58 protein-coding genes and 1 tRNA gene (2 of these 59 only partly in view) are annotated in these 57,671 nt (G+C 38.2%); 31 read left to right on the forward strand and 28 right to left on the reverse strand.

The features are described from left to right. Positions 1-227, reverse strand: partial view of a rhodanese-like domain-containing protein gene (locus BUA72_RS09705; RefSeq protein ID WP_034730870.1) — the 5' portion only. It extends 73 nt beyond the left edge of the window; only the first 227 of its 300 coding nucleotides appear in the window; it begins with the start codon at positions 225-227; its stop codon lies off the left edge, out of view. Positions 228-402: 175 nt separating this feature from the next. Here BUA72_RS09705 and queG point away from each other — a divergent pair, with 175 nt between their 5' ends. The 8 genes from queG to BUA72_RS09745 all read left to right on the forward strand — a co-directional run bounded on the left by queG (position 403) and on the right by BUA72_RS09745 (position 9,741). Next, entirely contained in the window at positions 403-1,347 is a 945-nt protein-coding gene (gene queG, locus BUA72_RS09710; RefSeq protein ID WP_072923151.1) for a tRNA epoxyqueuosine(34) reductase QueG, read from the forward strand. A gap of 358 nt (positions 1,348-1,705) precedes the next feature. After that, on the forward strand, positions 1,706-2,383 hold the full coding sequence (locus tag BUA72_RS09715; protein ID WP_072923152.1) for a TIGR02117 family protein: 678 nt from the start codon (positions 1,706-1,708) through the stop codon (positions 2,381-2,383). A 5-nt stretch (positions 2,384-2,388) separates the two neighbouring features. After that, positions 2,389-3,036 (forward strand): murein L,D-transpeptidase catalytic domain-containing protein, encoded by a 648-nt coding sequence (locus BUA72_RS09720; RefSeq protein WP_072922771.1) that lies wholly within the window; start codon positions 2,389-2,391, stop codon positions 3,034-3,036. 13 nt (positions 3,037-3,049) lie between these two features. After that, positions 3,050-3,511, forward strand: a complete 462-nt coding sequence (locus BUA72_RS09725; protein ID WP_072922772.1) for an SRPBCC family protein — start codon at positions 3,050-3,052, stop codon at positions 3,509-3,511. A gap of 249 nt (positions 3,512-3,760) precedes the next feature. Then, a complete protein-coding gene (locus tag BUA72_RS09730; RefSeq protein WP_131401774.1) occupies positions 3,761-4,012 on the forward strand; it encodes a hypothetical protein in 252 nt (83 codons plus the stop codon). A gap of 107 nt (positions 4,013-4,119) precedes the next feature. After that, complete coding sequence (locus BUA72_RS09735) at positions 4,120-5,160, forward strand: efflux RND transporter periplasmic adaptor subunit (protein WP_228384086.1); 1,041 nt, start codon at positions 4,120-4,122, stop codon at positions 5,158-5,160. Between the two features lie 26 nt (positions 5,161-5,186). Continuing rightward, positions 5,187-8,309, forward strand: a complete 3,123-nt coding sequence (locus tag BUA72_RS09740; RefSeq protein WP_072922773.1) for an efflux RND transporter permease subunit — start codon at positions 5,187-5,189, stop codon at positions 8,307-8,309. Then, the gene (locus BUA72_RS09745; protein WP_072923153.1) at positions 8,290-9,741 is read left to right on the forward strand and encodes a TolC family protein; all 1,452 of its coding nucleotides are present in this window, start codon (positions 8,290-8,292) and stop codon (positions 9,739-9,741) included. Before BUA72_RS09740 ends, BUA72_RS09745 begins: the two co-directional genes overlap by 20 nt. A gap of 111 nt (positions 9,742-9,852) precedes the next feature. Here the strand turns inward: BUA72_RS09745 and BUA72_RS09750 are convergent, their stop codons facing one another. Continuing rightward, positions 9,853-10,281, reverse strand: coding sequence for a cold-shock protein (locus BUA72_RS09750; protein ID WP_034730852.1), 429 nt, complete (start codon positions 10,279-10,281; stop codon positions 9,853-9,855). A gap of 814 nt (positions 10,282-11,095) precedes the next feature. On the opposite strand from BUA72_RS09750, the gene BUA72_RS09755 reads away from it, so the two are divergent. From BUA72_RS09755 to BUA72_RS09770, 4 genes are all read left to right on the forward strand, one after another. Then, on the forward strand, positions 11,096-11,851 hold the full coding sequence (locus BUA72_RS09755; RefSeq protein ID WP_072922774.1) for an SDR family oxidoreductase: 756 nt from the start codon (positions 11,096-11,098) through the stop codon (positions 11,849-11,851). A 273-nt stretch (positions 11,852-12,124) separates the two neighbouring features. Beyond that, positions 12,125-12,520: a DoxX family protein gene (locus BUA72_RS09760; RefSeq protein WP_072922775.1), complete on the forward strand. Its 396-nt coding sequence runs from the start codon at positions 12,125-12,127 to the stop codon at positions 12,518-12,520. An 82-nt stretch (positions 12,521-12,602) separates the two neighbouring features. Next, positions 12,603-13,673, forward strand: a complete 1,071-nt coding sequence (locus BUA72_RS09765; protein ID WP_072922776.1) for a sensor histidine kinase — start codon at positions 12,603-12,605, stop codon at positions 13,671-13,673. Continuing rightward, positions 13,654-14,355, forward strand: coding sequence for a LytR/AlgR family response regulator transcription factor (locus BUA72_RS09770; RefSeq protein WP_072922777.1), 702 nt, complete (start codon positions 13,654-13,656; stop codon positions 14,353-14,355). Before BUA72_RS09765 ends, BUA72_RS09770 begins: the two co-directional genes overlap by 20 nt. A gap of 550 nt (positions 14,356-14,905) precedes the next feature. On the opposite strand, the gene lgt is transcribed toward BUA72_RS09770, so the two are convergent. From lgt to BUA72_RS09785, 3 genes are all read right to left on the reverse strand, one after another. Next, complete coding sequence (lgt, locus tag BUA72_RS09775) at positions 14,906-15,742, reverse strand: prolipoprotein diacylglyceryl transferase (RefSeq protein WP_072922778.1); 837 nt, start codon at positions 15,740-15,742, stop codon at positions 14,906-14,908. Between the two features lie 213 nt (positions 15,743-15,955). Beyond that, positions 15,956-16,150 carry a cold-shock protein gene (locus BUA72_RS09780; RefSeq protein WP_034730837.1) on the reverse strand — a complete coding sequence of 65 codons (195 nt, stop codon included), beginning with the start codon at positions 16,148-16,150 and terminating at the stop codon, positions 15,956-15,958. Between the two features lie 89 nt (positions 16,151-16,239). Continuing rightward, entirely contained in the window at positions 16,240-17,361 is a 1,122-nt protein-coding gene (locus BUA72_RS09785) for a DEAD/DEAH box helicase (RefSeq protein WP_047448974.1), read from the reverse strand. A gap of 525 nt (positions 17,362-17,886) precedes the next feature. Here BUA72_RS09785 and BUA72_RS09790 point away from each other — a divergent pair. Next, positions 17,887-18,834, forward strand: a complete 948-nt coding sequence (locus tag BUA72_RS09790) for a beta-1,6-N-acetylglucosaminyltransferase (RefSeq protein ID WP_072922779.1) — start codon at positions 17,887-17,889, stop codon at positions 18,832-18,834. Positions 18,835-19,287: 453 nt separating this feature from the next. On the opposite strand, the gene BUA72_RS09795 is transcribed toward BUA72_RS09790, so the two are convergent. Further along, entirely contained in the window at positions 19,288-20,121 is an 834-nt protein-coding gene (locus BUA72_RS09795) for an anti-sigma factor (RefSeq protein ID WP_072922780.1), read from the reverse strand. A gap of 1 nt (position 20,122) precedes the next feature. After that, complete coding sequence (locus BUA72_RS09800; RefSeq protein ID WP_228407859.1) at positions 20,123-20,725, reverse strand: RNA polymerase sigma factor; 603 nt, start codon at positions 20,723-20,725, stop codon at positions 20,123-20,125. A 56-nt stretch (positions 20,726-20,781) separates the two neighbouring features. Between BUA72_RS09800 and msrB the strand changes: the two genes are divergently transcribed. From msrB to BUA72_RS09820, 4 genes are all read left to right on the forward strand, one after another. Further along, the gene (gene msrB, locus BUA72_RS09805) at positions 20,782-21,303 is read left to right on the forward strand and encodes a peptide-methionine (R)-S-oxide reductase MsrB (RefSeq protein WP_072922781.1); all 522 of its coding nucleotides are present in this window, start codon (positions 20,782-20,784) and stop codon (positions 21,301-21,303) included. Positions 21,304-21,418: 115 nt separating this feature from the next. Beyond that, complete coding sequence (locus BUA72_RS09810) at positions 21,419-21,988, forward strand: fasciclin domain-containing protein (protein WP_034730815.1); 570 nt, start codon at positions 21,419-21,421, stop codon at positions 21,986-21,988. An 85-nt stretch (positions 21,989-22,073) separates the two neighbouring features. Next, a complete protein-coding gene (locus BUA72_RS09815; RefSeq protein ID WP_072922782.1) occupies positions 22,074-22,787 on the forward strand; it encodes a ferritin-like domain-containing protein in 714 nt (237 codons plus the stop codon). Between the two features lie 25 nt (positions 22,788-22,812). Beyond that, entirely contained in the window at positions 22,813-23,631 is an 819-nt protein-coding gene (locus BUA72_RS09820; protein ID WP_072922783.1) for a ferritin-like domain-containing protein, read from the forward strand. A gap of 317 nt (positions 23,632-23,948) precedes the next feature. Here the strand turns inward: BUA72_RS09820 and BUA72_RS09825 are convergent, their stop codons facing one another. Then, positions 23,949-24,956 carry a LacI family DNA-binding transcriptional regulator gene (locus BUA72_RS09825; RefSeq protein ID WP_072922784.1) on the reverse strand — a complete coding sequence of 336 codons (1,008 nt, stop codon included), beginning with the start codon at positions 24,954-24,956 and terminating at the stop codon, positions 23,949-23,951. Positions 24,957-25,119: 163 nt separating this feature from the next. On the opposite strand from BUA72_RS09825, the gene BUA72_RS09830 reads away from it, so the two are divergent. The 9 genes from BUA72_RS09830 (at position 25,120) to BUA72_RS09870 (ending at position 34,103) form a co-directional block, all read left to right on the forward strand. After that, positions 25,120-26,556 (forward strand): mannitol dehydrogenase family protein, encoded by a 1,437-nt coding sequence (locus BUA72_RS09830; protein ID WP_072922785.1) that lies wholly within the window; start codon positions 25,120-25,122, stop codon positions 26,554-26,556. Positions 26,557-26,562: 6 nt separating this feature from the next. Continuing rightward, positions 26,563-27,909 carry an MFS transporter gene (locus BUA72_RS09835; protein ID WP_072922786.1) on the forward strand — a complete coding sequence of 449 codons (1,347 nt, stop codon included), beginning with the start codon at positions 26,563-26,565 and terminating at the stop codon, positions 27,907-27,909. Positions 27,910-27,933: 24 nt separating this feature from the next. Further along, the gene (locus BUA72_RS09840; RefSeq protein ID WP_072922787.1) at positions 27,934-28,668 is read left to right on the forward strand and encodes a hypothetical protein; all 735 of its coding nucleotides are present in this window, start codon (positions 27,934-27,936) and stop codon (positions 28,666-28,668) included. A 452-nt stretch (positions 28,669-29,120) separates the two neighbouring features. Then, positions 29,121-30,044 carry a carbohydrate kinase family protein gene (locus BUA72_RS09845; RefSeq protein ID WP_072922788.1) on the forward strand — a complete coding sequence of 308 codons (924 nt, stop codon included), beginning with the start codon at positions 29,121-29,123 and terminating at the stop codon, positions 30,042-30,044. 310 nt (positions 30,045-30,354) lie between these two features. Continuing rightward, positions 30,355-30,918 carry a TetR/AcrR family transcriptional regulator gene (locus tag BUA72_RS09850; RefSeq protein WP_072922789.1) on the forward strand — a complete coding sequence of 188 codons (564 nt, stop codon included), beginning with the start codon at positions 30,355-30,357 and terminating at the stop codon, positions 30,916-30,918. 1 nt (position 30,919) lies between these two features. After that, positions 30,920-32,359, forward strand: coding sequence for an MFS transporter (locus tag BUA72_RS09855; protein WP_072922790.1), 1,440 nt, complete (start codon positions 30,920-30,922; stop codon positions 32,357-32,359). After that, positions 32,331-32,843, forward strand: coding sequence for a methylated-DNA--[protein]-cysteine S-methyltransferase (locus BUA72_RS09860; protein WP_072923154.1), 513 nt, complete (start codon positions 32,331-32,333; stop codon positions 32,841-32,843). Before BUA72_RS09855 ends, BUA72_RS09860 begins: the two co-directional genes overlap by 29 nt. 15 nt (positions 32,844-32,858) lie before the next feature. Then, positions 32,859-33,521: a DNA-3-methyladenine glycosylase family protein gene (locus BUA72_RS09865; RefSeq protein WP_072922791.1), complete on the forward strand. Its 663-nt coding sequence runs from the start codon at positions 32,859-32,861 to the stop codon at positions 33,519-33,521. Positions 33,522-33,536: 15 nt separating this feature from the next. After that, on the forward strand, positions 33,537-34,103 hold the full coding sequence (locus tag BUA72_RS09870; RefSeq protein WP_072922792.1) for a Crp/Fnr family transcriptional regulator: 567 nt from the start codon (positions 33,537-33,539) through the stop codon (positions 34,101-34,103). A 164-nt stretch (positions 34,104-34,267) separates the two neighbouring features. Here BUA72_RS09870 and BUA72_RS09875 read toward each other — a convergent pair whose 3' ends face one another. From BUA72_RS09875 to BUA72_RS09885, 3 genes are read right to left on the reverse strand one after another with little or no spacing between them, the layout of a single operon-like run. After that, positions 34,268-34,693, reverse strand: a complete 426-nt coding sequence (locus tag BUA72_RS09875) for a transposase (RefSeq protein ID WP_072922793.1) — start codon at positions 34,691-34,693, stop codon at positions 34,268-34,270. Continuing rightward, positions 34,683-34,955, reverse strand: coding sequence for a hypothetical protein (locus BUA72_RS09880; RefSeq protein WP_072922794.1), 273 nt, complete (start codon positions 34,953-34,955; stop codon positions 34,683-34,685). Before BUA72_RS09880 ends, BUA72_RS09875 begins: the two co-directional genes overlap by 11 nt. Before the next feature lie 27 nt (positions 34,956-34,982). Next, a complete protein-coding gene (locus BUA72_RS09885) occupies positions 34,983-35,294 on the reverse strand; it encodes a hypothetical protein (protein ID WP_072922795.1) in 312 nt (103 codons plus the stop codon). 215 nt (positions 35,295-35,509) lie between these two features. On the opposite strand from BUA72_RS09885, the gene BUA72_RS09890 reads away from it, so the two are divergent. Beyond that, a complete protein-coding gene (locus BUA72_RS09890; protein ID WP_072922796.1) occupies positions 35,510-36,298 on the forward strand; it encodes a helix-turn-helix transcriptional regulator in 789 nt (262 codons plus the stop codon). Between the two features lie 223 nt (positions 36,299-36,521). On the opposite strand, the gene BUA72_RS09895 is transcribed toward BUA72_RS09890, so the two are convergent. The 6 genes from BUA72_RS09895 to BUA72_RS09920 form a co-directional block, all read right to left on the reverse strand. Further along, the gene (locus BUA72_RS09895) at positions 36,522-37,355 is read right to left on the reverse strand and encodes a hypothetical protein (RefSeq protein WP_072922797.1); all 834 of its coding nucleotides are present in this window, start codon (positions 37,353-37,355) and stop codon (positions 36,522-36,524) included. 47 nt (positions 37,356-37,402) lie between these two features. Then, positions 37,403-38,218: a hypothetical protein gene (locus tag BUA72_RS09900; protein WP_072922798.1), complete on the reverse strand. Its 816-nt coding sequence runs from the start codon at positions 38,216-38,218 to the stop codon at positions 37,403-37,405. Between the two features lie 39 nt (positions 38,219-38,257). Next, complete coding sequence (locus BUA72_RS09905; protein WP_072922799.1) at positions 38,258-39,079, reverse strand: hypothetical protein; 822 nt, start codon at positions 39,077-39,079, stop codon at positions 38,258-38,260. A 143-nt stretch (positions 39,080-39,222) separates the two neighbouring features. Next, positions 39,223-40,068, reverse strand: a complete 846-nt coding sequence (locus BUA72_RS09910) for a hypothetical protein (protein WP_072922800.1) — start codon at positions 40,066-40,068, stop codon at positions 39,223-39,225. Between the two features lie 480 nt (positions 40,069-40,548). Beyond that, positions 40,549-40,630: transfer RNA gene (locus BUA72_RS09915), tRNA-Leu, on the reverse strand. 75 nt (positions 40,631-40,705) lie between these two features. Then, complete coding sequence (locus tag BUA72_RS09920) at positions 40,706-41,473, reverse strand: MBL fold metallo-hydrolase (protein ID WP_072922801.1); 768 nt, start codon at positions 41,471-41,473, stop codon at positions 40,706-40,708. Positions 41,474-41,527: 54 nt separating this feature from the next. On the opposite strand from BUA72_RS09920, the gene BUA72_RS09925 reads away from it, so the two are divergent. Together BUA72_RS09925 and BUA72_RS09930 are read left to right on the forward strand one after the other, a co-directional pair. Then, positions 41,528-42,955: a hypothetical protein gene (locus tag BUA72_RS09925; RefSeq protein WP_034726724.1), complete on the forward strand. Its 1,428-nt coding sequence runs from the start codon at positions 41,528-41,530 to the stop codon at positions 42,953-42,955. 13 nt (positions 42,956-42,968) lie between these two features. Continuing rightward, positions 42,969-43,418 carry a GAF domain-containing protein gene (locus tag BUA72_RS09930; RefSeq protein WP_034726722.1) on the forward strand — a complete coding sequence of 150 codons (450 nt, stop codon included), beginning with the start codon at positions 42,969-42,971 and terminating at the stop codon, positions 43,416-43,418. Positions 43,419-43,551: 133 nt separating this feature from the next. On the opposite strand, the gene BUA72_RS09935 is transcribed toward BUA72_RS09930, so the two are convergent. The 6 genes from BUA72_RS09935 to BUA72_RS09945 all read right to left on the reverse strand — a co-directional run bounded on the left by BUA72_RS09935 (position 43,552) and on the right by BUA72_RS09945 (position 48,070). Beyond that, positions 43,552-44,289: an ABC transporter substrate-binding protein gene (locus BUA72_RS09935; protein ID WP_072922802.1), complete on the reverse strand. Its 738-nt coding sequence runs from the start codon at positions 44,287-44,289 to the stop codon at positions 43,552-43,554. A 22-nt stretch (positions 44,290-44,311) separates the two neighbouring features. Continuing rightward, a complete protein-coding gene (gene mgtE / locus BUA72_RS09940; RefSeq protein WP_047448911.1) occupies positions 44,312-45,634 on the reverse strand; it encodes a magnesium transporter in 1,323 nt (440 codons plus the stop codon). Between the two features lie 173 nt (positions 45,635-45,807). Next, the gene (locus BUA72_RS24435; protein ID WP_156122696.1) at positions 45,808-45,972 is read right to left on the reverse strand and encodes a bacteriocin-like protein; all 165 of its coding nucleotides are present in this window, start codon (positions 45,970-45,972) and stop codon (positions 45,808-45,810) included. 35 nt (positions 45,973-46,007) lie between these two features. Further along, positions 46,008-46,148, reverse strand: coding sequence for a bacteriocin-like protein (locus BUA72_RS24440; RefSeq protein ID WP_156122695.1), 141 nt, complete (start codon positions 46,146-46,148; stop codon positions 46,008-46,010). Positions 46,149-46,363: 215 nt separating this feature from the next. Further along, positions 46,364-46,516, reverse strand: coding sequence for a bacteriocin-like protein (locus BUA72_RS24445; protein ID WP_156122694.1), 153 nt, complete (start codon positions 46,514-46,516; stop codon positions 46,364-46,366). Positions 46,517-47,518: 1,002 nt separating this feature from the next. Next, entirely contained in the window at positions 47,519-48,070 is a 552-nt protein-coding gene (locus BUA72_RS09945; RefSeq protein WP_034726716.1) for a hypothetical protein, read from the reverse strand. A gap of 174 nt (positions 48,071-48,244) precedes the next feature. On the opposite strand from BUA72_RS09945, the gene rpsO reads away from it, so the two are divergent. Then, on the forward strand, positions 48,245-48,514 hold the full coding sequence (gene rpsO / locus BUA72_RS09950) for a 30S ribosomal protein S15 (protein WP_047448908.1): 270 nt from the start codon (positions 48,245-48,247) through the stop codon (positions 48,512-48,514). A 447-nt stretch (positions 48,515-48,961) separates the two neighbouring features. On the opposite strand, the gene BUA72_RS09955 is transcribed toward rpsO, so the two are convergent. Together BUA72_RS09955 and BUA72_RS09960 are read right to left on the reverse strand one after the other, a co-directional pair. Further along, positions 48,962-49,321, reverse strand: coding sequence for a DUF4260 domain-containing protein (locus tag BUA72_RS09955; RefSeq protein WP_072922803.1), 360 nt, complete (start codon positions 49,319-49,321; stop codon positions 48,962-48,964). A gap of 225 nt (positions 49,322-49,546) precedes the next feature. Beyond that, positions 49,547-50,968 (reverse strand): sugar MFS transporter, encoded by a 1,422-nt coding sequence (locus BUA72_RS09960; protein ID WP_047448901.1) that lies wholly within the window; start codon positions 50,966-50,968, stop codon positions 49,547-49,549. Positions 50,969-51,416: 448 nt separating this feature from the next. Here BUA72_RS09960 and BUA72_RS09965 point away from each other — a divergent pair, with 448 nt between their 5' ends. After that, entirely contained in the window at positions 51,417-53,693 is a 2,277-nt protein-coding gene (locus BUA72_RS09965; protein ID WP_072922804.1) for a polyribonucleotide nucleotidyltransferase, read from the forward strand. 339 nt (positions 53,694-54,032) lie between these two features. Here BUA72_RS09965 and BUA72_RS09970 read toward each other — a convergent pair whose 3' ends face one another. The 3 genes from BUA72_RS09970 to BUA72_RS09980 all read right to left on the reverse strand — a co-directional run. Beyond that, positions 54,033-56,447 (reverse strand): TonB-dependent receptor, encoded by a 2,415-nt coding sequence (locus tag BUA72_RS09970; RefSeq protein ID WP_072922805.1) that lies wholly within the window; start codon positions 56,445-56,447, stop codon positions 54,033-54,035. An 11-nt stretch (positions 56,448-56,458) separates the two neighbouring features. Further along, a complete protein-coding gene (locus tag BUA72_RS09975; RefSeq protein WP_072922806.1) occupies positions 56,459-56,893 on the reverse strand; it encodes a MarR family winged helix-turn-helix transcriptional regulator in 435 nt (144 codons plus the stop codon). Positions 56,894-57,148: 255 nt separating this feature from the next. Then, positions 57,149-57,671, reverse strand: partial view of an ABC transporter permease/M1 family aminopeptidase gene (locus BUA72_RS09980; RefSeq protein ID WP_072922807.1) — the 3' portion only. The gene runs 2,645 nt beyond the window's last position; 523 of the gene's 3,168 nt are visible here — the last part of the coding sequence; the start codon falls outside the window, past its right edge; the stop codon is at positions 57,149-57,151.

Genomic DNA, 57,671 nt, shown 5'->3' on the forward strand with positions numbered 1-57,671 from the left:
AAGCCTTGTCCGTTAAGATATTCCAATGCTTTTCCGCTTCTGTTTCCACTTCTGCAGAATAAAATCACTGGTTTTTCAATAGATAAGATTTCTTCTTTTCTGTCTTCTACTTCACCCAGAGGAATATTCTTGGCTCCGTCTATATTTCCGTCCATTTCAAGCTCCATTGGCTCACGAACGTCAATTAATTCATAATTTCCTGATTGTATTACTTCTATTAAAGACATAACTGTTTAATTTTAGATTAAAAAATAAGAACGAAAATACGCAATTTTTTTCTTAAAAAGATCCCTATCAAAACTTAAATTTTCGAAAGAAAGTCTTAAAACTTCGGGCTTATCCGCTTTAGCATTTAAAAGTATAACATTCGTAAATTAATCTTAATTTTGCAAGGTGAAAATTCTGAATTCCAGTGCCGAAAAACATGCGCAGTTAATTAAGTCCAAAGCAGAACGTTTTGGGTTTCAGAGCTGCGGTATTTCGAAAGCAGATTTTTTAGAAGAAGACGCCCCGAATTTGGAAAAATGGCTTAAAAATAATTTCCATGGCGAAATGAAATACATGGAAAACCATTTCGACAAAAGATTAGATCCAAGGCTGCTTGTAGAAGGTTCAAAATCGGTCATTTCACTTTCCTATAATTATTTTCCAAAAGAAAAAATTTCCGCGTTAGAGAATTATAAAATCTCAAAATACGCCTACGCAGAAGATTATCATGAAGTGGTCAAAGAAATCCTGCGGGAAATGGTGGCAGAACTTCAGGAAGAGATCGGTGAGTTTGGATTCCGGGTTTTTGTTGATTCTGCGCCCATTCTGGAGCGGAGCTGGGCCAAAAAGTCCGGAATAGGCTGGGTAGGAAAAAATGCCAATCTCATCACAAAGCAAAATGGTTCTTTTTATTTTCTGGCGGAAATTATCTGTGATCTGGAGCTTGTTCCCGATCATGCTACGACCGATCATTGCGGAACCTGTAGAAAATGCATTGATGCGTGCCCTACAGACGCTATTGTTTCGGAAAAGATTATTGATGGAAGCCGATGCATCTCTTACGCCACGATAGAACTTAAAAACGAGATTCCTGATCATTTCAAAGACAAAATGGAAGACTGGATGTTCGGATGTGATATCTGCCAGGATGTTTGCCCGTGGAACAGATTTTCCGCGCCTAATCTTCAGAGCAGATTTGCGCCTAATGAATCGCTGAAAAATTTTAAAAAAGAAGAGTGGAAGGAAATTACTCAGGAAATATTCTCTGAGATCTTCAGGAAATCTCCCGTAAAGAGAACCAAATTTGCTGGTTTGAAGCGGAATATAGAATTTTTGGAACGTTGTTCGGACAAGCTTTAGGATAAATTTTTGGTGACGAATCCTTATCTGGAATTTTTCGGTTCCAAAACTTAGGAGGATAAATCGCCATCCCTTAAGCAGTGCGCCTTAAGGAGGATAAGATTTAATTCAGTAAGAATCTTCGGAAAACTTTTCCTAAAAAGAAAAATTGACCTTCAGGAGACCAATGTCCCACCGAAAATCAACGTTTTTTCTGTACTCTTTTTGGAGCTGTTTTCACTCTTACTTTAAATCTCTTCTGTGATTTTGTATTTTTAAGCATATTTGTGAATATTTCGTAACTAAATTTAATCATTTTTTCGATTAAAACAAATACTTTTACGGAAAATTGAAGATTAAATTTTATTAAAACATGAGCGTGAAAATTGTATTATTATATGTCCTGAAAACAGTAGGTGTTATTTTGGGAATTGTGGTCCTGTACGTTATTTTAGGGCTGGTGCTGCCACTTATAGAAGTTTCCGGAGAGGATGACGGGCAGCCAAAGGAAATACCGATCTATATTTACACCAACGGAGTGCATACAGATATCGTGATGCCTGTAAAAAACGACCTTCAGGATTGGGGAGCAAAAGTTCCGTTTGCCAACACAAAATCAAAAAGTCCGGATTATAATTATATAGGAATAGGCTGGGGTGATAAAGGTTTTTATCTGGATACCCCTACCTGGGCCGATCTTAAATTTTCTACAGCTATCAAAGCAGCATTCTGGCTAAGCGATTCAGCGATGCATTGCTCCTATTACAAAACCATGAAAGAAGGGGAGGACTGCAAAATGATCATGATCAGTAAAGATCAGTATAAGAATCTGGTAAAATTTGTTGAAGATAAATTTGATAGAGATCAGAACGGGAATTTCATCGTCATTCCTACGGATGCTGTTTATGATGTTAACGATGCATTTTATGATGCTAAAGGCACCTACAGTTTTCTTTATACGTGTAATACCTGGGCAAACGATGCTCTGAAAGCTGCCGGACAGAAAGCCGCTCTTTGGACGCCTTCCGATTTCGGGATCTTCAGACATTATAAATAATTCGGATGAGATTTTTTGCCGTAATTCTGGCTATTCATCTTATAGGGTCATGCAGTAATGAATCCAAAGGAAATCGTTCCGTTGCAGCTGATCCCGTTGTTAAAACAGAAAAAAGACCGGAAACTGACTTCTCTGAAATAAAAGGAAAAGCTGATGAAGCATTAAAATTCTGTGTTTCAAAAAAGCTCAGTACAGATTTTTGCATTCTGATTGATATGAGTCTTCATTCCGGTGTTAAAAGGTTTTTTATGTGGGATTTTAAAACGAATTCAGTGGCTAAAAAATACCTTGTGGGCCACGGTTGTGGTGTAAACCCATGGAGTTTGGATGGTTCAAAAGACAATCCGACGTTCAGTAATGAAGATGGAAGTCATCTTTCAGCTTTGGGAAAATATAAGCTGCAGGGAAGAGGTCGCAGCGACTGGGGAATTAATATCAAATATCTGATGCATGGCCTGGAAGAAACCAACAGCAATGCTTTAAAAAGATATATCGTTTTTCATTCCTGGGATCAAATGAGTGATGAGGAAGTTTTTCCAAAAGGTTCTCCGGAAGGATGGGGCTGTCCCACCGTTTCCAACAATGCGATGAAAGAAATTGATCCTATGATTCAGAAAGCTGGGAAACCGGTTCTGATGTGGATATATCAATAATGTACAGAAAATTATGAAACACCGTCTTTTCCGCGAGCAGCAGCTCAACTGCAATATAGAAACAGCCTGGAAATTTTTTTCCTCTGCCAATAATCTTTCTGAGATCACCCCGAAAGACATGAATTTTATCGTGCTCACCACCATGGAAAACGATGAAATTTATGAAGGAATGCTCATTGATTACTACGTTTCACCAATCCTCGGAATAAAGATGAAATGGCAGACGGAAATCCTTAAAGTAGATTTTCAAAAAAGTTTTGTAGATCTTCAGAGAAAGGGACCCTACAAACTATGGCATCACCACCATGAATTCATTCCTAATGAAAAAGGTGTCCTCATGAAAGATACCATTGATTATGAGCTTCCCATGGGATTTTTGGGTGAAATAGCCCATCCGCTTTTTGTTAAGAAGAAACTGGAACATATCTTCGATTACCGTTATAACGTGTTGGAGAAAATGTTCAAAACAAAATAAGTCTAAAATGAAATAAGGTCTTTGAAACACATCAAAGACCTTATTTTTTAATGATATAAAGCAGTATTTAAGTTTTTTTAACATTCAGGATACCTTAGAAGCCGTCTAAAATCCATAGTTTCGCGGGACTATCGTTTTTACTAAAAAACCAAAGTTTTTCTTATTGACATGGCAGGTCTGAGGTCACTTATCTTTTTTTATTTCATATTGGTTTTTACCCTTTTCAATTCGAAATGGGCAGAAAAATCAATGGGAAATATTCCCTGTGTCCCGAATGTAGGAAATGTTCTTATTCTCGATTTCTACGAGGAAGCGGATATGAACACCCATGCGCTGCCTGCTGCCTCAAAAATAGTAAAATACTCAGTCCGTAAAGACGGTTATATCCCGGCAGATTTCTCGGCCATTACTAAAATAACGTCCAGAATCAGCCTTCCTGTTATCGCCATATCTATTATCTGTGGCGTAAAATCTTTTCTCCATCTCCTCCAACTGTATTAATTTAAGTTATTGATAACCAGTTTATTTTAACGAAATTCTCATAACTTAAATACTTTAAGATGTATTCTAAAAACGTAATAATTTGCATTTTTGCAATATTATTCGCTGTGTCATGCAGTAAAGACAACCAAAAAAATAAAGCGAAGGACAAAGAAGTTCCTGTGCTTGAAATCAAAGAAAAAGATACGCTTGTCAACAACCAGTTCGTCACCGATATCCAGGCAAAGAAAAATGTCGATATCCGTTCACGGATCGGAGGTATCATTGAGCATATATATGTCAATGAAGGACAGTTTGTTCATCACGGGCAGACCCTCTTTAAAATCAGTGATGCTGAGCTCCGGATGGAACTTTTAAAAGCAGATGCTACTTTAAAGCAGACCGATGCCGATGTACGCGTTGCAGAAGTGGAGCTGAAACAGATCCAGAGTCTGCATACCAAAAAATTTGTAGCGAATAACGAGCTGGAAATGGTCAAAGCCAAACTTTCATCTGCCAAAGCAAAACATGCCTTTGCCGATGCTGAAAGAAAAACAGTGCTGCAGAAGATAAGTTTCACAAGGGTTACAGCACCTTTTGACGGCGTGATCGATGTGATTCCACATAAAGAAGGAAGTCTTGTTGAAAACGGAACCCTGTTGACGACTTTATCCCAGCTGAATGAGGTGTACGCCTATTTTTCCATTCCTGAAAACCTGTACTTTGAACTTCTGGCCAATGATAAGATCGGGAACCATCAGAAAATAGAACTTACTCTCCCGAACGGAGTTAATTATCAGTTTAACGGTGCTCTGAAAACGGCTGAAGGAGAAATAGACAGAACCACCGGCTCGATCAGATATAAGGTGCTTTTCCCGAACCCTGACCGCCTTATCAAACACGGAACTTCAGGAAAACTGATTATTTCCGAGCATCAGGCCAATGCCATTCTGATTCCTCAGAAATCCACATTCTCTATCCAGGATAAAACTTATGTATTTGTCGTAGATAAGCAGAACAAAGTGAAAATGACCGGCATTAAGATCGGAACTACCCTGAGAGATTCTTATGTGGTGGAAGGCGGTCTTAAAAAAGGAGACGTAATCATCTATGAAGGAACGCAGTCCTTAAAAGATGGCGATGTGATCAAAATTAAAAAGAAGTATTAACCTTTCATCTCTTTAAATCAACTGACATGGTAGAAATGTTTATAAGACGAAAGGTGCTTTCGTTGGTGATTTCCATTGTATTTGTACTGCTGGGAATTATGGCATTAATGAAGATGCCCATCACCCAGTTTCCGGATATCGTACCACCTTCGGTAACCGTAACCGCAAAATACACCGGAGCCAATGCCGAAGTGTCTGCCAATGCGGTAGCGCTTCCTTTGGAACGTGCCATTAACGGAGTTCCGGGTATGACGTATATGTCTACTGTAACTTCCAATGACGGACTTACCTTAATTCAGGTATTCTTCGAAGTAGGAACGGATCCGGATGTGGCTGCAGTAAACGTTCAGAACAGGGTAACGACTATCCTTGATGAACTTCCGGAAGAAGTAATCAGAGCCGGAGTAACCACAGAAAAAGAAGTGAACAGTATGCTGATGTATCTCAATATCACGAGTGCAGATCCGGGCCAGGACGAACAGTTCATCTACAATTTTACAGATATCAATGTTCTTCAGGAACTGAAGCGTATCGATGGAGTGGGGCGTGCCGAGATTATGGGGCAGAAAGAATATTCCATGAGGATATGGCTGGATCCGCAGAAAATGGCAGCGTACAGTATTTCAGCAGATGAAGTGATCAGTTCTCTGCAGAAACAGAATATCTCAGCGGCACCCGGAAAAGTGGGCGAGACATCCGGAAAAACTTCCAGCCAGCTGCAATATGTAATTAAATATAAAGGTAAATTCTTTGAACCCAAACAGTATGAAGAAGTTCCAATAAGATCTGATGTGAACGGAACCATCCTGAAGCTGAAAGATATTGCTAAAGTGGAATTCGGAGCCATGAATTATGGAATGGTTTCCAAAACGGACGGAAGACCTTCAGCATCCATTATGATGAAGCAGCGGCCGGGTTCCAACGCCTCTGAGGTTATTGAAAACGTAAAGGCAAAAATGGAAGAATTAAAAGTCACATCATTTCCTCCCGGAATGGAGTATAATATGGCCTACGATGTTTCCAGATTCCTTGATGCCTCTATCAGTGCGGTATTGGTGACGCTTATCGAGGCTTTTGTTCTGGTGGGAATTGTGGTTTTTATTTTCCTTCAGGACTGGCGTTCCACTTTGATTCCTGTGCTTGCTGTTCCGGTGGCATTGGTAGGAACATTTGCTTTTATGGATATGTTGGATTTCTCAGTGAATCTTTTAACCCTGTTTGCTTTGGTTCTCGCCATTGGAATTGTGGTGGATAACGCGATTGTCGTCGTTGAGGCTGTCCATGTAAAAATGGAGGAGGGCATGAAACCTCTTGAAGCGACCATTAGTGCAACCAAAGAAATTGCAGGGGCTGTGGTTGCGATTACCATTGTGATGTCGGCTGTATTTATTCCGGTAGCGTTTCTGGAAGGTCCCGTTGGTGTATTTTACCGCCAGTTCTCACTGACATTGGCGATAAGTATTGTCATCTCGGGAGTGAATGCACTGACGCTGACTCCGGCCCTTTGCGCGATTATTTTAAAGCCACATCATCATGACAAAAAGAAAACTATTGTCGACCGGTTTTTCCAGAGTTTCAATAAAGGTTTTGAAAGGCTGACTGAAAGCTATGTAGGGATTTTGTCAAAATTTGCCACAAGAACGGTAGTCACCTTTGGAATTCTGTTTCTGTTTATTGTATTAACTGTCGTCACCAGCAGATTCTTACCAACCGGATTTATCCCGATGGAAGATCAGGGAATGGTATACGTAAGTGTTACCACACCACAGGGAGCTACGGTGGAAAGAACGGAAAAAGTACTGGATGAGGTGACTGTCATCGCGAAGAAAATAAAAGGAGTGGAAAATGTAACCACCCTTGCCGGATACAGCATTGTAACAGAAATTGCGGGCTCTTCTTACGGAATGGCGATGATTAACCTTAAAGACTGGAAAGAAAGAGATCTGTCTGTCAATGATCTGATTGCCGAACTTTCCGATAAGACTAAAAGCATTGCCGATGCGCAGATTGAGATCTTTGCTCCGCCTACCGTTCCCGGATTTGGAAACACCAGCGGCTTTGAGCTTCGTCTCCTTGACAGAACAGGCGGAACGATTGAAAATACAGATAAGATCACAAAAGATTTCGTTAAAAAACTGAATGAATCTCCTGAGCTTCAGAACAGTTTCACCAGCTTCGATGCTACTTTCCCGCAGTATATGATCCATATGGATTATGATATGGCAGCGAAAAAAGGAATCTCCGTAGATAATGCGATGTCTACGCTTCAAACGATGTTAGGATCTTATTACGCCACCAATTTTATCCGTTTCAGTCAGATGTATAAAGTAATGGTGCAGGCAGATCCGGAACACAGAGATACTCCCGAAAGTATTTTGAATCTGTATTTAAAGAATGACAAAGGCGAAATGGTTCCTTTCTCAACCTTTATTACCATTGAAAAAGTATACGGACCCGAAGTTTTAACGAGGTATAATATGTATATGTCTGCAATGATCAACGGAGAACCGGCGGACGGCTACAGTTCAGGGGATGCCATTGCTGCAGTAGAACGTGTAGCGAAAGAAACCCTTCCGAGAGGTTTTGATATAGAATGGTCCGGGATGACCAGGGAAGAGATTCTATCAGGAAATCAGACGGTCTATATTTTTATGATCTGTCTTTTGTTTGTGTACCTTTTATTGGCGGCACAGTATGAAAGTTTCCTTCTTCCGATGCCTGTACTGCTGAGTCTTCCGACCGGAATTTTCGGATCCTACATAGCACTCGTGCTTACCGGGCTGGATAACAATATCTATGCACAGGTAGCCCTCGTCATGCTGATCGGGCTTTTAGCGAAAAATGCGATCCTTATTGTAGAATTTGCGGTAGCCCGAAACAAACTGGGGGATGATATTGTTCCGGCAGCGATAGAAGGGGCAAGACAACGTCTCCGTCCTATCCTGATGACCTCCTTTGCTTTTATAGCAGGACTTATTCCGCTGTGTATAGCTTCAGGGGCTGGAGCGATAGGAAACCGTTCCATTGGGACTGCGGCTGCAGGGGGAATGCTTATCGGTACTGTTTTCGGGCTGGTGGTGATTCCGGGACTGTATATATTCTTTGCAAAACTTGAAAATAAAAAGAAAAATGAAGAGATCAAATCTTAGAAATATAGGGTATGGAATGGCGGTATTGAGCTTAGTATCATGCACCGTCCCAAAAGTGACTGAACTGAAAAAAGCGCAGACGCTTCCGGATGAAGTGATAAAAACTGAAAACACTTCAGATGCAGACCGTTTTCAGCAGATTAATCTCAAAGCCTATTTTACAGATCCATATCTGCTAGATCTTTTTGAGAAGGTGGTAAAAGCCAATCCTGATTTTCAGATTGCGCAGCAGCGGGTTGAAATTGCCAACAGTTTTCTGCAACGGTCAAAGATGGATTTGCTGCCCTCTCTTGAAATAGGAGCTTCGGCCTCAGGTGACCGGTATGGGAAATATACGATGGAAGGCGTTGGAAATTATGATACGAATCTTTCGCCCAACATTACAGAAGATCAGAAGATTAACCGTGATTTTACCCCGAATTACTGGCTGGGAGCAAGAAGCAGCTGGGAAATAGATGCCTGGGGAAAGCTTAAGAATAAAAAACTGGCGGCTCAGAAAAAATACCTGGCATCTGCGGAAGGACTTCTTCTGCTGCAGGTAGAGCTGTTTACAGATATTGCCAACCTGTATTATCAGCTGGTTGCACTGGACAACCGGCTGGCGATTTATCAGAAAAACTATAATCTTCAACAGAGAGCTTTCGAAATTGTACTTGCTCAAAGAGAAGTTGGAAAAGCTACTGAACTTGCTGTTCAGCAGTTTAAAGCACAGAATAATAACTGGCTGGCTGAAATTGAACATATAAAAGTGGAGATTGTAACAGTGGAACAGGCTATCACAACGTTGACGGGAAGTTACGGCGGCGGAGTCAAACGTGGAAACTTACTGATGCCCACTAATATGGATGTTTTAAATAAATCCATTAATGTAGAATCTGTAATTCATTCAAGACCGGATGTCGCTGCGAATTATTATGTACTGGAAGCTTCTCAGGCTGATGCAAAGGCGGCAAGAGCTGCTTTTTATCCAAAGATCGATCTTGGAGCCAGTTTCGGGCTGAATTCTTTTTCTGCCGGAAATTTCTTCAGACCCAGTTCTCTGGCGGGGCAGCTGTTGGGAGGATTAATGGTGCCTGTTTTTAATAAAGGACAGTTGAAACATGATTTTAAGGTCGCGGGGAAAGAGCAGGAGATTGCTTTCCTCAATTACCAGAAGAGCATTACCACGGCATTTAATGAACTTCAGTCTATTCTGAAACAGACGAAGATCTATGAAAGGATGCTCCAGCTGAAATCTGAAGAGGTAGGTTTCCTGGACCGTGGTGTGGAAGTTTCCAATGATCTGTACCTGACGGGATATGCCAATTATTTTGAACTGATCAATTCTCAGAAAAGCAAACTGACCGCTGAGCTGGATCTTCTCCAGTTTCAGCATCAGAATACCAGGAATAATGTCTTGCTTTTTAAAGCATTAGGCGGAAAACTGGATTGATTTTTACTTTTTTTTACGATGAAAGCCGCCCCTGAGGGCGGCTTTCTTTATTGTTTCACAAAATCCGTCATTCAACAGATTTGTTATAGTAAAGCTAAACTAAAGCTTTGATTATTTAACCAACTCGATGTTAACTGCAGAGAAGCCTTTCGGAGATTTTTCTTTCTCGAAAGATACTTTGTTCCCCTTTTTTACAGGGTGTGCACAACTGTTGTTGTGGAAGAAAACATTTTCCTTACTGTTATCTTCAGTAATGAAACCGTATCCTTTTTCACTGTGGAAAGTAATGATTCCTGTCTTTCTGATGTCTTCCGCAATAATCGGAGCTGCACCAAGCTGGATCTCATCAATGTTTACTTCCAGTCTTTCTCTGTCTTCAGGAGGTGTAGAAGTCAATCTTCCGAATTCATCTACATACATAAAAACGTCTTCCGCTCCTTTGTTGTTGTTCGTTTTACGATCTTCGCGTCTCAGCGCTTTTTCTTTTTGCTTTTGAATTTTTTTCTTGAAATTTTCTTTTTTAGAAAAAGAGTCTGCCATAAATTATTCTAGTATTTAATTTTATATTGTAATATTTGTCTACCTGATCTGCCATATGCTATGAGAGCCTGCAGTCGTCCGTCTGTACTTCTTTGTGAAACGAAACGTCGAAAGCAGTTTTGTTTTGGCCGTTCATCAGTAAAAGAAGTGATTTTTTAAAAAATGAGGCGTCTGAAAAAGCGGGAACTGAAAAGAAAGAATTTCTATACTATAACAGAGGGCAAAGGCAGCGGCCTATTAATTAATACGCAAATATACGACAATTAACTGAATAAACCTATTTTAAATCATTGATTATCAAAATGTATTTTGGCTCCTACAATAGGATACCGTGTATTTTATCCCATTAAAGACAGAATAAAACAGGGTTCAGGTTAAAATTAATAAGATTAAGAGTTTGAGAAGCAGATATCGCTACTGTACCGGTGATTCTTAATAACTTATTTGTTCAAGGTCAAGAATAAACAAAAAATCCCCAGCAAGCTGAGGATTATGGAAAATAATATATTATAAAAATGAAGTGGTGTATAATACGGTTAACAGAGCTGCAAATGCTGTGCCTAAAAATCACTTATTTTGGATTTCTATTGAAAAAATGTTGAATTTCAGGGCGGTTGACGAGTGTATGCTGTTGGTATGTAATGTGATATATCTTTGATGTGGTATTGAAAAAAATGTATTTTTTAAAAATTATTTTACATTTTATAATGTCATACGTACGAAATTCAGAATTTATTACAGCTTCCGAAAGATTCACCATGATGAATTGAATGCTATTGTCCATCTTTGTTTGATAACATTTAAAAAAAATACAATGTCAACACAAGATGTCAAAGGAAAAGTCGTATTAATTGCCGGAGGTGGCAAAAATTTAGGAGGACTGCTGAGCAGAGGCTTTGCAGCAAAGGGAGCAAAACTGGCCATTCATTATAACAGCGAAAGTTCCAGAGCGGACAGTGAGAAAACGCTAGCAGAGGTTCAGGCTCTTGGAGCAGAAGCTTTTTTGTTTCAGGGAGACCTTACGAAAGTAGACAATATAACAAAGCTTTTTGATGAAGCTGTTTCAAAATTCGGAGGAATTGATATTGCAATCAATACTGTAGGAATGGTACTGAAAAAGCCTTTCGCCGAAACCACGGAAGAGGAATATGATACCATGTTCAACGTCAATTCAAAATCAGCCTATTTCTTTCTTCAGGAAGCCGGTAAAAAACTGAATGACAACGGGAAAATCTGTACGATTGTTACTTCCCTGTTAGCAGCTTACACAGGTTTATATTCTACCTATGCTGGGGCAAAAGCTCCGGTAGAACATTTCACAAGAGCAGCTTCCAAGGAATTTGGAGAAAGAGGAATTTCTGTGACGGCAGTAGCGCCAGGGCCTATGGATACGCCTTTCTTTTACGGACAGGAATCTGAGGATGCGGTAGCGTATCACAAATCTGCTTCTGCATTGGGAGGACTGACTGATATTAAAGATATCGCTCCGCTGGTAGAGTTTCTGGTAACAGAAGGCTGGTGGATCACAGGACAGACGATCTTCGCAAACGGTGGATACACAACAAGATAATTAAGTTAGGAAGCTGGGAGCGGGGAGAGGAAATTACTAATTTAACCATGTCAAGGTTCAAAACCTTGACATGGTTAATACTGTTCAAATCCAGGTAGTTAGGTTTTATTATCACCATTAAAATACAAAGAAATGAAAAACTGTTGCTATGGATCAACCGTCGTCCAGTAACTTCCAACCTCCCTCTTCCGGCTTCCTTTCCTTCATATACACTTTTAAGCCGTTGATATGCAGAGGATCCCATTCCTTTCCGTGATTTTTTAACTTGGATTCATGAAAAAGAATTTCTATATCCGTTCCGCTTTATCAGTTATTCTATTGATGCACAGCGTAGTTTCTATTTTTAGTGGTGATGTCAATGATTTTGGACGTCTTTATCTGGATACTATAGGGTTCAGCCCTTTCGGGATTTATCTGGCCTGGGCCGTGAAACTCATCCATCTTTTTTCTATATTTCTGATCTGGTCAGACCGGTGTGTAAAAGTGGTTTCCATTCCTAATATGTTCATTTTAACCTTAGGAATTTATTTTTTACACTGGCAAAATGGCTGGTATGTTGTAGGTGGAGGAGCTAACGGAATAGAGTTCAATGTACTTCTGATATGTTGCTTTTTACAGCTGTTTTTCACAGATTATCATTCTGAAAAAATGCACAAACGCAGTTCGTAGACCGTTGCTTCGGGTTAACCCGGTCATATTTTTATTTTCCATGGAAAGATGGTATTTTGCATAGTAAAACCAACCACGCTTGATGCCTGACAGAAAATCAAAGTTATATGTTCACCTGCTCTTTTGGATCCTGTATTATATGCTGGAGGTTTATCTTGACTTTTACTGGTCGAGATATCAGTTTCCTGTTGCGGAATGGCAGACCAGACTTCAGAATACCATTATTCTGGAACTGGGCTATCTTTTGATTAAAATGCCGCTGGCGTATGCGTTGCTGTATGTGTATGAGAAAGCAGGAATCAGGAAATTCCTCAGTTATATTCTCTATGGTGTTATTATTGTTGCAGCAGTTATGGTTCACCGGTTTTTCACCCATTATATTATTTATCCCCACATTTATGGGGTTGTAGAAACGCTGGATGGGAAACAGCCGTCTGGATTTATCAATGGATTGGTAGCATTCAATTCTTTTATGGACCTGATCTTTATGGCGGGCCTGATCTTTGGGGTAGAAATTACCCGGCAGAAAAACCTCCTGAAAGAACAGATTTCCTTGTTAAAATCAGAAAAACTGGACCAGGAACTGACCATGCTGAAAGCCCAGATCAATCCTCACTTTCTCTTCAATACGCTTAACAATATCTACGGAATGGCGCTTAAAAAAGCAGATGAAACACCTGATGTGATTTTGCAGCTATCCAAGGTGATGAGGTATAATATTTATGAAGCTGCCGAACGTTATATTTCCATTGATAAAGACGTAGAAAATATCAAAGATTTCCTTCAGATTCAGCAGATCCGGCATCATGATCTGGTGATCCGTTTTAATGAAGAGATCGATCATCCTTCCCAGGAAATTTCACCGCTTATCCTGATACAGTTTGTAGAAAATGCTTTTAAACATGGGGTTTCTGAAACTTTGGGTGAAAGTTTTATTCATATTGATATTCAGCTTAAAAATGGAGTGCTTCATTACCATATTGAAAATTCAAAAGAAGAAAAGCCTCACGGAAATTCCACAAAAATAGGACTGAAAAACATTCGAAGACAGCTTGAATTACTTTATCCAAAGCATATTCTTACCGTTGAAAGCACCCATGACCGTTATATTGTAACCTTAATTATTGATCTTAATGACTCATCCCGTTTCTAAAAAATACAACTGCATCATCGTAGAAGACGAACCGATAGCCGCAGAGATCCTGGAAAATTTTATTTCAAGGGATGAAGAACTTCATTTGGTGGCCAAATGTTCCGACGCCGTTTATGCCGGAAGCCTTTTAAACAGGCATGAAATTGATCTCATGTTTCTGGATCTGCACCTTCCGGTAGTAAAGGGTTTTGATTTCCTTAAAAAACTAAAAAATCCGCCTCTAGTCATTGTAACGACTGCTTATCATCAGTATGCCGTAGAAGGATATGAGCTTGATATTGTGGATTATCTGATGAAACCCATTCCATATGACAGATTTGTAAAGGCTGTTGAAAAGTTCAAATACCTTATGAATGCTGAAGAAGCGCTTCTGGAAGCCGCGGACCGAGAGCATATTTTCATCAGCAGCGGAAAAAAACAGATTAAGATCATCCTTCACGATATCTTTTTTATTGAAAGCTTACGTGAATACATTCATATCCACACCAAAACAGGAACGATTACCGTTAAAATGCCGATCAGCAGGATAGAAGAAAGCCTGGATCCGAAAATGTTCATCAGAATTCATAAATCTTACATTATCTCCAGATCTAAAATTGAAGTACGCTCTGCAAGCATGATACAGGTGAACGGTAAAAAACTTCCGATCGGTAGAACGTATAAGCCTTCTATAGAGTTTTAGGTAATGGCTGAGAAATGTGAATGGTCAATTTTGCTTCGCAAGTGAATAGTGAATTTACATTTTGAATTAAAAAGGCACAATGAAAAACCTCAATCACGAAACCCGCAGTTCGCATCTCGAAAGCGAACCCCGTATCTCTAAAACACTCAAACACTCCGACTCTCAAACACTCAAACTCAACCAGTAATAGACTTCAATCCTTATTTGATAGCTGTTTCTTTTATTCCTGCCTTGTTTTGTGCAATTTTGAAGTGTTAAACAAATCAAACGGAATCCACAGGATTGAATAAGATTTGAAGAAGAAAACGACCGATTGCAATAATTAGAATATATATGTGGATGTAAGTATTCTCACTGAAGAATGCGGATTGGCTTAATGACCTTAAGCCAATTTTTTTATGGATCATAGCTTAAAAAACATCTCCGGAATCCATGGATTCCGGAGGTGTTTTAATTATGTTTTTAGGATTAATCCGAGTTCCGGATACATCAATTTCCTGAGTGAGATCTATCCTTGTCAAGGTTCGAAACCTTGACAAGGATTATAGGATTAAGAAACTTTTATTTCTCTTTTATCACGAATACTTTTAATAATAAAAAACAGTCCCAAAAACAGGAAAGGGATACTTAAAATCTGTCCCATATTCAGGCTCATTCCTCTTTCAAAATCCACCTGGTCTACTTTGATAAATTCTACGAAGAATCGAACAATAAAAATAAGCAGGGTAGTGATTCCGAAGTAGAAACCTTTTCCCACCTTAAAGATGTTTTTCGTATAAATAAAATATACGACAAGGAAGATCGTAAGGTAAGAAATCGCCTCATACAGCTGCGCAGGATGTCTCGGGATATTATCTACATGTCTGAATATAAACGCCCAGGGAGCATCAGAAGGGGTTCCAATAATCTCAGAATTCATCAGATTTCCAAACCTGATAAATGCTCCGGCTAAAGGAGTTGCAATAGCGATGACATCCAGAACGGTCATGAACTTGATCGAGAATTTTCTGGCATAAACCAGAAGCATAATGATCAGCCCGATTCCGCCACCATGGCTTGCCAGTCCGGCATATCCTGAAAAATGATACGCTCCGTCAGCCCCTTTCTGGATCGGAAGGAATATTTCGATCGGATGTTGGGAATAATAATCGAAATCATAAAACAGGCAGTGTCCTAATCTGGCACCCACTAAAATTCCTATAAATGCATAGGAGAAAAGTGCTTCATGAGCCGGCTGGCTTAGATTTTCTTTTTTATAGATGGTTTTTAAGATCGTGTAACATAAAACGAGTCCGGCAAGAAACAGCATCCCGTAATATTTCAGAGGAAACCCGCCGATATTGAAAATTTCGGGACTTACATCCCAGTTAACGTATAATAAATTCATTGATGATAATTGTAGAATTACTTTTTAGGGGACAAATATAGCAGGATATAGCCGTTTTTAAGGAATAGAAGATAAACTTTAGGATATTTTGGGGGAATATATCATGTTTCAATACAAAAAAACCTCTCACATCAAGTAAGAGGTTTTGAACGGACATCGAATGAAAAGTATCGCTACTGATCAGCCAATGTTCGCCTAAACGTTATATTCAAACTATGCTAACTTTACGTTAACTGCATTTAAACCTTTATCGCTTTTTTGTACTTCGAAAACTACTTTATCGTTTTCACGGATAGATCTAGTGTCTAATCCTGAAGAGTGTACAAAAATGTCTTTGCTCCCGTCTGCTGGAGAAATGAATCCGAAACCTTTTGCTTCGTTGAAAAATTTTACTGTGCCTTCTTGCATTGTAATTGTATTAAAAATTGTTGTATTAATTATTTTGTGGACCTTTTCTGAAACGTCTCAGAAAATTCCGGGTATTATATTATTGTGATTTAATGTATATATTGTAGTTTTCCGACAGGCATGATAAATCCTATCAGCTTTTGGATATTCGTTAAGTCAGAACGTTCTCCTTCGTCACAGAAAGAAACCGCTGTTCCTTTTCCTGTTCTTCCTGCCCTTTTGATCCTGTGAATATAGGTTTCAGGAACATCGGGAAGTTCGTAATTGACTACGTAAGGAAGTTCCTCAATATCAATCCCTCTGGCTGCGATATCAGTAGCTACCAGAACACGGATCTTACTGTTTTTGAAATCTTCCACGGCCTGCTGTCTTGCGGTCTGTGATTTATTCCCATGGATAGCGGCTGCAAAAATTCCTGTACGTTCCAATTGTTTAACCAGTTTGTCTGCGCCTTGCTTGGTGCGGGTAAAAACCAGTGAACGTAAAATGGATACATCCTGCAGGATATTGATCAGCAGATCTGTTTTCTTGGTCTTTTCAACAAAGTAAACGGACTGATTAATGGTCTGAACCGGTGATGAAACCGAATCTACCGTAATTTCTGCCGGGTTATTCAGCATACTGTCCCCAAATTTGCGGACATCCGACGGCATGGTGGCGGAAAAAAATAAAGTCTGTCTTTTTTGAGAGATAAGCTTAAGGATCTTTTTCACATCGTCTGCAAATCCCATATCAAGCATTCTGTCTGCTTCATCCAGAACCAGTATTTCGATTTTGGAAAGATCGATATGTCTCTGGCTTACCAGATTCAACAGTCTTTCGGGAGTTGCAATAAGGATATCCACTCTTTTTCTCAGAGCGGCCAGCTGGCTTCCTGATAAAACGCCTCCAAAGATGGAAAGCTGGGATAAGGGTAAATATTTGCTGTATACTTTAAAACTTTCTTCCAGTTGCAGGACCAATTCCCGGGTTGGAGTTAATATTAAAGTACGTATTTCTTTATGATCGGGTGTATTTCTTTTTAACAGCTGCAGAATAGGCATGGCAAATGCCGCAGTTTTTCCTGAACCGGTTTGAGCATATCCTATAACATCCCTTCCCGCTAAAATGTGTGGAACAGCCATGTACTGTATCTCTGTGGGCTTGGAATATCCGGCTTCTGTAACGGCGCGGACTATAGGATTTATTAAATTTAAATTTTTAAAACTCATTGTAATCTACCGGACATCCGGTTCTGAGTGGCCAAATCGGTTAAGATCTGAATTGTTGTCTTGTTTAAAAATAATGGCTATCCAACGGGATAAGCACTATCTTTAATTATTATTTTACTTTGCATTAACTTTGACAATAAATTCATTTTTAGGAATATATTTGCTGAGCTTTGCAATATCGTATCGTTCTCATTCTTAAAGCAGGATCTGATCAATCCGTACTGTTCTGAATTTTATAACTACTTTTTTTTAACCTGAAAACCAAGGAAGCAGTATTAAAAATTATTTTAAAAAATAAGTTTTAATTGGGCAGCTGAAAAAGCAAAACTGAAAGAGAAAAATGAAGATTTTAAACTATTACAGAATAGCAAAAGGCAGAGGCCTGTTTTTATAAATGCTTTGCAAAACTACAATAAAGAAATCGAATAATAATTAGTTTAAATAATTGATTATCAAAAATTTATTCGTAGCTTTCGCACGTTAACTGAATTGTTTGCACCCGCGGATGATTTTAAATCCGTAGTTATGCAGACTTCCGTTCCTACACCCAGCCCCCGGCCTCAAGTTCTGGAATCTCACTCAGACCAGCATGTGAGAATTGCCTACTTTATTATGGTTCATCATAAGCCGGAAGTTTTCAAAGCCATGTTTCAGAAGATTTATACGAGAGATCAGTTTTACCTGATTCATATCGACCGGAAGGCTAAGGAGGAGATCACGGATGAGATTCAGATGTACCTTGTTCAGTTTCCCAACGTCTACATTCTGGAGAGTATCAACATCGTTTCCGGCGGATTCAGTATGATTCAGGCCGAGCTTGATGCCATGGAGTTTCTGCTTAATGTAAGCCAGGAATGGGACTATTTCGTTAATCTGAGCGGTGAAGACTATCCTTTAAAATCGCAGAATATCATCAGGAAATTCCTTACCGCGAACAAAGGTAGAAATTATCTTTTCTATTATGACCAGAAGTTTTACCGTCCGGATACGCTGCAGAGGATTCAGAATCATTTCACGGAACTTTCCTATAAGATCTCATCTCTTATGTACAAAAGAGAATTTATGAAGGGAGTGACGCCTTATATTGGAGGGAAGTGGGTGATTTTCACCAGAGATACCTGCGCTTTTCTCGCCAATAATAAAAGGGTGATGAATTTTGAGGATTATTACCTTCATACATTTCTCCCGGCAGAATCATTTTTTCAGACCGTTCTGATGAATACCTCGTTCAATGATCTCATTGTGAATGATGACAAAAGAGCTGTCATTGAAAAATCGATATTTGGAAAGAAACAGACCTCAAATGAACTCATTGTCTATTTGAAAGCCACGAATCATCTTTTTATCAGAAAAATCAATGATAAAACGGAAGAAGAAGTGCTGAAGTACATTGCAGAAAGCTATGACTTTCCTTTGCCGAATGTGAATGAAGTGGAAAGAGAGCTGAAAATAGACAGAAGACAGGACAACTAACTGAAATTACTTAAAATATTCCCCCGATTTCCTTGCCCCCGGCTTTAATAAAACCTCCTGCTATTAACAAGAGGCTAATGAACATATAAACTGTTCCAACTTAAATGTTCTTAAATCGTACATCAAGACTTTGAATATCGTTATTTGAAATAATTTCATTAAAATCCCCATGACGGGGATAGTAGAAATATAAAGTATTGTGTTTTTTTATAAGTCCTATTTCTGTATTAAATGTAGGGCATTCAAAATGAATACTATCACAAAAAATCATTTATTTTCAGTGAGTTATGGCTTTGAAGCGTCGTAGAACAGAATGCAGATGATTCTTTTTAAACCGACATTTCTAGAGAATGATGAAAAAAATAAGGGTATTATTTGAATTAATGCACCATCCATGCTACTATTCAAAGTAGAGGATCTATGGGGATTCGGTGAAAAAGTAGTAGAGTAGGTCTAGATTCCGCCCATCACATACATATTCTCCATGGTAGGAACTGCGCTGCCACCCTCTTTTTCAAGGGTAATAGCGAATGCCTGGGCCTTCGGAATATTTGCGAGCGCTATTTTGCTGTCTTTCTCTTCGGTGTACATTCCTGCACTTACAGGTTTGCCATCTGCGATCGCCCACAGCTGATACTGCATCCCTTCAGGAGCTTTCGGCAGGCTTTCGGCGTTGAGATAGACTTGTTTCGTCTTTTTGTCCCAGAAAACCATGGCTTTGGAGTCCGTATGCTTTTCTACGCCTTTCAGCATAACCATCTGCATATCAGGATTGGAAACCATATTCATTTTCTGATTCATTTTTTGCATAGCGAGATCCTGAGTTTTTTTCTCGGTCTGCATTTTAGCTATTTCTGCTCTGGTTTCAGACTGACTGTTCATCCAGAAAAGATTTCCTGCCGCACTGACCAGAAATAGGACTGAGGCGGCCACTGCATATGTTTTCCAGCTGCTTGTACCCTGAGGCTTAATGTCCTGTTGAGGTGCAATATTCTCTTGAGGTCTCACAGTTGGAATATCTCTAATAACCGCAGGCTGTACTTCTTCCGTAGTCGTAGTCTGTTCCTGCTGGATCTTATTCCATATCTTAGATTTTAAATCGGCTGGCGGTGCCACGGCCTGGCTTGTCGCCAAATCTTCCAAAGTTTGCTGCGCTTCTTCAAAAGCCGCTTTTACTTCAGCATTGTTTTTCATCACACACTCCAAAATCCCTGCTTCCTCAGGAGAAGCAAGACCTAGAATATAAGATTCTATAATTCCGGATGATATGTATTCTTTAGTGTTCAATTTATTGATAATCTTTTAACAAATCCTTTAATTTCATCAGCGCGTTCCGCATTTTGGTTTTCACCGTTCCAAGGGGTATCTTCAGCTTTTCCGATATCTCGTTCTGAGTATAACCCTGGTAGTATGCCAGGTCGATAAGTTCTTGTTTATCAACCTCCAGCCCTTTCAGTACATTATTAAATCCAATAAAATCGGATGAATTGTTAGACGTTGAAAGTTCTGCAGAATTATATACGAAATCTGGAAGCGGTTGGTTTTTTAGTTCGTTTTGGAAACCTTTTGATTTTAAATAATCTATCGCCGTATTTCGGGCAATATTGATCATCCACGTGTAGAATTTGCCTTTTGATGAATCATACTGATGGATGGCATTCCAGATCTTAACGAAAACATCCTGAATAATCTCTTCAGTATATTCTTTAGACTGAACAATTCGGAGAACCACCCCATACAGTGCTCCTGCATAGTGGTCGTACAAATAGTGAAAGCCGGACTCGTTTTTTTCTTTCAATAAAACGATAAGCTCTTCTTCCGAATAGGTTGTTTTAATAGCGTATGATTTTCCTTCCAAATGTAATAAAATAAAAGATATAATAAACAACATCCGAAAAAACTTTTGCATCGTAAATGATTTTAAGTAATCGTTTAAAATTATCGAATATGAAAAGTGTAATCGTAAAAACAGCTCTCGTCTTCTTTTTGGCAGTCACTGCAGAAAGAAGTTTTGCCCAGTCCGGTAATTTTAAAGCAAAGAATCCTTACTACTCCCGTACGGTGACCACTCCTTTGAAAGTGAGCAATGCAGAATGGAAGAAGATTCTGAAGCCGGAACTGTATCAGGTGGCCAGAGAAGGAGATACGGAAACGGCCTTCACCGGAAAATATTATGAATTCGATGAAAAAGGAACGTATTTCTGTGCAGTATGTGGAAATCCTCTGTTTTTTTCTACTTCAAAATTTGCGACAACCTGCGGCTGGCCTTCCTTTTATGAGCCGCTACGTAAGAATAGTGTGGTCTACAGAAAAGATACTTCCCATGATATGACAAGAACTGAAGTATTGTGCGGAAGATGTGATGCCCACCTCGGACATATTTTTGATGACGGCCCGAATCCTACCGGTAAAAGATTTTGTATGAATTCTGTCTGCCTCGATTTCGTCCCGGATTCTAAAAAGAAATAAAGGATTTTGAAATTTTTAATAAAAAATCAAATTTTTTAAATCCAAAACAAAAACCACCTCGTAAATGATTCTAAGAACACAACTTAAATAGATATTAACTTAAAAAATCAACAAAATGAACACAAGCTCAAAAATCGCAGTTTTAGGAATGGTCGCTTTATCATTCGCTTTCAGTGGGAAGGTAACTGCACAAACGATGAAAGAAAAAACAGTTATGGTAGGTGGTGCGCCGATGTATCCATCTAAAAATATCATTGAAAACGCTGTAAACTCTAAAGATCACAAGACTTTGGTAGCAGCGGTAAAAGCAGCAGGTCTGGTAGAGACATTGCAGGGAGCGGGACCTTTCACGGTACTGGCCCCTACAGATGCAGCCTTCGCTAAACTTCCGAAAGGAACGGTGGAAACTCTGGTAAAACCGGAAAACAAAGAAATGCTTACCAAAATCTTAACATATCATGTGCTTGCAGGGAAATACAGTGCTAAAGACATCTGGGCAGCTGTGAAAGCCGGAAATGGTAAAAGTATGATGAAAACGGTAGAAGGTGAAGGATTGACGTTCTGGACAAAAGGAAAAGACCTTTATGTACAGGATGCAAAAGGAAATAGTGCAAAAGTGACGATCGCTGATGTAAATCAGTCAAACGGTGTGATCCACGTGATTGATACGGTGTTGATGCCGTAATGTTTTAGTTTTCAAACAGCATAATTTATTATGCTGTTTTTTTCTCCTCTTTTGAGAATTTAATAACACTCAAACCTATAATATTATGAAAAAAACTATTAATGTTTCTAACCAGGGAGCTACTCTGGATACAGGCAGAAGAAACTTTTTGAAACTGGGCGGTATAGGACTGGCTATGGCAGGACTTACACTGATCGGTTGTGATGATGATAATGATTTCGGAATGATGGACAACGGGCAGGTTTTCGACCTGGGTACCGGAGATGTTGGTGTTCTGAATTACGCCTATGTACTGGAACAGCTGGAAGCTGATTTTTATACCAAAGTAGTTAACAATTTTTACTCCGGAATTTCAAGTGTTGAAAAAGACCTTTTTACAGATCTTTACCATCATGAAGTAATTCACCGCGATTTCTTTAAAGCGGCTATCAGTGGGGTAACTGCGAATGTTTTACCTACGCTTCAGTTCCAGTATGCGAATGTGAATTTTAACGACAGAAATTCTGTTCTGGCCACAGCAAAAGCTTTGGAAGATACAGGAGTGGCAGCATACAACGGGGCAGGAAAATATATTACCAACCCGGCGTATCTGGTGATTGCCGGAAAGATCGTTTCTGTAGAGGCAAGACATGCTTCCGCGATCAGGAATATTATTAATCCCGGATCTGCGGATTTCTCAGGTGATGATGTGATTGATGCCAATGGACTTGACCTTGCCAAAGAACCTAAAGATATCGTCATGGCGGCAGGAGGATTTATAAAAACTCCTTTCACATGGAAAGAAAGAGGAATCAGCTAATTATTCATTTTCAAAATCTACTATTATGAACATTCTTAAATTACTAGATAAGCTTTCTAACGATAAATTTTTTACCACAGAAGCTACAAGATTAGAAACAATTACCAATATGTCAACATTTGGTAAAAAGGCAGCAGTAGCCTCCATTCCACTAGGATTGGGAGCATTAATATCTACTCCTGCTAAAGCGGAAACTACAGATCAGTCAACATCCGCGACTTTTTTCAAAAGTGCCTTGACGGATGCCTTACAGCTGGCATTGGTTCTGGAATATCTTGAAAATGAATATTACGCCATAGGTCTGGGAGCGGCCGGATTGATTCCCAATTCAGACCGACCTGTTTTTATGCAGATCTCAAAACATGAATCAGCACACGTAGGTTTTCTTAAAAGTACCCTGACTTCTCTTGGAGAAGCTCCAAAACCAAAACCTACTTTTGATTTTACGGCTGGCGGAAATTTTACGCCTTTCACAGATTATAACCAATTCCTGGTTCTGGCTCAGGCTTTTGAAGACACCGGAGTTCGTGCGTATAAAGGACAGGCTGGAAATGTAATGTCTAATAAAGCTGTATTGCAGGCAGCACTTCAGATCCATTCTGTGGAGGCAAGACATGCTTCACAGGTGAGAAGAATGCGTGCCAATAAAGGTTGGATAGAACTGGCCAACGGAGGAAATATGCCTGCTGCTACAAACGCTGTGTACGCAGGAGAAGATAACACAAATCAGGCAGGATTCAATACAGCCACAGCTTTCGGAGCGGCGGCGGGATCTGCAGCTTATGATGAAGTTCTTACAACAAGCGAGGCGCAGACTATTGCAGGTCTGTTCATTGTGGTCTGATACAATTTTTATTATTTAGGTGAGAGTCCTATCCTTAGAAAATATCTGGGGATGGGATTTTTTTTGGCTTACATCTGTCAAAACAAAACCTGAAGCAAAAGATTTTTCAAAACTCTCGCGACTGGTGAGAGAAATTCTGATTCAATCTTAAAACTTGGGGAGTAAAATAAAAAATAAATATAATCAAACCTTATAGGTTTTTAAAACCTATAAGGTTTAGCTACCTAAAATAATAGTATGCTCTTCGAAACAGCATACTATTAGCGATGTCACACTGAGCGAAGTCGAAGTGTGAGATATTAAAACTACGGATGCTTTTACAAAGTCGAGGCCCTATACACCAGCACTGCATCCATTAAAACCGTCCTGCTTGGTGCAGACTTATCTTTTATTTTCTCAAGTATCAGTTCTGCGGCGGTTTCTCCCATCTTTATCAAAGGCTGCTGAACGCTCGTCAGCTGCGGATAGACAATCGTAGATAATTCCGTTCCTGAAAAACTGGCTACAGCGACATCCCCGGGTATTTTAATATTGTTTTCAAGGAGAAAATTCATCGCTCCTATGGCTAAAGTATCACTGAATGCGAAAATACTGTCAAACTCTGTCTTTTTATGGAGCAACTGTTTCACAGCTTCTTTCCCGTAATCAAAGCTCATTCCTTCCGTGCTAATGATCAGATCTTCATCGAAAATATTGTGTTTGGTCATAATGCGCTTATACCCGTTGGCTCTTTCCACAGCGTTCCGGATGGTTTGCGGGCCCATGATGTGGGCGATTCTCTTTCTTCCGGTTTTAATCAGATATTCTACCATTAAGGAGGAATTAATGTAATCATCCACGACCACTTTCGATACGTCTAAAGATTTACCGGGAATTCTGTCAAAAAAGACCAAAGGAGTTCCCTGATCTATAATTTGCTGATATAGATCATTATTATAGGTCTCATGACATAAATTAATGATGATCCCGTCTACATTGAATCCTTCCAGGAGCTGCAGGTTTTTTCTTTCAATAAGTGGATTTTCATCAGATTGGGTAATGACAAGCCTGTACCCGAGAGGATACAATACATTCTGAATTCCTTCAAGAACCTTTGCCGAAAATGGAGTAATCATCTCCGGAACCACCACACCTATCGTTTTGGATTGTCCGGATTTTAAATTCAAAGCCGTAAGATTAGGTTTATATCCCAATTGATCCGCAGCATCCAGTACCCGTTTTCTGGTTTCATAGCTTACATTTTTATCATTAAGCAGCGCCCGGGAGATGGTGGAGGTCGATAATGACAAAAATTTTGAAAGATCTTTAATGGTTGTACGTTTCATCAGCCCATGTTTTTTGCTAAAATTAATAAAAAAATAAGCAATTGGGAACGTTCCCTGAGTTTCGGGAACGTTCCCAGTGTAAATTTTATAAAAAAAACTAATGATGAACTGATTGTTAATATAGTTTTAACACATTGACTAACGTATTAATAATCCTTTGCATATGAATACCATTTCTTATCATTATGATGCCGAAAAAATCACTACAGGAATTCTGCACATCGGTGTCGGAAATTTCCACCGGGCGCATCAGCAGTTTTACACCAATGCCATACTGGAATCCGAAGACCAGAAGCAGTGGGGAATCTGTGGAGTCTGTCTGCTCCCTTCCGACGAAAATATTGTTCGTAATTTAAGAGCTCAGAATCTTGAATATTCCCTCACTGTCTGCGGAAGAAACGGAACCGATGAGGTGTATAAGATAGGATCATTGCGGGAACTGATCTGGGGTATTGAAGATCCGGAAGCCGTGATCAACAAAATTGCCGATCCTTCTATCAGAATAATCACATTAACCATCACTGAAGGCGGATACAATCTGGATAAAGAAACAGGAGCATTTATTTTGAACGATGAGAAAATCCAGCATGATTTAAAAAATCCGGGAACTCCTTCAACCGTCTTCGGATTTGTGGCTGAAGGGCTTCGTCGTAGAAAACTGAAGAATAGCGGAGGCATTACCATTCTTTCATGTGATAATCTTCAGCACAATGGGAATACAGCCAAAAGAGCTTTTACAACATTCATAGAAGCTCAGGATAAAGAACTGGCAGAATGGATGAAAACTCATGTTTCATTTCCAAACAGCATGGTAGACCGCATTACGCCTGCCGTATCTCCTGAGGATGTGGAAAGACTAAACAAAAAAAGCGGCATTGAAGATCTGGCCCCTGTTTATTGCGAAGATTTTATACAATGGGTGATTGAAGATAACTTTATTTCAGGAAGACCTACCTGGGAAAGGGCTGGAGTAGAATTTACAGATGACGTGACTGCTTTTGAAAACATGAAACTGAGCCTACTTAATGCGTCACATACTTTATTGTCTTACCCTTCTTTTCTGATGGGCTACCGCAAGGTGGATCAGGCCATGGAAGATCAAGATGTGGTAAGATTTGTTCGCAACTTTATGGATACGGATATTACACCTTTAGTTCCCGCTCCTAAAAACACGGATCTCGAAGACTATAAAAAAACACTGATCGAAAGATTTGCCAACCACAGCGTCAGTGATCAGGTAAGCAGACTGTGTTTCGATGGGGTTTCAAAATTCCCGGTGTACATCATTCCTAATCTGATTATTATGATTAAAGCAGGTATGGATCTGACTCGTGTAGCTTTTCTTACCGCTTCCTACAGACATTATCTCAAATACAGAACAGACGACCACGGACATTCTTATGAAATAGGAGAGCCCTGGCTGACTGCTGAAGATCAGAAGCTGATTGATGATGAAAATACTCTTGCTTTCCTTGAACTATCTGCTTTTAAAGGCGCCGATTTAAAAGGTTCAGTCAAATTTGTGGAACTGTACACGGAGTTTGCCAACCAGATTAAAAACAAAGGAACCGGTCCGGTTTTAAAATCAATCATAAAATAATTGACCATGATTATAAATTCTGATATCCAGCCTTCAGGATCAAAGGCGAATAACCCGATCCTGCCATTCGTTATCATCACATTCATCTACTTCATCGTAGGGTTTCTGACCACTGTTAACGAGCAGCTGCAAGCTCCTTTGAAATTCACGTTTCTGAGCCAGGCCGGAGGGCTTAAAAATACGTTCACCACGCTGATTTCATTCTTCTTTTTTCTAGGTTATCTGCTGAATGGAACTTTAGGAAGTAAGTGGGTGAATGCTTTCGGGTATAAAAACACAATTCTCCGCGGACTTTTCTTTATGATCTCAGGATTGTTTATGTACCTGTGTTCATCATGGTTCGGGTATCAGTATCCGGATCTGAAATTCAGTATCAAAGATGCGGTGATTCCTTTTGGGTTTGTGATTTTTGTGATTGGGTCTTACTTAATGGGAACTGCAGCAGCGGTCATTCAGGTGGTTGTCAATCCCTATGCAGCTTCTTATGAATTAAAAGGAACCCAGCCGGTACAGCGCTTGAATATTTTAACGGCTATCAATTCCATAGGAACGACTTCTGCACCGTTTTTCGTTACGGTCATCATGTTCAGCGGAATTTCAATTGAGAAGATAGAAATCAAACAATTGCTGTTGCCACTTGCCATACTTATTCTGTGCATCCTGATTATTATCGTGATCACGAAAAGACTTCATCTTCCCGATATTGCCCATACGAGAGCGGTAGCAGGAGAGAAGCTGGAAAGAAGCATTTGGTCTTTCAGACATTTTGTACTTGGTGTTATGGCGATTTTCTTTTATGTAGGAACGGAAGTGGCCATTGGAGCAAATATCAATTTATATGCTTTTGAGCTTATGGATTCCGGACACCCGATCACTTTCTTTGGAAAAACAGACATCATCATCGGCGGGATGGATCTTGGAATTCATGCTTTATTATCAACATTATACTGGGGCGGATTTCTTGTAGGCAGAGCGGTATCAAGCTTTTTGAGCAGTATTTCAGCCAGAACACAGCTGGCGGTAACAACGGTTTTAGCAACAATACTTGCCCTGGTTTCAATGATTACACAGAATCTGTGGTTTCTCGTAGCAATCGGTCTTCTGCATTCTTCCATGTGGAGCTGCATTTATTCCCTATCTATAAAAGGTTTGAATAAATATACTTCAAAAGCTTCAGGAATTTTTATTTCTGCGGTATTTGGAGGAGCAGTTTTCACCCTTGTACAGGGAGGTTTAGCGGATATTCTCGGCTCATGGAGATGGACGTGGTCCCTTACGGTGATCTGTGAATTATTAATGCTGGCTTATGCGCTGTTCGGCTCGCGTATCCGTGAGAAAGATCTTATTATCTAACTGATTTTTATTAAAAAACACAATATGCTTAAATATAATCTGTTAATCTTTTTCTCGGCAGTCATAGGAAATATATCATTGAATGCCCAGGAGCTGCATTCTGCCTTGCAGCTTAGGAACAGTCACTTGTGGAGAGGGCTTGAAGTATCTGCCGGAGCTATTTATACCGGGGATATACATCTGGATTTTAAAAATTTCTACGGAGGTTTTTGGGCAGGGGGTAATTTTGATGGTTCTTACAAGGAATTTAATCATTACATCGGGTATAAAAACAAAAAACTGGTTTTAGAACTTTGGGATATTTATAATTTCTCTCCCGGCGCCACCTATAACAATAAGGAGTATTTTAATTATTCTGCCCGCGAGACCGGCCGTTTCTGGGATTTCAGGTCCTATTATACCATGAGTGAGCAGTTTCCCTTAGTGCTCAGTTGGAATACGGTAGTTTTTGGGAGAGACCGGAACAGCATTAATACAGAAAACAAATATTCAACTTTCGTTTCGGGAGAATATCCTGTGTACAAAAAAGAAAGTCTGGAAGTAAGGGCAAGGGTAGGCTACAGCTTTGCGCTGAACAACAGCAACGGAGAGAAGAACAATTTCTTTGCAAAAGATGCAGGATTCAATGAGATAAGCCTTATCCTTTCAAAGAGTTTTACCATTGAAGGCTATAAAATTCCCGTTGGAATATGGGCGATGTGGAATCCGGTGAATAACAATGCGTTTCTTCAGTTCTCCGTTCAAGCGTATTCATTTTAGTAGTAAAACCTGAGTTTGGGATAGGAAATTTGAGAGAGTTATGAGTTTCAGGAGATGTTTTGGTTGCTGGTTGCTGGTTTATGAGTTGCTGGTTGGCAGTAAGTAAGGTAAGAAATTATTGTCTGAAATCTTTCCAGCATTCGCCATTCACGGTTGAGAGCGTTGAAATATTATGAATCTTCTCCGTCATCAATTGACCATTCACTTGCGAAGCAAAATTCACCATTGACATTTTTCTCCCATTTAAAAGTCTAATGTCTCATATCTGAAATCTGAAAAGATGTATTATTCCGAACTCATGTTAATAAATATAAACAGATAAGGAAGTGAAATTTTCATAAAAAAATCATCATTCACAGTCCATTTTGTTTATCCGAATAGAATTTTTAGTAATTTACTGATAGATAACGGAACGTATGGATCCGTATGTCTGAAATACAATTTAATTAATCATGCAAGAAAAAAAATATAAAGCAGTCTGCTTTGGAGAGGTTCTTTGGGATATTTTTCCGGGTGAACAGAGACGGATTGGCGGAGCGCCGTTCAATGTGGCATATCATCTTTTTAAAATGGGCCTTGATGTTGAGGTGATAAGCAGTGTTGGCGATGATGAACTTGGTCATGAGCTGCTGCAGAAAATTAAAAACTGGAAGATTCCTACGGATCATATTCAGGTTACAAAAGAATATCCCACAAGTACAGTAATTGCGTCTGTAGATGAAAATAATGATGCTCACTATGACATTGTAGAGAACGTGGCCTGGGATTTTATTGAAACGACTCAGGAAAATCAAAAAGTTCTCAGTACAGCTGATGCATTGGTTTTCGGAACACTAGCTGCCCGGAATGAAAAGTCAAAAAGCACTTTGTTTCAGCTGCTGGAAGTGAGTTCGTATAATGTTTTTGATATCAATTTGAGAGAACCTTATTATGACATCAGGATTATTAATGAATTACTGCACAAGACACACTTAGCCAAATTTAATAAAGCTGAACTCCGTATGGTCCTTGATTTTTTCAAGAAAGAATATAAGGATGAAAAAGACAGCATCAGATACCTGCAGGATCAGTTTGGAATCCGGGAAATCATTGTATCTAAAGGAAGTAAAGGTGCGCTTTATGCTCACGATGACCAATTTTATCTCTACCCAACCATTCCTGTTGAGGTTAAAGATACCGTCGGTAGCGGGGATTCATTTTTAGCCGGATTTTTATCAAAAAGACTGCAAAAAGAAGCTTCAGCTCATGAGATTATGTCTCAGGCTGTGTCATTGGGTGCTTTCATTACGTCGCAGGAAGGAGCGTGTCCGGAGTATACACAGGAAGATTTCCTTAAATTTAAAGGAATGAATGAATTGTCAGCTTTGAGTTTTTAAATAAATAACCTGAGTTTGGAATAAAATATTTTTTTTAATGATAATAAGAAAGGCTAAAACTACTTGAAAATGAGTAGTTCTGATATCCACGCACCATGTCAAGGTTCAAAACCTTGACATGGTTAAACAAAATAAAAACCTCTGAAATCCAAAGATTTCAGAGGTTTTTTGTGTCCGAAACTGTAACAATATGAAATTTACAATCATAACACGTGAAATTCAACGTGATCATGAATGTTTTTAAATGGATATAGAAAAAATCAAAAAAATAAATAGACAAAGTTGTCTATTTATTGCATAACTTTGAAAAATGAAACAAAGAGGACAGGTCGTCATCGACAAAATATTAGATACTGCGGATCACCTTTTTTATAAACAGGGTTACAGCAATACAGGGATTAATCAGATCATTGAAGAGGCAGATATTGCCAAAGCATCTTTATACAAACACTTTGAAACAAAAACGGATCTCTTGATTGCTTACGTTCAGCGAACGCATGAGCTTTGGTTTACCAGACTGGAAGCTACCATAAACAAAGTTGAAGATCCCAAAGAAAAACTACTGGCTATTTTTGATCATCATACGCAACGGCAGGAAATCAGAAAGTTTGGAGGTTGTCCTTTTATTAAAGTTAATGACGAAGCAGGAACAGATGACCCCCGTTTTTTGGCAGAAATACAGGCAACGAAAATTCACAGTAAAGAATTTATCAAAATGTTGGTTGAAAATTCCGGGCATAAAAAAATATTGTCGGATGAAGAATTGGCGGAAACCATTTATGTCATGCTGGAAGGCTCAATCGTGACGGCTTCTGTTTTCAAAAGGGCTGACGAAATACAATCGGCAAAGAAAATCATTGAAAAACTCATCTGAGATGAAAGAAATAAAAAATAAATGGCTGGAGCTGATCATCGTATTGTCAGCGCCTTTGCTTTCAGTCATTGATGTATTTATCATCAATGTGGCCATTCCGACCATCAAAAAAGGAGTTCATGCCACAGATGGTGAAATGCAGCTTGTCATTGCAGGATATCTTCTGGGCTATGCCGCTTTTTTGATAACGGGAGGCAGGGCAGGAGACCATTTCGGAAGAAAGAAGGTTTTCTTTTGGGGAATGTTTGCTTTTACGGTGGCTTCCTGTCTGTGCGGTTTGTCACAAACGTCTTTACAGCTTAATGTTACTAGGCTTTTCCAGGGATTGAGTGCTTCATTTATGGTTCCGCAGACCATCGCATTTATCCAGGTTTTGTTTACGGATACAAAAGAACGAGCAAAAGCATTTGGTTGGTACGGAATCACCCTTGGTACGGCGGCAGTGATCGGACAGGTATTGGGTGGTTATTTATCAGATACCCATTGGTTTATAGAAGGATGGAGACTGGTTTTCTTTATCAATTTGCCGATAGGAATTATAACGCTTTGGGCCACACATCGATATGTAACAGAAACGGTAAAACATCAAAGTACAAAATTTGATTACACAGGAATCTTAATTTTAACGTTAGCTTTGTTTTCTCTCATTTATCCTTTGATTCAGGGGCGGGAGGCGGGCTGGCCGTTGTGGAGTTTCGGACTGATTATTTTGTCTGTTTTACTTTTCGCATTTTTCATTTATAATCAAAAAATTAAGCTTTCTAAAAATGGAAACCCACTCATTGACGTCCGGCTATTTAAGATAAAAGATTTTAATATCGGACTGGTTGCCGTATGGTTTCATTTTATGCTGCATACCGCTTATCTTTTGCTGAGCGCAGTCTATCTTCAAAACGGATTGGGTGTTTCGGCACTGGATTCGGGACTTTACTTTATCATTCCCGGAATTTTATTCATCATATCTTCCGTGATGGCTTCACGGCTCATCGTAACATTCGGAAAAAGAGTATTGCAGGTGGGTGTAGTCATTTTAGTGATTGCATTTTATCTTCAAATGACGCTTTGGAAACCCGGAATCAGTACCTGGGCCATTATCGGATTAATGGGAGTCTGGGGATTCGGAAACGGACTTGTTCTTCCTTCGTTATTAAATATTGCATTAAAAAACGTACCTTCTCAGTATGCAGGTGCAGCGGCGGGAATTTATTCCACTTTTCAGCAGACTGCTTCAGCACTGGGTGTGAGCATTATTGGTGGCGTATTTTTCTATTTTTCGAAAGATGGCTGGCAGACGGCTTATCACTTTGGAATTATTTGTTTAATCATATGCGTTATAATAGTGGGGTTAATGCTGCAATTACTTCCGGGTATGAAAGCAACCACCGAAATCTTACAAGAAATACCAGAACAAAATGGAAAACCGGAAACCGTTGATCTATAAAGATGTTCCTTCGTCAGTGGGAGTAATCAGAGTGATCTCATCTGATACAGGACTTGTGGCCATTATCTGGGAAGGTGAAGATTACAAAAGGACAAAGCTTTCCGAACCGGTAAGAGATGATGAGCATCCGCTGCTTTTACAGGCTGAACAGCAGCTCAACGAATATTTTCAAAATAAAAGAACGGCATTCGATATTCCGCTTGATTTCAGAGGAACAGAATTTCAGATTAGAGTTTGGGAAGCTTTATTGAAAATCCCTTACGGCATCACAAAAACATATGGTGAGTTGGCAAAAATCTTGGGTGATAGTAAAGCGGTCCGTGCTGTGGGCGGGGCTTTAAACAAAAATCCTATTTCCATCATTGTGCCTTGTCACAGAGTGGTAGGAGCATCCGGGAAATTGGTTGGTTTTGCTGGCGGTTTGGATAATAAATCGATTCTTCTTGATCTTGAACAGGGTTTCACGATGCCGAAATTATTCTGAATGATAATATAAACCATGATGAAAAATAAAAATATCAATGTTTCTGTAAAAGCCGAAACATTCAGCCTTGAAAATTTTCAGGAATTGTGTGATCATCTGGCGAGTCAGGATGCTGATTTAAAATTAATTCTGGAAAATCATGGGTATCCTCCGATGTGGACGCGTGCCAATACTTTTGAAAGCCTTGTTCATATTATTCTGGAACAACAGGTTTCTTTAGCATCAGCTTTGGCCGCATTAAATAAACTAAAAGAAAAAATTACAGAAATTGTTCCCGAAAATATTCTTAGATTGAGCGATGAAGAAATGAGAGAATGTTATGTAAGCCGTCAGAAAAATATTTACATTAAAGGATTGGCCAATGCTATTGTGAAAGGAGAAATTGACCTTGAAGAACTTTCGACAATGTCAAATGATGAAGCCCGGGAAACTTTGGTGAATCTAAAAGGAATTGGCAATTGGACGGTAGATGTATATCTGATGTTCACCCTTCAGCGAACAGATATTTTTCCAATCGGAGATCTGGCTGCTGTGAATGCTGTCAAACGGTTAAAACAGCTTCCAAAAACTACTGCTAAAGAAGAAATTCTGGAGATCAGCGAAAAATGGAAACCCTTCCGTTCCATAGCTTCGATGATGCTTTGGCATTATTATCTTTCCAATCTAAAAACTAAATAAACGAACATTTATTCTATGGAAGCCAAAGAATTACTCAGAGAACATTTTCTTAAGACCATCAGCCTGACCGATGAAGAATTTGATTATGTTTTCTCCCATTTTAAACCCATTTCATTTAAAAAAAATCAAGCCATCATATCTCCGGGAGATGAGGTAGACCATGAATATTTTGTCATCAACGGATGCCTGAAATCATATTATCTGAATGATGATTTAAAAATGTTCATTCTTCAGTTTGCCATGAAGACCTGGTGGGCTTCTGATTATAATGCTTTGTTTAATCAGGGGAAAGCAACCACTACAGTAGATTGTATAACCGATGTTGATGTGCTCTGCCTGAGCAGTGGAGACAGAGAAAAGCTATGTGATGAGCTGCATCAGATAGAACGTTTTTTCCGGTGGAGAAGCAACAAAGGATATGTTGCAGCCCATAAAAGGCTACTCTCATTGATGAACAATGATGCCAAAAGCCGTTACGAAGAACTGATGAAGCTCTATCCGGAATTGTATAATATGGTTCCCAAACAGTTGATTGCAGCTTATCTTGGCGTATCAAGAGAAACCCTGAGCAGATTTCGCTGATTGTAATAAACAAAAAAGGCATCAACTACTACAGTTGATGCCTTTTTTAGTACCTAAGACCGAAGAAATACCGAAAGATTGGTTATACGATTCAGAAAGAATTTCTCAAATTTAAATAGTTTCATAATCTATTTTTAAGGTTTGTGTTTTAAAAAAGGTAAATACTAAGCTTGACCATTATACTTAATAACCCATTTGTAAAGGGTTGTTTTGGGTATTTTATAGGTTTCAATTACCTCTTTTTTTGACATTTTCCCATCCCTGATTTTCCCTAAAATGAATAATATTATTTCTGTAGTATAAACATTTTTCCGGAAAACGGGAAGGTCTTTATTTTTTACTGTTTTGTAATTTGTATTGGCAGGGGGAGAAAATAAAATGAGATGCTGGCTATAAATCCGAAAGAAATCATACTCTAATAATTTACTCCATTTCAATAATAATTCTGTGGAAAGATGTTGCTGCAGATACATCTCTTTAATATGATCAATAGATATATTGAAAAATGATGAAATCCGTGAATCGCTTATTTCACTTTTGTCAATTTGGTTTTTGATCAAAGAACCAATATGTATATTTTTAAAGTCCATGGCTCAGATTAATAATTCTTTGTTTCACATATACCGTTGAAGAAAATAATACATTTAATGTGGTACTATTTTGTAAAACATCATTGGCATCAAGCGATACCACAGAAACAGCATTAGAAAACTGCGGGCTCGATACCATGGTACGAACTCTCATTCCACCATTTACATCTAACGTTTTTGTCGGAGTAGTTGTACTAATGCCTACCTGAGATGCTAATTTAATACTTGATAGTACTAACAGAGTTAAGGTAATTTTTTTCATCTGATTTTTCTTAGGTGTATGTGTTTTTTATATCCAATATTTTTTCTTCCAGAGAGCAATTGTATTTCTACTCAGTTTAAAATACTTTGCTAATTGTGAGTTATTGAGTTCCTTTTCTTTTTGATATCGTAATATTTCAAGAATGCTTTCTTTGTCATAGGATTTATGTTTCTGGCTGGAATTTTCAAATGCTTTGTTGGGGAAAAGCATATTGTTGAGTTGAATCACATCCAGACAGTTCCACTTCTTTTTATTTAAGAAGCTTTGATATTCTATCTGTTTAAAAGGGTATTTTTCTAAGATTAAATCAGTATAAATCTTCTTATAATCAGCTTGCATATGAAATATTTTTTTTCGGTATGATGAAGAAATCAGAGTTATTAGTTTTCAGTTTATAGAGGTAATTGTGTTTTTAAGGAAGATAAATTGTATCTGCAAATATATTGTACTAAGGCATGCCAAAAAATGACAGATATCTATCATTTTTCAATCATTTTTTTTTGTAGATTAGTTGTATAATTCACTATTTGATATCTTAAAAAAAAACATGGATCATGAAAAAAATACCTCCGATTACTAAAGAATACTTTTTAGATTCTTTAGGACCACGCAACAGAACACAAGTAAAATATTATAGTTTTTTTGAAAATAAAATTAACAGTATAAAGGATCATGCGATAGGGCTTCATATCTGGATTCTTTTTAATCTTGTTGAACGAAAAGTAGAGATCGTAAGCGAAAATGTTGAGCAGTTTACACCATTTAAAAAAGCTGACTGGATTCACAATATGGAAGATGGATTTTTCATCAATTTATTTCATCCCGATGACAGAATGTATTTATTGTCAGCATTTCAACTTGCTGAAGAGATGCGATTGCAACTGGACAACTCCAGAAAAGGAACAGTAAAATTTAATTTTTACGGAAGAATGATGGATATGAATCATGAGTACCGTTTGGTAATGATAAAATCTATTGGCGAATATATTAATACTCAGAATGATGTAGAAGCTTCTTTAACAGCTGTTTTTGATATATCACATTATAAAATTCCTAACCTTCCTTTACTTTCCGTTATAGACTATAGCAAAGAAGAAACGCAGTACTATAAATATATTGAAAGAGATATTAAAAACGTTGACATTGAGGTACCCAAAATTGCAAAAAGGGAAAAAGAAATTTTAAATTTAATGTGTGAAGGCTATAACACTCCGCAGATTGCTTTTGAGCTTTCCATTTCCTATCATACTGTAGAAAATCATAAGCGAAACCTTAGAAAAAAAACTAATACAAAGACGTCATCAGAACTTATCGCCTTTGTCATGATTCATAATTTAATTTAGAACGGAATTGTTGACAAAAAAAATCTCAAATAAACAGTTTTTTCGTTCCTGTTTCTTTATCCAAAATACGATCATAAAAAACATCAGCTTTAATTCTAAAGCTGATGTAAAAATAATGATATAAAAAGACTGAATTGAATTTTGATGCAGAAGTATCAGGAAGAACAAAAAAGCATCCTAACCTTGTTATTAAAATATTGATCTTCCGCTGAGTATTACTGATTTAAAAAACCTCAATCAATTGTGATATATATGTTATTCCTCCTACCTCTATCAGGTTTACTTCATACCGATACACTTTTTTAGTCACTCCGTCATATATCCTTATTACATTAAGTTCATTGATAGAGCCAATATTGGTGCTTCCAGCAATCTGTCTAAAAAAATTGTCTGCTGTACCATTACCTGGATTTGAATAATATCCACTAGAAGTCCACCCCTCAATATCAAAAACACTGTAATTTCTGGTACCAGTCCCGGTGTAGCGGATATGAATATATTCACTTCTTGGATCTCCCGAAGATTTTCTTACTACCTGAAATTCAAAATCTCCCGCATTAAGAATTGACCTATCTGTTATTGGCCGTATAGGAGATTTGTAGGTAATACTCCCTTGGTTTTCATTGATAATGGTCTGCCCATCTTTATTCCAGATGGGAGAAATAGGTGTTCCGATATTAGAATATAGGCCCGACTCCATATTTACATTACCAGTATGAAATACAGTAAGTCCTGTAGCCGGATTAGGAATTGTAACTCCGTCGTTCTTATCAACAAGAATTGTCCGTGGTGGTAAAAAGCCTCTTTTCTCGGACTTTATTTCCATTAAGGCAGAAATGTCAGGAACTGTTGTTCCTACTCCTACCTGTCCGTCTGCTGTTACTACAACATCATTCATTTGTTCTATAGCCGAAGGCTGTTCCACAGGATGATTATCTTTAGCTCCATCTACATGGAAAATACCCTGAGGGTTAGCTGTGCTAATTCCTATTTGGCTATATGCAATACCGTTTATTACAAAAAGAAGAATTGTTGAATATATTTTTATCTTTTTCATTTTTTCGATGTTTTTTTAGTTCCTATATCTCTAGAATTTTATAAGATTTAATAAGTTTCTACAATTTGAGAAATATAAGTCTGGCCTCCTTTTACAATAAGATTGACCTCATAGCGGTATACTTTTTTAGAAACATTATCATATATTCTCACAATATTAAGTTCGTTGTTACTTAATGTTGTTGTTCCTGCCATTAGTGAAAATGTACTTGAAGCAACCCCCATGTCATCTGCTACACTGTATCCGCTACCTGTCCAGTATTCATTTGTAAATACTAAGTAGGTTTTACTGGTGCTGGTTCCTGTGTAACGGATATAAATTTTCTTATCTGTATTTAAAACCCTAAATTCAAATTCACCCACATTAATAATTGGGTTGTTTGTCAATGGCTGTAATGGAGATTTATAGACAAACTTCCCTTGGTTTTCATTGATAATTGTTTGGCCCCCCTTACTCCAGCTAGGAGAAATAGAAGTGCCTAAATTATAATAGAGTCCGGCTTCAAGATTTGAATTGCCTTTATGGTAAACTGTTAATCCGGTTGCAGGAAGGGGGATAGTAGTTGCATCCGATACATTAATTAAAGTTAAACGGGGTGGCAAAAATCCCTTTTGAGTAGATTTTATTTCCAATTTGGATGAGGAGTCTACTTTAACGATGCCAATACCCATGCTGCCTGTTGCTGTAGTAACAACATCATTGGCTTGTTGATCTGCAGTGGGAGGATCCAGTGCCAGATTGTCCTTTCTTCCGTCAATATGAAAAGCAGCCTGAGGATTTGACGTATTTATACCTATTTGTGCGTATGAAAACTGTGCGACAAGTAATGCCTTACACAGTAATATAATTTTATATTTGTCCATTATTTATTTTGGGGTATTTATAGTTTTGAGGAAATTACTCTAATACACTTCTACAAGTTGGGATACGTGGGTATTTCCTGATATAACAAGCAGATTGGTCTCATATCGATATACTTTTTTAGAAATTGTATCATATATTCTTATGATATTGATTTCATTATTGGATCCTATATCTGTAGATCCACTAATTATTCTAAAAGTATTGTCAGCTCTCCCAGTTCCAGCGGTCGTATATCTGCCATTACTGTTCCACCCTTCTATAATAAAAGCATTATAATCACGTGTACCGCTACCTGTATATTGAATAGCGGCATATTCATTTCCTCCGGATCGCAATATCTGAAACTGAAATTCTCCTGCATTCAGAATAGGTCTGTTATTCAGAGGCTGTATAGGAGATTTATAAGTAATGCTACCCTCTGTTTCCGTGATAATAGTACCGCCACTCTTGTTCCAATTGGGCACAGAAGGTGTACCAATATTGTAATAAAGTCCTGGTTCAAGATTTATATTACCATTATTATAGACAACGAGTCCTGTAGCCGGATTGGGTATTGTAATAGCATCTGATGAACTGGTAAGGGTGACCCTTGGTGGTAAAAAACCTTTGTTTGAAGATTTGATTTCCAGTGCAGAGGAAACATCAGGTATGACGGTTCCGATTCCTATACTCCCCGTAGATGTAATAACAGCATCATTGGCTTCGGATATCGAAGGAAGAGGTAATATCTCTGGATTATCTTTTGCTCCATCAATATGAAAGGAAGCTAGCGGGCTTTTTGTATTTATACCTACCTGGCTATACACCACGCTACCGGATATGGTGAATAATATCACCAAAGTAATTTTAATTTTTTTCATAAGTGTGTTTTTATATTATATATACTTTGTGTTTTTAAATAAGTCTATTAGCAGAAGCTTTAGTGTTTGAATTTTAGTAATTTAAATGCGTAAATGAGTACCTTTTCCAGATTGGAATATTTCTTCCTGGTCCCGAGTTTAGATTAATTATGAACTCCTCCTTTTTGGGGGTCAAATTTTTCGAGCAGAATGTGGATCTGATGCTTATTACCATTCGTACTGTCAGTATACCCCCAAAAGGTAACCCTATAAAGTGAACCATTATCTCCCAATACCCTGAATACAGATATACTTGTTTCTATGTTATTATTAACGTTAGGATTATCCCAGCCCAACAATCGGTCGTTATCAATATTGAGGTAACCGCCATCGGCTGCAAATACAGATGGCATATTCCAATTAAATGTCCCGCTGATATCTGCTTTAGTCAGACCAAACAGGTTTTTACCCGTTGCATTTGTATTGATAATAAGAGGACGGTATGTATCTCCAGCCTTGAATACAATATCGACTCTTATACCATCAATCATTGGTAGCTCGGTTAGCTGGCTAGGGTCATTAGTTCTCAGCCAGTTAGAAAGCAGGCTTTGATCCGTGTTATTTATTATACCAGACTGTGCGCTAAAGCTTCCGCTGTTGTAAGAAATACTAGAGGGCAGAGCATAATGAAACTGCTTAAAATAGGTTAAGCCAGGCGTAGCATTGCTGCCTCCTATACATTCCCAAATAGGTGCGGTTGGGGTACCGTTATTGCTCATCAGGCATTTCAGTTCGCTGTCATATACAATCAATCCTTGGGCTGGAGATGAAATTGCCGCTCGCTGTATGGTAGTCATAGCACTTAATAAAGTCCCTTTAGCATTGTTGTTGAGATCAATAGGTGATACTGTTAGATTGGCAGAAGGATCAGGGTTTTGTGTATTAATACCTACCTGAGAGTATGCACTAGAAGAAATAATAACTCCTATTATAATAATATTTTTTATCATCCTATTTTTGATTGTGTTTTTGTTAAGAAAAAGTTTTTATTGATGATGGACTCGATTTATAATCAAAATCAAATATTGAAATTCAATTTCTATTTTCTAAGAGTAAATATGTTGCAAATGTAAATTATAATACAAAGTAAAAAAATGACAGATATCTGTCATTTTTTTACTTTGTATCAACCCTAAATATCATTCACAACTATAAATTAGAATGAGTTTTTTAAAATTATATTAAATAAGAGAGTAGAGCCGAAAAAAAAGATTTTGTATTCTAGATCATACAGATTTGATAACACGTACAATAATGCCTTAATAACGCTTAACTTGTTACAAAAATTAGCATTCTTTTTTCTATGAAATGACAGAAGATATTGGAGCAGGTGGGAGATTTATGTTTATCTCAATTTTTCAATTGTTTGATAATCAAATATAAATAAAATAAAATGACACTAACTTTATTTAGTTAGTGTCATTATTAAGTACCCAGTACCAGAATCGAACTGGTACATCTTTCGATACTAGAGTTTGAGTCTAGCGCGTCTACCAATTCCGCCAACTGGGCTTGATGTTTGTTTTAAATTGGTGTGCAAATATATAAACTTTTTTCAATGTTCAAAAGCTTTTTGAGAGAAAAATTTTAAAATTCTATCTCCAAACCGTCGTACGCCAGATGCATTCCTTCCGGAAGATCCTTATCTTCAATATCATGCAGTCCCAGATGGTGGCTGATGTGGGTTAAAAATAATTTTTTAGGCTTAAGTTCTTTAAACAGGGCGATGACGTCAGGAAGGATAAAATGGGCAGGATGCGGATCAAATTTTCTGATGCAGTTTAAAACCAGCACATCCAGATTCTGTAATTTTTCTTTTTCAATATCTGAAATAAAATTGGCATCGGTGATGTATGCAAGATTTTTAAACTTGTACCCGAAAACCGTAATTTCATAGTGGATCACTTCAATAGGTGTGATCTCCGTATCCAGAACATGGAACGGCTTATTTTCAATTTCGTGAAGATCGAAGGCCGGAGCTCCCGGATATCTCACATCAGCAAAAGCATAAGGAAAACGCTTCTTCACCTCATGTCCAACCCTTTCATAGCAATAAAGAGGCATATTTTTTCCGCTTTTAAAAATCAGCGGACGCATATCATCAAGCCCGATCACATGGTCATTGTGTTCGTGGGTGAGAAGTGCAATGTCTACGTTATGTTCATGATTAAGGAGCATTTGCTCTCTGAAATCCGGTCCGCAATCGATCAGTATTTTTCTGCTTTCCTCTGTAGTAATCATTACTGAGGAGCGGAAACGTCTGTCTTTGGGATTTTCGGAAGTACATACTTCACATGTACAGCCTATAACGGGCACACCCTGGGAAGTACCGGTTCCTAAAAATTTCAACTTCATTTTCTTTTGAGGTTGGTTTAATTTTGGTAAATTTACGAAAAATTTTACGTCCTAATGTATCAGAAACTAACTCCTAAACAAAAAGCATTAACAATTAATCTAGATCCTACTATTTATGGTACTTTCGCAGAAATTGGAGCAGGGCAGGAGACTGTTCGTCACTTTTTTAGAGCAGGAGGGGCTTCCGGTACAATTGCTAAGGCGATGTCTGCTTACGACAAAGATTTTAGTGATGCCATTTACGGAAAAGAAGCGAAAAACAGGTATGTTACCCAAAACCGACTCCGTAAAATGCTCCGGTATGAAGTAGCGCTGATCGAAGAAAGGATTTCAAGGGAAAACAATCCGAACAGAAAATTTTTCTCTTATGCAAACACGGTAACGACGATTAATTTCGACAAAACACTCAAAGGCCACGGCTGGGTAGGAATCCGTTTCCAGACCAAAGAAAACGAAGATTACAACGAGATCGTGATCCACGTAAAATTTAATGAAAATGATGCCACCTTACAGCAGGAAACTTTAGGAAACCTTGGGGTAAATCTTATCTTCGGAGCTTTCAACTACTACGACAATCCACGAAACTTAATCGAATCTTTATACGACGACATTGCCAAAGACGGTCTTGAAATTGACATGATCGATTTCAGCGGACCTGCTTTTGACTATGTTGACAACCGACTGATGTCACTTCAGCTTGTAAAGCATGGAATGACGGATGCCGTGATCTTCAATTCTCAGGGGAGCAATATGCTTCCTGCCGATGTGTTGTACAAGAAGAATATTTTCGCGGTAAGAGGAAGTTTCAGACCCGTAACGAAGGTGAATATCGATATGCTTAAAAACGGCCTCGAGATGTTCCAGAAAGATGCGATCTGTACTCATGAAGAAACAGAAGTTCTGATTGAGATCACCATTTCAAACCTTAGGGCGGATGGAGATATTGATGAAAGAGACTTTATGGACAGGGTAGATATCCTCGGAAAACTGGGATATACCGTTATTATTTCAAACTTCTCGGAATACTACAGGCTGATTGATTATTTTGCATCGTACACCAGCGGAGATATCGGCGTAGCCATGGGAGTGAATAACCTTCTGATGGTATTCGATGAAAAGTATTATAAAGATCTTTCAGGAGGAATCCTGGAAGCGTTCGGAAAGTTCTTCAGAAACGGGATGAGGGTATATCTTTATCCTTACAAAGATCCTGAAACACATGAATTACTGGATTCTTCAAACCTTAAAGTGGAAGAAAACCTAAAAGAGCTTTACAAATATTTCAAACACAACAACCGTATTGTCGATATCACCAATCACAATCCTGAGTACCTTGGAATTTATTCAAGAGAGATCTTAAGAAAAATCGCATGCTGCGTCACAGGCTGGGAAAACCAGGTTCCGGAAGGCGTTGCAGAAATGATAAAAGAACGTGGAATGTTCGGCTATAAAGAAGAACTTTCCTTCAAACAATTCTCCTAAAACATAAAATAATATGTCAGAAATAAAGAAAAGACTTTCCTCTATTCTTGAAAGTCCAAAACATAATACAGAAGAAAAGCTTCAGAAAGTATGTCACCTGCTGGATCAGGAAATTTCTTACTTCAACTGGACAGGATTCTACTTTAAGAACGGAGATAAAGATGAGTTGAAATTAGGCCCTTACGTGGGAGCACCTACAGATCACACCATCATCCCTTATGGAAAAGGAATTTGCGGACAGGTTGCCGTTTCCAATGAGACATTCGTAGTGCCGGACGTTCATCAGGAAAGCAACTACCTGAGCTGTTCTATTGATACTAAAGCTGAGATTGTAGTTCCTATCTTCAAAGACGGTCAGAATATCGGTCAGATTGATATTGATTCTCATACTGTGGATCCGTTCACAGCTGAAGACCGTGAACTTCTGGAATGGCTTTGTAATGAAGTTTCCAAGATTTTGTAACTGAAATTTCAATAGAAATATAAAAAATATGAGCCCCGATTTAAAGTCGGGGCTTTTTTTATGCAAACTGGTGGCTGAGGCACTCGAAGCCACCAGTGTGGTGGTGTATTGTCTCTTTTGTGGTTGAAAAAAATTATCGTTGCATAGCATGAATTTCCGCCAGCAATCCTTTAAAATAATCCCCACACTTTGCGATATGGGTTCCGTACCAGGAAAATGCCTCTCCATCCACGATCATGATCTTTTTATCCGGGTAGAATGCCTTCATTTCCTCAATATGTTTTTCTTTGAAAGGAAAAGGTTCGGAAGACAGCATGATAACATCTGCCTCAGTGAGATCCTCCATTTGAATTTCAGGATACCGTGTTTGATCTTTAAAAATATTTTCAAAACCTATTTCGGCCAGGATTTTATGAATAAAAGTATCAGATCCGATGGTCATATAAGGATTTTTCCAGATGAGGTAAGCGGCTTTTACCGGAGAATCAAGTTTAGCCTGTTCTAAAACATCGTAAATCTTAAGATTGAACTGTTGCGCTCTTTCCTCTTTATTAAAGGTGTTTCCGAGCATTTTCAGGAGGTAATAGTTGTCTTCAATGGTCTCTACATTGGTCACTACCACTTTAAAATCATCCATCAGGGCTTCTACCTGTTCTTTGATGTTTTCCTCTTTATTGGCGAGAATAAGATCCGGCTGTAGAGCTTTTATTTTATCAATATTGATATTTTTTGTACCTCCGATAACGGCTACATTTTTCACTTTATTTTCAGGATGTATACAGAATTTTGTCCTGCCAATGACTTCATGTTCAGTAAGGCCAAGATCAAATAACGCCTCTGTGATAGAGGGGACTAAAGAAACAACTTTCATATTCAGACTTTGTCTGCCTAAATTACAAAAGTTTTCCTGTCAGGAAAAGTCCGGCTACGGAAAAATAAATAATAAGTCCGGTAACGTCTACCAGAGTGGCTACAAATGGAGCAGAAGAAGTAGCAGGGTCAAGGTTTAATCTTTTCAGAATAAAAGGAACCATAGAGCCCGAAAGTGTTCCCCAAAGAACAATCATCACAAGAGAAACGCCTACACTTAAGCCTACATAAGGCCAGTACATTCCATAATTGAAGAAACCGGCTTCGTGCCATACCATAATCCTTAAAAAGCCTATAACACCAAGAATGCTGCCGAGAGCAAGTCCGGTAAAAATCTCCTTTTTCATCACATACCACCAGTCTTTAAGACCGATCTCCTGAAGAGCCATAGCACGGATAATAAGCGTTGCAGCCTGAGATCCGGAATTTCCTCCACTGGAAATAATTAGTGGGACAAACAGCGCAAGAACGACAGCTTTCTGAATTTCATCCTCAAAATAACCCATCGCAGAAGCAGTAAGCATTTCTGAGAAGAAAAGGATAATCAGCCATGTTCCTCTTTTTTTGATCATCTCTACCAAAGAAGTCTGTGTATAGGGATCATCTAACGCTTCAAGACCTCCGAATTTCTGAATATCTTCCGTATTCTGCTGCTCGATCTGGTCAAGGATATCGTCAATCGTTACAATCCCTACAAGAACGCCGGCTTCCGTGATGATGGGAAGGGCAGTTCGGTCATATTTCTCAAAATACGTTACTGCATCTTCTTTTGAAGTCATTGTAGTGATCGCCACAAAATGATTATCCGTCATGTCCGAGATCAATGTGTCTTCTTCGGCCAGTAAAAGGCTTCCCAAAGCAATATCATCGATCAGGCGGTTTCTTTCATCCACGACATACAGGTGGTTCATGGTTTCCACTCTTTTTCCAACCTTTTTGATCTGCTGAAGACATCTCTTTACGGTCCATTCTTTACGGATCTGGATGTAGTAAGGCGTCATCAGACGGGCAATAGAATCTGAATTGTAGCCCAGAAGCTTCAGGGCAATTCTTCTTTCCTGCGGATTAAGATGATTGATAGAATACTTGATCAGCTCATCCGGAAAGTCCTCAAAAAGGGCAGTTCTGTCATCCGGAGTCATGCCGTTCAGGATCTCGGAAACCTCTTCGCTTCCGATACTTCTGATGGTATCCTCCTGGAAGTCAGGGTCAAGGTGGGAGAAAACTTCCGCTTTATATTCTTTCGGAACTTTCAAAAATGCCAGGAGCCTCTCGTCAGCATGAAGATTGCTAAGAGTTTCGGCGATATCGGCAGCATTAAAGATAAGTTCGTCTCTGGAATTCAAAACGTGATTTTTTAGGATATGCAAAAATAATTCAAAAATTTAAGACTATGAAGTAAAGCCGCAAAATTAAGGATTAATTAAAGTTTAAAATAGTTTACAGCGTCTTTTAAAATAGAAAAACACCCGCCGGAGCGGATGTTCAAAAATTAAATTTTAATGTATAAATCCCTATATTATTCTAGAATAGGTCCGCACATCGGGTAGGGGGAAGGCAGGCACATACCTCCTTCACAGCATTCTCCGAATCCACATTGGGTATGGGTCTGACATTTTTTGATCATTCCGCCACCGTTGATATTCTGTTGCTCTTTTCTGGTGAGTTTTTTGAGATTGTTCATATCAATAGTTTTAATTATTAATAAAAAGACTGTATTTATTCAATACAATCGTATTCCATACAAACACCCTGGCAACAAAAACCGATGAAGCACGGTCTTGTTACACTGCATTTTTGAAAAGCTCCGCCATTGATCTGACTTTGCTGCTTTCTGTTAAGCTTCTTTAAATTTTTCATATTCAATAATTTTAATTAAATAAAAAGATAAAACTTTTAAAATTCAATACAGGCAAACGGTCTACAAACTCCGTCACAACACCATCCAGTGGTGCAGGGTCTGGTTGCGTTACATCTGTTGATAGCTCCTCCATTAATTTGGCTTTGCTGTTCTCTGTTGAGTTTCTTTAAATGTTTCATACCTATTGACTTAAGTATTAATAAAAAATATGATCCTAAAGCTCCGGATCAATACATGCATAAGGTGAGCATACTCCGTTGCAGCACCATCCTATAGAGCAAGGTCTGTTGGTATTGTTGCATCTGTTAATAGCACCTCCATTAATTTGTTTCTGTTGCTCTCTATTGAGCTTCTTTAAATTTTTCATATTGTATAAGTTTTAATTTGTAAAACTAAAATAGTAAAAAATATTATATTATTCACCATATAATGAAAATATTTAACTAGTAATCAGGGTGTTTGGGGTGTTTTTTAATTTTTACGTAAGAATATGACTGCAAGAATGTGATTATAAACGGAGGTGGATTGTGAATGGTGAATTGTCAATTGTGAATTTTACTATCCGCCATCAATTGACCATTGACTTGCGCAGCAAAATTGACCATTGACTGATAAAATTGTGAATTGTGAATCGTCAATTGTGAATTTTACTATAAGTCATTAATTGACTATTGACCTGCGTAGCAGAATTGACCATTGACGGTCGAAGAAAATCGAAATATTGTAAATGGTGAATCGTCAAATGTGAATCTTACTATCCTCCACCAATTGACCATTGACGTTGAGAATATTAAAATATTGTGAATTGTGAATTTTCAACTATGAATCTTATTATCCACCATCAATTGACCATTGACCTGCGCAGCAGAATTGACCATTGACGGTCGAAGAACATCGAAATACTGTGAATAGTGAATCGTCAACTATGAATCTTATTATCCACCAATAATTGACCATTGACTTGCGCAGCAAAATTGACCATTGACGTTGAGAACATCGAAATATTGTGAATGTAAATCTTCAAATGTGAATTTTACTATCCGCCATCAATTAACCATTGACTTGCGCAGCAAAATTGACCATTGACGTTGAGAACATCGAAATATTGTGAATGTAAATCTTCAAATGTGAATTTTACTATCCGCCATCAATTAACCATTGACTTGCGCAGCAAAATTGACCATTGACGTTGAGAACATCGAAATACTGTGAATAGTGAATCGTCAACTGTGAATCTTACTATCCTCCACCAATTGACCATTGACCTGCGGAGCAGAATTGACCATTGACGTTGAGAACATCGAAATACTGTGAATAGTGAATCGTCAACTATGAATCTTATTATCCACCAATAATTGACCATTCACTTTTAAAGCTCTGTCCCAGCCGCAGGCTTAAGCTTTCTGAGTTTTTTCAAAATACCCTTGATTGCTCCGTCTGTCCCTATTTTGATAGAGTTTTCAGTGGAACCCAGAAGACGCATATTTTTGCGGTAGGTGTCGTAATCTGATTCAGTGACCAGATTTCCTTCGGCATCAAAAAGTTTCATGCTGACCACGACCTGGTTGGAAAATACATATTTTCCGATACCTACTTTGAAATATCTTACTTTCGGAACAATGGCAAAATCCGCATCATTATTGACACAGTAATCCGTGATGGTTTGTTTTTCTATGCTGTCGAAAGGAATCTGAACTTCGGCTCTGAGCATTTTATTTCTTCTGCCGCTGAAATTATCGGAAACCGCACTGAAGAAAGCATGGTTGGTGGGTTCTTTAATTTCCTCAATATCAGGCTCTACCTCGGGATTGAAGTATAGGATTTTTTTTACTTTGTTGTCCGAATTCTTCTGTGCTTTCACTGAAATAATGCCGACCAGTAAAAAAGTGCTGACTGCTGTAAAGAATATAATTTTTCTCATTTGTAATTCGTATGCAAAATTACTGCCTTTTCGTTGGATGACATACAATTTATTAAGAAATTTTTAACATTTTTTTCTATCAATTTTGATACATGGAATCAATAATGTTTTGCTGAATTAAAAAATAGTTGTAATTTTGCACCCGTTACATAATAATCATTAAACAATATTGGAATGTACTTAACAACAGAAAAAAAGCAGGAAATTTTCTCAAAACATGGAAAATCTGCAACAGACACAGGAAGTGCTGAAGGACAAATCGCTCTTTTCACTTTCAGAATCAATCACTTATCTCAACACCTAAAGTCTAACCGTCACGATTTCAACACAGAGAGATCTCTTGTGAAATTGGTAGGTAAGAGAAAAAGTTTACTAGATTACCTTAAAAACAAAGATATCGCAAGATATAGAGCAATTATTGCTGAACTAGGTTTAAGAAAATAATCTACAAAGATTTTCAAATAAAAGCAACTTCGAAAGAGGTTGCTTTTTTTATGCCGTTACTTTTTATCTTTTCCAATCATTCGGAGCTCTCGCAGATGATACGGATAGAGCAGATTAACAAAGTAGAAATCTGCGTCATCTCTATAATCTGCGTGAATTTTTTTTAAACATCATGATATCCATTGCCTTCATCATAATCAACATAATCATCTGTGTAAATCCGTGCAATCCGTGGTTAATACCTTTGTACGGTAAAATAGACTTTATATCTGCTATACTACTTTTCTCTTTTCCGAAAAAATCTGCGTCATCTCTATAATCTGCGTGAGTTTTTTTAATATCATGATATCCATTGCCTTCATCAGTATCAACATAATCATCTGTGTAAATCCGTGCAATCTGTGGTTAATACCTTTGTACGGTAAAATAGACTTTATATCTGCTCAACTATTTTTTCTCTTTTCCGATCTTTCCCAGATGAGTATTCTGAAAACTGTCAGGATATTTCAGCCCATACCCCAGGATTCTGTCGAATGCCGAGTGTGAGAATATAATCGCTCCGATCATCTGTAGGTAAGGAAGACTTAAAGCGATTCCCACAAGATAGATAACAATAGCCAACCCAAGATGATGAAACAGATTGTAGAAAAATGCTCCAACCTTATTATTAATGACATATCCAAGCATAGAAATATCAGGAGCAAAGAACAGGCTTGCAAACCACCACCACGACAATTCTGTACGGCTGAATGCAAAGATTCCCAATATCAAAAAGGCAACATACTCAAGCTGTAACTGAATCTTCATAATAATATAGTATTGATGATCTGATAAGTGTTCTGCTGAATGGAAAAGTTACGGTTTAATTTGATAAAAAAACAAAAGTGAGACGTCATAAAACATCTCACTTTATAGTATAGATACAAACCTTTTCTTGCTACAATAAGCGTTAGCGGCTTTGTATATCTTAAAAACAAAATACTGTTTCTAATTATTTGTTTTGCTTTGCGATATTAAAAACTGAAAAGAATCTTAGTGTCCGGATTTGGATTCAGTAGTTTCCACATGGCTTAAATATTTTGTACAGTAAGCTCCGAAGATCAGAATCACCAGGTAACAGAATACCGGAATGATAAATGAATGCTGCACCCCGAACTTATCGGCAAGATAGCCCTGGAAAATAGGAACAATAGCTCCTCCCAAAATAGCCATAACCACAAGAGAAGATCCCTGACTGGTATATTTACCCAAACCGGAAATCGCCAGTGTATAGATATTGGAGAACATAATAGAGTTAAAAATCCCGATTCCTAAAATGCTGTACATCGCCAGTTCACCCTGATTAACCATGGCAGAGATAAGAAGTACCACATTGATCGCTGCGAAAATAGATAATGTCCTTGCCGGAGCTGCTTTACCGATAAAGAAAGCAATAAAATTAAGCACGATAAATACAATGAAAAAGCTAATCTGTGCAAAACTTAAGTCTACAATACTGAAAATAACAAGGAATACAGCAGCAGCTGCTCCCAACATATAAATTGCCTTTTTACTCTGGCTTAGTGACTGATTTAAAGAAATAGCGCCAAGAAAACGCCCGATCATTGCCCCTCCCCAATACAGAGAAAGATAGTTTTTACTGATGATCTCATTGAAACCCATGATCTGAGGCTGCTCCAGAAAGCTGATAATAAAACTTCCGACTGCAACTTCTCCACCTACGTAGCAGAACATCGCAAAAACACCGAATTTCAGGTGGCTGAACTCAAGAGCTCCCCAACCTTTTACAATTTCCTCTTCCTGTGTCTGGAAAGATGGCAGTTTTACCCTTGAAATTAATAAGGCAACCAATAAAAGTATACCGGCGAAAATCAGATAAGGAATTCTTGTGGCCACCGCGCTGAACGAACCGTCCGGAGCGGAGAAAAATTCAAAGATCAGATGACCTCCCAATACCGGTGCGATCGTAGTTCCGAAGGCATTGAAAGCCTGGGTCATATTCAGACGGCTGGAAGCAGATTCTTCGCTGCCGAGTAATGAAACGTAGGCATTGGCCGTGATCTGAAGGACTGTAAAACCCAGTCCGAGAATAAATAAAGCCCCCAAAAACAGAGGATAATAGGAAAAAGTAGCTGCCGGATAAAATAAGACACAGCCAAAGGCCGCGAGAAAAATACCGAACATAATTCCTTTTTTGTAGCCTGCTTTATTAATGGGATCTCCCTTTGAAATAGAGATCAGGAAATAAATCAGGGAACCGATAAAGTAGGCTCCGAAAAAACAGAACTGTACCAGCATCGATTCGAAAAAGGTGAGTTTGAAAAGTTGTTTCAGATAGGGGATCAGAATATCATTCATACAGGTGATGAATCCCCACATAAAAAAGAGCAGGGTGATCGTGATTAGCGGGATCGTATAATTTCTGCTCTGTGTTTTCACTTCTTTATTGATCATAAACATTTATTTATTTGAAAAGAATTATTAGCTCTTTCAGTTGTTTCGTCTGCTGCATATATATTTTGAGAAGCATGGCAAATATAAGGCAGAGGCCCGTTTTTCTGCAACTTTTCAGGTGTTTTTTATGTAAATAACTCATCTTTAATGAAATGAAAATATTATTTACACTTTTTGAGACAATAATACGAAAATGACTCGATTCTTTGATCAATTTTCTCAGGAAAAAAATATTTTTATTGATGAAATATGATCAATAAGTTGAACATTTCGTAAGTAATTCTTACTTCATCGATAAAATAGGAGGGTAAAATCTTATAATTCCGCATACTATTTCTGAGATTGAAAATTTAATATCTCATTATTATACGTTATCTTTGCAAACGAAAATTTAGACGAACTATCAATAATTAAAGCACTCAATACGGAGTGCAACACAAAACAATTTATGAGTATACCTCAAGCAATTACAGAAACGATTACTCTTGCAGACGGCAGAGAAATTACAATTGAAACAGGAAAATTAGCAAAACAGGCTGATGGTTCTGTAGTCGTAAAAATAGGCGGAACAATGCTTTTAGCAACGGTTGTAGCCAGTAAAGAAGCAAAAGAAGGTGTAGATTTTCTACCTTTAACAGTTGATTACAGAGAAAAATTCTACGCAGGAGGTAAGATTCCTGGAAATTTCTTTAGAAGAGAAGCCAGACCATCAGATCAGGAGATCTTAACGATGCGTTTGGTAGACAGAGTTCTTAGACCATTATTCCCTGAAGATTTTCATGCGGAAGTTCAGGTGATGATTTCATTAATTTCTTATGACGGAGAGTCGATTCCTGATGATTTAGCAGGTCTTGCAGCATCTGCAGCAATCGCTATTACAGATATTCCTTTTAACGGACCAATGTCTGAAGTGAGAGTAGTAAGAATCAACGGTGAACTTTCTGTGAACCCTAATTATGCAGATCTTAAAATTGCCGACCTTGACATCATGGTGGGAGCAACTAAAGATTCTATCGTAATGGTAGAAGGGGAAATGAAAGAAATTTCTGAGCAGGAAATGCTTGAAGCAATCCAATTCGCTCATGTAGAAATTAAAAAACAAGTTGAAGCTCAGGAAAGATTAGCTGAAAAAGTAGGTAAATCATTCCCAAAAAGAGAATATAGCCACGAAAATCACGATGAAGCTATCCGTGAGAAAGTGTGGAAAGAAACATATGATAAAGTATATGAAGTTGCTAAGCAACCTTCAGCAAAAGAAGAAAGAGGTGAAAAATTCAAAGCTGTTTTGGCTGAATTTTTAGCTCAGTATGTTGAAAATGCTGAAGAATTAGAAAGAGTAACCCCTTTCGCTAAAGTATATTTCCATGATGTAGAGAAAGAAGCGATGCGTCAGATGATTTTGAATGACAAAATCCGTCTAGATGGTCGTGATCCTGAAACAATTCGTCCAATCTGGAGCGAAATCGATTATTTACCGGGAGCTCACGGTTCTGCCATTTTCACAAGAGGTGAAACTCAATCTTTAACAGCAGTAACGTTAGGTTCTGTGAAAGATGCGAACATGGTAGACAGTGTAATGGTAAATTATGACGAAAGATTCTTCTTACATTATAACTTCCCTCCGTTCTCAACGGGTGAAGCAAGACCTTTAAGAGGAACTTCAAGAAGAGAAGTAGGACATGGAAACCTGGCTCAGAGAGCTTTGGCAAACATGATTCCTGAAGAAAATCCTTACACGATCCGTATCGTTTCTGATATTTTAGAATCAAACGGTTCATCTTCTATGGCAACTGTTTGTGCAGGAACTTTAGCATTGATGGATGCAGGTATTCAGATTACAAAACCAGTTTCTGGGATTGCAATGGGATTAGTAACAGACGTTAAGAGTGGAAAATTCACTGTACTTTCTGATATCTTAGGTGATGAAGATCACTTGGGAGATATGGACTTTAAAGTAACGGGAACTGCAGACGGAATTACTGCTTGTCAAATGGATATCAAAATCCAGGGATTATCCATGGATATCATGGAGAAAGCTCTTTTACAAGCTAAAGACGGAAGATTACATATTCTTAATAAAATCACTGAAACAATTGCGGTACCAAGAGAAGACGTGAAACCTCACGCTCCGAAAATGGTAATGCTTGAGATTTCTAAAGATTTCATCGGTGCTGTTATCGGACCTGGTGGAAAAATCATTCAACAACTTCAAAAAGATACAGATACTGTTATTGCTATTGAAGAAGTAGGAGAAATCGGAAGAATTGAGATCTCTGGTGTAAGCAGGGAGAAAATCAATGCAGCGATTGCAAGAATCAACGAGATTACATTTGTACCGGTAGTAGGGGAAGTGTATCAAGGAAAAGTGGTAAAAGTAATGGATTTTGGAGCTTTTGTAGCGATTGCAAAAGGAACTGAAGGATTACTTCACATTTCTGAAATCGAATGGGCTCGTCTTGATAAAGTACCTTACAACGAAGGTGACGAAGTAGAGGTGAAGTTTATGGGTTACGATGACCGTAAGAAAATGAAACTTTCAAGAAAAGTTTTATTGCCAAGACCTGAAAGAACTGAGTCTAAGCCAAGACCAGAAGGAGACAGACCACAAGGTGATAGAAGACCTCAAGGTGACAGAAGACCGGAAAGACAGGACAGACCTGAAGGTGACAGAAGACCTGAACAGGCTCCAAGAGACAACAATCAGAACCCTTCAACTGAAGCTTAAGATTTAAATCTCATATATAAATGAAATCCCTCAATTTGAGGGATTTTTTTTGGTTAAAGTGATAAAGATCCGGTTGTTGGTAATCGCAAAAGCACAAAGGTTTTAAAAATGATTACATTTTTAAGTTGCAATAAAATCGAAGATTTTTAGCAAGGGTGACAATGAGATTGCTTCGTTGCTGTGCTCCTCGCAATGACAACGGTGTACAATTTTATCGTAGATAAAATCCTACCGCCTTATAAACAGTATATTGGTGAATTTTCCTTTGCGTCGTTGCGTTTCAAACAATTGAGCACGAAAAAAAATATATTTTTCACAGCTCTGTTTTTCATCATTCCATTACGCTCCGATTCTCTGTTTCAGATCATCTGCACCGCCTGTTTTTCTTGGTTGTGCATTTTTAGACGAACCGAAATTGTACGTATAAGAGATCGTTGCTACTCGGGAATCTCTTTTTACCACGAAGTTCTCTACATAATTATTAAAGGTGGTCTGTGCTTTCGGATTGCTCGTAAAGAAGATATCATTGAATGAAAGTTTCAGAACACTGTTGTTTTTAAATTTCTTCTGAGCCCCGATATTCAGATACCAGTTCGGCTGTACATCCATATAGGCATAGACTTCTCTCGCACGGTAGTTTCCGGTCAGTTCAGCGGTGAAACCATTCCCCAGTTTAAATGAATTGATACTATTGAGATTAAAAGTGAAATTTCCCTTATTATTGATCTGCGTTCCCGAAACATTTCCGGTATAAGATCCGTAGTAGAAATTCGCGCTGTTGTTCATATCCCACCACTTCGTCACTTTCACGGGAGCGATCAGATACAACCCGAAATAGGAAGCCGAACTTAAATTTTCATTGGTCTGAACAGTAATATTTTCTCCGTTTTCAAAGACAGGTTTGATGACATCTGTAATGTTGTTATCTGTTTTGCTATAACTTAATGTGGCGAAATATTTACTGTTTAAGCTATACGTCAACTCATAATTCATCGTGGTCTGTGGATTCAGCTCCGGGTTTCCGGCCTTGTAAGTCGTAGGATCCAGATAAAACTTGAATGGATTTAACTGATTGTAGCTCGGACGTGTAATTCTTCTGCTGAAATTGATTTCCAGATTGTTTTTATCCGTTATATCATAAGAGAAAACCGCACTTGGAAAGAGTTGGGTATAATTCTTTTTGTTCACCTGATTGGTCGTAAGCTGGGTTCCCGTTACGTTTGTATTTTCAACTCTTAAACCAAATGTTGCACTGAATTTATCCCACTTTTTAGAAGCATTTCCATACACCGCATTGATGTTTTCCTCATAAATAAAATGGTTGGTTTTATTAAGATCTAGTTCTGGAACGCCTGAGCTTGCATTAAAGAATTTCAGGTCATTGTCCGCTTTCACAAAGCTGGTCTTGATTCCGGCTTCCAGTTTCCATCTTTTTTTCAGGTTTTTCGTTAAATCAGATTTTAAAGAATAAATATTTAGATTTCCGCCGATGTCACCTTGTAGAATATCAAGATTAGTAAGGTTCCCGGATGCTTCGTAATTTCTTGTTTCAAAATTTTGGAGTGAGGTATTCGAATAATTAATAAAATCAAAATCAGTCGTGATTTCCGAGCCTAATGAATCAATGGTGTACTTATGATTCAGGTTGAATGAAACGTTTTTCCAGTGGTCATGAGAACGGTTCTGCGTAGTAAAACTGCCGTCAGGTTGATGATCATTTCCCAGAATCAGACTTGAATTGTCACCTTTCGGATCAAACCTATTGCTTATAAAACCTACGGAAAAGCCCAAAACATTTTTATCATTCATATAATAATCCATTCCTGCTTTTGCAATATGATTTCTGAAGTTGAATTTTAGAAAATTGTCCTGCAGATAAGCTTTCTCGAATGTTCCATTGGTGTAGAAATTTCTGTCTAAAACCAAATGATTATAAAATTCTCTGTACGCAAAGCTGTAATTAGCAAAAACATTCACCTTTTTATTTCGGTGGTTGATGCTGAAACTGTTATTGTTTTTAATGAATTTTCCTGTTCCCAAAGCAGTGGAAACGCTTCCGTTCGTTCCTTTTCGCTGATCTTTCTTGAGCTTGATATTAATAATCGAAGTTCCTGCTGCATCATATTTGGAAGACGGATTGGTGATGAACTCTATTTTATCAACGGTTGAGGAAGGAATTCCGCGCAGATAAGCTGCCAGGTCAGATCCCGTCATCGGCGTATTTTTTCCGTCGATTTGTACCAGAAGATTTCCTTTTCCCCGGAGGCTGATGTTGTCATTGCTGTCTACATTCACGCCCGGAGCTTTTTCCAGGACTTCAAAAGCAGAATTTCCCGTGCTGGCAATGCTGTTTTCAACATTGAGGATCATTTTTCCATCCTGTCTTTCGATGTAAGGTTTCGTCTTGGTAATGGTCACTCCTTCAATAGATTTTATATTGAGATCAATGGGAGAGAGCGACTTGTTTTCTGCGATTTGAATCATGTCAGACTGATAGACTTCACTGCCGTTTCTGTTGATCTTTAACCTGTAATTTCCTGTTTTAAGATCATTGAAACTGAATTTTCCATTCTGTTCTGCAATTTCTGTTTTGACTAATGCATTTCCTGAGTCAAACAGATTGATTTCCAACTGCTCGGTTTTCTCACCACTGATCGTTCCCGACAATGAAAAATTTTGCACACTCTGTGCTGAAAGCAGACTACTGAACAAAGTCAGCGTCCATGCCAATAGGAGTAAAAATAGTTTGACCATTGTTTTATTTTTTAGTGTTTTTTACAGTTTTCTGATATTTTTAGGAGAGCATTATTCATGATTTCCATTTCTTCTTTTGAGACATTCTGCAGGGCGGTTTTTCGATTGCCTTCTACCAGTTTCTGAACATCTTTGATGATCTTTATCCCGGATTCGGTGACTTCAAGATTGGTTTTTCTGCGGTCTTCCGAATGGATAGTCCGGATCACATATGCTGATTTCACCATCAGATCAATAATTCTTGTCACCGAGGCATTGTCCTTAAAAACCAGATCCCCGATTTCGTTCTGTGTAATTCCCGGATTTTCCAGAACAGCTTTGATAATCAGCCACTGATCGATCGTGATCGTGAAACCATTAGCCTTAAGCTGACGCTGTGCATAATTTCTATAAGACCTGATTGCTTTATCTATATTGTAGAATATGATTGAATTTAATTTTTCCATGTTTTCCGTATTGAGTTTAAAATGATTTATCAATTATTGATATATCAATTAATTTGTAGTGAGTGTTTTTATTTTGTTACAGATTGGTGAAAATATTTTTTGTATAAATCAAAAAAACTGCATGAACTGCAGTTTAATTAGTAATAGAAAAAGAAATCTGCTTGATCTGTGTAATCTGCGTGGGCTCATTATTTTCCCGCAAATCACACAGATAAAGCAGATGTTTGTGGATGAAATTGATGAAGATGGAATGTTTTATAATGTTTTGAAAAGCCTGTCTATCTGATTTCTTGTGTTAGCATCCGGAGATACTTTATAAAATTCATTAAGTAGATCCATAGAAGATGGTTTCTTCGGATAATGATTGTGTTGAAGGAAATTTTTTAACGCTTCATTCACTTTTTCTTCCCCGATGAGTTCGCTTAATTTGACCATAGCGACAGCACCCTTTGAATAGGCAATATGAGCCATATCTCCTGTCACTCTGTAGATCGGGCGGTTTTCAGACAGACCTTTCTCGTTATCATAAATCTGCTGATGCATGGTGAGCCTCTCCTTCATTTTTTCTTTGCCGTGCATTTTTTTGTAAAGCATCATTTCCGTGTACATCGCAAGTGTTTCGGAAAGCATGACCGCTCCTTCTCTGTCATCCGGATTGATCTGACTGTTTCCCCACCACAAGTGAGAAAGCTCATGTCCGGCCAGTTCATTGATGACATCCTGTTCTTTATCAGCGTGGATATTGGCGTGGAAAATCATATCCTCCGGCATAAATATC

It is taken from the genome of Chryseobacterium sp. OV279, assembly GCF_900128945.1.
Classification (GTDB): domain Bacteria; phylum Bacteroidota; class Bacteroidia; order Flavobacteriales; family Weeksellaceae; genus Chryseobacterium.

Coding starts and splice junctions, on each gene's coding strand:
- BUA72_RS09720 (WP_072922771.1), top strand. CDS start 2,389: ATGAGATTTTTTGCCGTAATTCTGGCTATTCATCTTATAGGGTCATGC.
- BUA72_RS09725 (WP_072922772.1), top strand. CDS start 3,050: ATGAAACACCGTCTTTTCCGCGAGCAGCAGCTCAACTGCAATATAGAA.
- BUA72_RS09730 (WP_131401774.1), top strand. CDS start 3,761: ATGGGAAATATTCCCTGTGTCCCGAATGTAGGAAATGTTCTTATTCTC.
- BUA72_RS09740 (WP_072922773.1), top strand. CDS start 5,187: ATGGTAGAAATGTTTATAAGACGAAAGGTGCTTTCGTTGGTGATTTCC.
- BUA72_RS09745 (WP_072923153.1), top strand. CDS start 8,290: ATGAAGAGATCAAATCTTAGAAATATAGGGTATGGAATGGCGGTATTG.
- BUA72_RS09750 (WP_034730852.1), bottom strand. CDS start 10,281: ATGGCAGACTCTTTTTCTAAAAAAGAAAATTTCAAGAAAAAAATTCAA.
- BUA72_RS09755 (WP_072922774.1), top strand. CDS start 11,096: ATGTCAACACAAGATGTCAAAGGAAAAGTCGTATTAATTGCCGGAGGT.
- BUA72_RS09760 (WP_072922775.1), top strand. CDS start 12,125: ATGAAAAAGAATTTCTATATCCGTTCCGCTTTATCAGTTATTCTATTG.
- BUA72_RS09765 (WP_072922776.1), top strand. CDS start 12,603: ATGCCTGACAGAAAATCAAAGTTATATGTTCACCTGCTCTTTTGGATC.
- BUA72_RS09770 (WP_072922777.1), top strand. CDS start 13,654: ATGACTCATCCCGTTTCTAAAAAATACAACTGCATCATCGTAGAAGAC.
- lgt (WP_072922778.1), bottom strand. CDS start 15,742: ATGAATTTATTATACGTTAACTGGGATGTAAGTCCCGAAATTTTCAAT.
- BUA72_RS09780 (WP_034730837.1), bottom strand. CDS start 16,150: ATGCAAGAAGGCACAGTAAAATTTTTCAACGAAGCAAAAGGTTTCGGA.
- BUA72_RS09785 (WP_047448974.1), bottom strand. CDS start 17,361: ATGAGTTTTAAAAATTTAAATTTAATAAATCCTATAGTCCGCGCCGTT.
- BUA72_RS09790 (WP_072922779.1), top strand. CDS start 17,887: ATGCAGACTTCCGTTCCTACACCCAGCCCCCGGCCTCAAGTTCTGGAA.
- BUA72_RS09800 (WP_228407859.1), bottom strand. CDS start 20,725: ATGTTGTTTATTATATCTTTTATTTTATTACATTTGGAAGGAAAATCA.
- msrB (WP_072922781.1), top strand. CDS start 20,782: ATGAAAAGTGTAATCGTAAAAACAGCTCTCGTCTTCTTTTTGGCAGTC.
- BUA72_RS09810 (WP_034730815.1), top strand. CDS start 21,419: ATGAACACAAGCTCAAAAATCGCAGTTTTAGGAATGGTCGCTTTATCA.
- BUA72_RS09815 (WP_072922782.1), top strand. CDS start 22,074: ATGAAAAAAACTATTAATGTTTCTAACCAGGGAGCTACTCTGGATACA.
- BUA72_RS09820 (WP_072922783.1), top strand. CDS start 22,813: ATGAACATTCTTAAATTACTAGATAAGCTTTCTAACGATAAATTTTTT.
- BUA72_RS09825 (WP_072922784.1), bottom strand. CDS start 24,956: ATGAAACGTACAACCATTAAAGATCTTTCAAAATTTTTGTCATTATCG.
- BUA72_RS09830 (WP_072922785.1), top strand. CDS start 25,120: ATGAATACCATTTCTTATCATTATGATGCCGAAAAAATCACTACAGGA.
- BUA72_RS09835 (WP_072922786.1), top strand. CDS start 26,563: ATGATTATAAATTCTGATATCCAGCCTTCAGGATCAAAGGCGAATAAC.
- BUA72_RS09840 (WP_072922787.1), top strand. CDS start 27,934: ATGCTTAAATATAATCTGTTAATCTTTTTCTCGGCAGTCATAGGAAAT.
- BUA72_RS09845 (WP_072922788.1), top strand. CDS start 29,121: ATGCAAGAAAAAAAATATAAAGCAGTCTGCTTTGGAGAGGTTCTTTGG.
- BUA72_RS09850 (WP_072922789.1), top strand. CDS start 30,355: ATGAAACAAAGAGGACAGGTCGTCATCGACAAAATATTAGATACTGCG.
- BUA72_RS09855 (WP_072922790.1), top strand. CDS start 30,920: ATGAAAGAAATAAAAAATAAATGGCTGGAGCTGATCATCGTATTGTCA.
- BUA72_RS09860 (WP_072923154.1), top strand. CDS start 32,331: ATGGAAAACCGGAAACCGTTGATCTATAAAGATGTTCCTTCGTCAGTG.
- BUA72_RS09865 (WP_072922791.1), top strand. CDS start 32,859: ATGATGAAAAATAAAAATATCAATGTTTCTGTAAAAGCCGAAACATTC.
- BUA72_RS09870 (WP_072922792.1), top strand. CDS start 33,537: ATGGAAGCCAAAGAATTACTCAGAGAACATTTTCTTAAGACCATCAGC.
- BUA72_RS09875 (WP_072922793.1), bottom strand. CDS start 34,693: ATGGACTTTAAAAATATACATATTGGTTCTTTGATCAAAAACCAAATT.
- BUA72_RS09880 (WP_072922794.1), bottom strand. CDS start 34,955: ATGAAAAAAATTACCTTAACTCTGTTAGTACTATCAAGTATTAAATTA.
- BUA72_RS09885 (WP_072922795.1), bottom strand. CDS start 35,294: ATGCAAGCTGATTATAAGAAGATTTATACTGATTTAATCTTAGAAAAA.
- BUA72_RS09890 (WP_072922796.1), top strand. CDS start 35,510: ATGAAAAAAATACCTCCGATTACTAAAGAATACTTTTTAGATTCTTTA.
- BUA72_RS09895 (WP_072922797.1), bottom strand. CDS start 37,355: ATGAAAAAGATAAAAATATATTCAACAATTCTTCTTTTTGTAATAAAC.
- BUA72_RS09900 (WP_072922798.1), bottom strand. CDS start 38,218: ATGGACAAATATAAAATTATATTACTGTGTAAGGCATTACTTGTCGCA.
- BUA72_RS09905 (WP_072922799.1), bottom strand. CDS start 39,079: ATGAAAAAAATTAAAATTACTTTGGTGATATTATTCACCATATCCGGT.
- BUA72_RS09910 (WP_072922800.1), bottom strand. CDS start 40,068: ATGATAAAAAATATTATTATAATAGGAGTTATTATTTCTTCTAGTGCA.
- BUA72_RS09920 (WP_072922801.1), bottom strand. CDS start 41,473: ATGAAGTTGAAATTTTTAGGAACCGGTACTTCCCAGGGTGTGCCCGTT.
- BUA72_RS09925 (WP_034726724.1), top strand. CDS start 41,528: ATGTATCAGAAACTAACTCCTAAACAAAAAGCATTAACAATTAATCTA.
- BUA72_RS09930 (WP_034726722.1), top strand. CDS start 42,969: ATGTCAGAAATAAAGAAAAGACTTTCCTCTATTCTTGAAAGTCCAAAA.
- BUA72_RS09935 (WP_072922802.1), bottom strand. CDS start 44,289: ATGAAAGTTGTTTCTTTAGTCCCCTCTATCACAGAGGCGTTATTTGAT.
- BUA72_RS24435 (WP_156122696.1), bottom strand. CDS start 45,972: ATGAACAATCTCAAAAAACTCACCAGAAAAGAGCAACAGAATATCAAC.
- BUA72_RS24440 (WP_156122695.1), bottom strand. CDS start 46,148: ATGAAAAATTTAAAGAAGCTTAACAGAAAGCAGCAAAGTCAGATCAAT.
- BUA72_RS24445 (WP_156122694.1), bottom strand. CDS start 46,516: ATGAAAAATTTAAAGAAGCTCAATAGAGAGCAACAGAAACAAATTAAT.
- BUA72_RS09945 (WP_034726716.1), bottom strand. CDS start 48,070: ATGAGAAAAATTATATTCTTTACAGCAGTCAGCACTTTTTTACTGGTC.
- rpsO (WP_047448908.1), top strand. CDS start 48,245: ATGTACTTAACAACAGAAAAAAAGCAGGAAATTTTCTCAAAACATGGA.
- BUA72_RS09955 (WP_072922803.1), bottom strand. CDS start 49,321: ATGAAGATTCAGTTACAGCTTGAGTATGTTGCCTTTTTGATATTGGGA.
- BUA72_RS09960 (WP_047448901.1), bottom strand. CDS start 50,968: ATGATCAATAAAGAAGTGAAAACACAGAGCAGAAATTATACGATCCCG.
- BUA72_RS09965 (WP_072922804.1), top strand. CDS start 51,417: ATGAGTATACCTCAAGCAATTACAGAAACGATTACTCTTGCAGACGGC.
- BUA72_RS09970 (WP_072922805.1), bottom strand. CDS start 56,447: ATGGTCAAACTATTTTTACTCCTATTGGCATGGACGCTGACTTTGTTC.
- BUA72_RS09975 (WP_072922806.1), bottom strand. CDS start 56,893: ATGGAAAAATTAAATTCAATCATATTCTACAATATAGATAAAGCAATC.